This is a genomic window from Pseudomonas sp. 8(2025), from assembly GCF_052665325.1.
In genome coordinates this window covers 115,344-169,732 of sequence record NZ_JBQOIE010000011.1, presented here as the reverse complement: position 1 = coordinate 169,732, position 54,389 = coordinate 115,344, and the positions used below count along the sequence as shown (strand labels likewise).

The 54,389-nt window shown below is 60.9% G+C and carries 58 protein-coding genes and 1 pseudogene (2 of these 59 cut by a window edge); 22 read left to right on the top strand and 37 right to left on the bottom strand.

Features of this window, described 5'->3' with window-relative positions; genetic code table 11:
• Positions 1–66: pseudogene (locus ACUXVH_RS21265) on the bottom strand (DEAD/DEAH box helicase); it reaches 1,642 nt to the left of the window's first position.
• Between the two features lie 386 nt (positions 67–452).
• On the opposite strand from ACUXVH_RS21265, the gene ACUXVH_RS21260 reads away from it, so the two are divergent.
• On the top strand, positions 453–1,244 hold the full coding sequence (locus tag ACUXVH_RS21260) for a crotonase/enoyl-CoA hydratase family protein (protein ID WP_445495822.1): 792 nt from the start codon (positions 453–455) through the stop codon (positions 1,242–1,244).
• A 49-nt stretch (positions 1,245–1,293) separates the two neighbouring features.
• Here ACUXVH_RS21260 and ACUXVH_RS21255 read toward each other — a convergent pair whose 3' ends face one another.
• A complete protein-coding gene (locus tag ACUXVH_RS21255; protein WP_011062527.1) occupies positions 1,294–2,049 on the bottom strand; it encodes a spermidine synthase in 756 nt (251 codons plus the stop codon).
• Positions 2,050–2,211: 162 nt separating this feature from the next.
• On the opposite strand from ACUXVH_RS21255, the gene ACUXVH_RS21250 reads away from it, so the two are divergent.
• Positions 2,212–3,558 carry a class II 3-deoxy-7-phosphoheptulonate synthase gene (locus ACUXVH_RS21250; RefSeq protein WP_011062528.1) on the top strand — a complete coding sequence of 449 codons (1,347 nt, stop codon included), beginning with the start codon at positions 2,212–2,214 and terminating at the stop codon, positions 3,556–3,558.
• Between the two features lie 67 nt (positions 3,559–3,625).
• Here the strand turns inward: ACUXVH_RS21250 and ACUXVH_RS21245 are convergent, their stop codons facing one another.
• The 5 genes from ACUXVH_RS21245 to ACUXVH_RS21225 form a co-directional block, all read right to left on the bottom strand.
• Complete coding sequence (locus ACUXVH_RS21245; RefSeq protein WP_015636534.1) at positions 3,626–4,840, bottom strand: winged helix-turn-helix domain-containing protein; 1,215 nt, start codon at positions 4,838–4,840, stop codon at positions 3,626–3,628.
• A 64-nt stretch (positions 4,841–4,904) separates the two neighbouring features.
• A complete protein-coding gene (locus ACUXVH_RS21240; RefSeq protein ID WP_015636535.1) occupies positions 4,905–5,126 on the bottom strand; it encodes a DUF1127 domain-containing protein in 222 nt (73 codons plus the stop codon).
• Positions 5,127–5,256: 130 nt separating this feature from the next.
• The gene (locus ACUXVH_RS21235; protein WP_019092874.1) at positions 5,257–6,159 is read right to left on the bottom strand and encodes a hypothetical protein; all 903 of its coding nucleotides are present in this window, start codon (positions 6,157–6,159) and stop codon (positions 5,257–5,259) included.
• Positions 6,156–7,613 (bottom strand): hypothetical protein, encoded by a 1,458-nt coding sequence (locus tag ACUXVH_RS21230; protein WP_170866321.1) that lies wholly within the window; start codon positions 7,611–7,613, stop codon positions 6,156–6,158. The genes ACUXVH_RS21235 and ACUXVH_RS21230 overlap by 4 nt, the downstream gene beginning before the upstream one ends.
• 447 nt (positions 7,614–8,060) lie before the next feature.
• Positions 8,061–8,228 (bottom strand): hypothetical protein, encoded by a 168-nt coding sequence (locus tag ACUXVH_RS21225; RefSeq protein ID WP_015636538.1) that lies wholly within the window; start codon positions 8,226–8,228, stop codon positions 8,061–8,063.
• 415 nt (positions 8,229–8,643) lie between these two features.
• On the opposite strand from ACUXVH_RS21225, the gene ACUXVH_RS21220 reads away from it, so the two are divergent.
• Positions 8,644–9,213 (top strand): peroxiredoxin, encoded by a 570-nt coding sequence (locus ACUXVH_RS21220; RefSeq protein ID WP_011062532.1) that lies wholly within the window; start codon positions 8,644–8,646, stop codon positions 9,211–9,213.
• 72 nt (positions 9,214–9,285) lie between these two features.
• Positions 9,286–10,140: a LysR substrate-binding domain-containing protein gene (locus ACUXVH_RS21215; RefSeq protein WP_065365477.1), complete on the top strand. Its 855-nt coding sequence runs from the start codon at positions 9,286–9,288 to the stop codon at positions 10,138–10,140.
• Here the strand turns inward: ACUXVH_RS21215 and ACUXVH_RS21210 are convergent.
• On the bottom strand, positions 10,130–10,879 hold the full coding sequence (locus ACUXVH_RS21210) for a sulfite exporter TauE/SafE family protein (RefSeq protein ID WP_011062534.1): 750 nt from the start codon (positions 10,877–10,879) through the stop codon (positions 10,130–10,132). The two genes, ACUXVH_RS21215 and ACUXVH_RS21210, sit on opposite strands and share 11 nt — an antisense overlap.
• A 105-nt stretch (positions 10,880–10,984) precedes the next feature.
• Here ACUXVH_RS21210 and ACUXVH_RS21205 point away from each other — a divergent pair, with 105 nt between their 5' ends.
• From ACUXVH_RS21205 to ACUXVH_RS21195, 3 genes are all read left to right on the top strand, one after another.
• Positions 10,985–11,935, top strand: a complete 951-nt coding sequence (locus ACUXVH_RS21205) for a LysR family transcriptional regulator (RefSeq protein WP_011062535.1) — start codon at positions 10,985–10,987, stop codon at positions 11,933–11,935.
• 76 nt (positions 11,936–12,011) lie between these two features.
• Positions 12,012–12,473 carry a MarR family winged helix-turn-helix transcriptional regulator gene (locus tag ACUXVH_RS21200; protein WP_011062536.1) on the top strand — a complete coding sequence of 154 codons (462 nt, stop codon included), beginning with the start codon at positions 12,012–12,014 and terminating at the stop codon, positions 12,471–12,473.
• 218 nt (positions 12,474–12,691) lie between these two features.
• On the top strand, positions 12,692–13,111 hold the full coding sequence (locus tag ACUXVH_RS21195) for an organic hydroperoxide resistance protein (RefSeq protein ID WP_065365476.1): 420 nt from the start codon (positions 12,692–12,694) through the stop codon (positions 13,109–13,111).
• Positions 13,112–13,182: 71 nt separating this feature from the next.
• Here ACUXVH_RS21195 and ACUXVH_RS21190 read toward each other — a convergent pair whose 3' ends face one another.
• The gene (locus tag ACUXVH_RS21190; RefSeq protein ID WP_007931398.1) at positions 13,183–13,755 is read right to left on the bottom strand and encodes an elongation factor P; all 573 of its coding nucleotides are present in this window, start codon (positions 13,753–13,755) and stop codon (positions 13,183–13,185) included.
• 48 nt (positions 13,756–13,803) lie between these two features.
• Positions 13,804–14,937, bottom strand: a complete 1,134-nt coding sequence (gene earP, locus ACUXVH_RS21185; RefSeq protein WP_011062538.1) for an elongation factor P maturation arginine rhamnosyltransferase EarP — start codon at positions 14,935–14,937, stop codon at positions 13,804–13,806.
• 123 nt (positions 14,938–15,060) lie between these two features.
• Here earP and ACUXVH_RS21180 point away from each other — a divergent pair, with 123 nt between their 5' ends.
• Positions 15,061–15,459, top strand: a complete 399-nt coding sequence (locus ACUXVH_RS21180) for a hypothetical protein (protein WP_011062539.1) — start codon at positions 15,061–15,063, stop codon at positions 15,457–15,459.
• 2 nt (positions 15,460–15,461) lie between these two features.
• Positions 15,462–15,944, top strand: a complete 483-nt coding sequence (locus ACUXVH_RS21175) for a GreA/GreB family elongation factor (RefSeq protein ID WP_065365475.1) — start codon at positions 15,462–15,464, stop codon at positions 15,942–15,944.
• 12 nt (positions 15,945–15,956) lie between these two features.
• On the opposite strand, the gene cysB is transcribed toward ACUXVH_RS21175, so the two are convergent.
• From cysB to ACUXVH_RS21150, 5 genes are all read right to left on the bottom strand, one after another.
• Positions 15,957–16,931 (bottom strand): HTH-type transcriptional regulator CysB, encoded by a 975-nt coding sequence (cysB, locus tag ACUXVH_RS21170; RefSeq protein WP_011062541.1) that lies wholly within the window; start codon positions 16,929–16,931, stop codon positions 15,957–15,959.
• A gap of 111 nt (positions 16,932–17,042) precedes the next feature.
• Positions 17,043–17,543 (bottom strand): universal stress protein, encoded by a 501-nt coding sequence (locus ACUXVH_RS21165; RefSeq protein WP_011062542.1) that lies wholly within the window; start codon positions 17,541–17,543, stop codon positions 17,043–17,045.
• A 95-nt stretch (positions 17,544–17,638) separates the two neighbouring features.
• Positions 17,639–18,544: a 5'-nucleotidase gene (locus ACUXVH_RS21160; RefSeq protein ID WP_065365474.1), complete on the bottom strand. Its 906-nt coding sequence runs from the start codon at positions 18,542–18,544 to the stop codon at positions 17,639–17,641.
• A gap of 31 nt (positions 18,545–18,575) precedes the next feature.
• Positions 18,576–19,532, bottom strand: a complete 957-nt coding sequence (locus ACUXVH_RS21155; protein WP_065365473.1) for a putative 2-dehydropantoate 2-reductase — start codon at positions 19,530–19,532, stop codon at positions 18,576–18,578.
• Positions 19,532–19,918, bottom strand: a complete 387-nt coding sequence (locus ACUXVH_RS21150) for a thioredoxin family protein (RefSeq protein WP_011062545.1) — start codon at positions 19,916–19,918, stop codon at positions 19,532–19,534. Before ACUXVH_RS21150 ends, ACUXVH_RS21155 begins: the two co-directional genes overlap by 1 nt.
• Here ACUXVH_RS21150 and ACUXVH_RS21145 point away from each other — a divergent pair.
• Together ACUXVH_RS21145 and ACUXVH_RS21140 are read left to right on the top strand one after the other, a co-directional pair.
• A complete protein-coding gene (locus tag ACUXVH_RS21145) occupies positions 19,917–20,351 on the top strand; it encodes a PilZ domain-containing protein (RefSeq protein WP_011062546.1) in 435 nt (144 codons plus the stop codon). The two genes, ACUXVH_RS21150 and ACUXVH_RS21145, sit on opposite strands and share 2 nt — an antisense overlap.
• Positions 20,352–20,491: 140 nt before the next feature.
• Positions 20,492–21,568, top strand: a complete 1,077-nt coding sequence (locus ACUXVH_RS21140) for a 3-deoxy-7-phosphoheptulonate synthase (RefSeq protein WP_011062547.1) — start codon at positions 20,492–20,494, stop codon at positions 21,566–21,568.
• A 60-nt stretch (positions 21,569–21,628) separates the two neighbouring features.
• On the opposite strand, the gene ACUXVH_RS21135 is transcribed toward ACUXVH_RS21140, so the two are convergent.
• Positions 21,629–21,910, bottom strand: coding sequence for a GNAT family N-acetyltransferase (locus ACUXVH_RS21135; RefSeq protein ID WP_011062548.1), 282 nt, complete (start codon positions 21,908–21,910; stop codon positions 21,629–21,631).
• Positions 21,911–22,551: 641 nt separating this feature from the next.
• Here ACUXVH_RS21135 and oprI point away from each other — a divergent pair.
• Positions 22,552–22,803: an outer membrane lipoprotei OprI gene (gene oprI, locus ACUXVH_RS21130; protein WP_003448337.1), complete on the top strand. Its 252-nt coding sequence runs from the start codon at positions 22,552–22,554 to the stop codon at positions 22,801–22,803.
• Between the two features lie 126 nt (positions 22,804–22,929).
• On the opposite strand, the gene ACUXVH_RS21125 is transcribed toward oprI, so the two are convergent.
• From ACUXVH_RS21125 to ACUXVH_RS21115, 3 genes are all read right to left on the bottom strand, one after another.
• Positions 22,930–23,904 carry a L,D-transpeptidase family protein gene (locus ACUXVH_RS21125; protein ID WP_015636545.1) on the bottom strand — a complete coding sequence of 325 codons (975 nt, stop codon included), beginning with the start codon at positions 23,902–23,904 and terminating at the stop codon, positions 22,930–22,932.
• Positions 23,905–24,038: 134 nt separating this feature from the next.
• Positions 24,039–24,332 carry a hypothetical protein gene (locus ACUXVH_RS21120; protein WP_007931378.1) on the bottom strand — a complete coding sequence of 98 codons (294 nt, stop codon included), beginning with the start codon at positions 24,330–24,332 and terminating at the stop codon, positions 24,039–24,041.
• A gap of 56 nt (positions 24,333–24,388) precedes the next feature.
• Complete coding sequence (locus tag ACUXVH_RS21115; RefSeq protein ID WP_065365472.1) at positions 24,389–24,994, bottom strand: arylesterase; 606 nt, start codon at positions 24,992–24,994, stop codon at positions 24,389–24,391.
• Between the two features lie 10 nt (positions 24,995–25,004).
• Between ACUXVH_RS21115 and ACUXVH_RS21110 the strand changes: the two genes are divergently transcribed.
• Positions 25,005–25,688, top strand: coding sequence for an ABC transporter ATP-binding protein (locus tag ACUXVH_RS21110; protein ID WP_011062551.1), 684 nt, complete (start codon positions 25,005–25,007; stop codon positions 25,686–25,688).
• On the top strand, positions 25,688–28,192 hold the full coding sequence (locus ACUXVH_RS21105; RefSeq protein ID WP_065365471.1) for an ABC transporter permease: 2,505 nt from the start codon (positions 25,688–25,690) through the stop codon (positions 28,190–28,192). Before ACUXVH_RS21110 ends, ACUXVH_RS21105 begins: the two co-directional genes overlap by 1 nt.
• Positions 28,193–28,225: 33 nt before the next feature.
• Here the strand turns inward: ACUXVH_RS21105 and greB are convergent, their stop codons facing one another.
• Positions 28,226–28,699, bottom strand: coding sequence for a transcription elongation factor GreB (gene greB / locus ACUXVH_RS21100; RefSeq protein WP_065365470.1), 474 nt, complete (start codon positions 28,697–28,699; stop codon positions 28,226–28,228).
• A 292-nt stretch (positions 28,700–28,991) separates the two neighbouring features.
• Between greB and ACUXVH_RS21095 the strand changes: the two genes are divergently transcribed.
• Complete coding sequence (locus ACUXVH_RS21095) at positions 28,992–29,621, top strand: response regulator transcription factor (protein WP_011062554.1); 630 nt, start codon at positions 28,992–28,994, stop codon at positions 29,619–29,621.
• Positions 29,622–29,752: 131 nt separating this feature from the next.
• Here ACUXVH_RS21095 and ACUXVH_RS21090 read toward each other — a convergent pair whose 3' ends face one another.
• From ACUXVH_RS21090 to ACUXVH_RS21080, 3 genes are all read right to left on the bottom strand, one after another.
• Entirely contained in the window at positions 29,753–30,073 is a 321-nt protein-coding gene (locus tag ACUXVH_RS21090) for a hypothetical protein (RefSeq protein ID WP_011062555.1), read from the bottom strand.
• Positions 30,074–30,358: 285 nt separating this feature from the next.
• Positions 30,359–30,793, bottom strand: a complete 435-nt coding sequence (locus ACUXVH_RS21085) for a DoxX family protein (RefSeq protein WP_011062556.1) — start codon at positions 30,791–30,793, stop codon at positions 30,359–30,361.
• 103 nt (positions 30,794–30,896) lie between these two features.
• Positions 30,897–32,318, bottom strand: a complete 1,422-nt coding sequence (locus ACUXVH_RS21080; protein ID WP_011062557.1) for an MltF family protein — start codon at positions 32,316–32,318, stop codon at positions 30,897–30,899.
• Positions 32,319–32,553: 235 nt separating this feature from the next.
• On the opposite strand from ACUXVH_RS21080, the gene ACUXVH_RS21075 reads away from it, so the two are divergent.
• From ACUXVH_RS21075 to ACUXVH_RS21065, 3 genes are all read left to right on the top strand, one after another.
• Complete coding sequence (locus ACUXVH_RS21075) at positions 32,554–33,360, top strand: TatD family hydrolase (protein WP_065365469.1); 807 nt, start codon at positions 32,554–32,556, stop codon at positions 33,358–33,360.
• Between the two features lie 85 nt (positions 33,361–33,445).
• Positions 33,446–34,927, top strand: coding sequence for a methyl-accepting chemotaxis protein (locus tag ACUXVH_RS21070; RefSeq protein ID WP_065365468.1), 1,482 nt, complete (start codon positions 33,446–33,448; stop codon positions 34,925–34,927).
• Between the two features lie 119 nt (positions 34,928–35,046).
• Positions 35,047–35,409 carry a terminase gene (locus ACUXVH_RS21065; protein WP_026019949.1) on the top strand — a complete coding sequence of 121 codons (363 nt, stop codon included), beginning with the start codon at positions 35,047–35,049 and terminating at the stop codon, positions 35,407–35,409.
• A gap of 4 nt (positions 35,410–35,413) precedes the next feature.
• Here the strand turns inward: ACUXVH_RS21065 and ACUXVH_RS21060 are convergent, their stop codons facing one another.
• The 3 genes from ACUXVH_RS21060 to ACUXVH_RS21050 form a co-directional block, all read right to left on the bottom strand.
• Positions 35,414–36,211, bottom strand: a complete 798-nt coding sequence (locus tag ACUXVH_RS21060) for an acyl-CoA thioesterase (RefSeq protein ID WP_011062561.1) — start codon at positions 36,209–36,211, stop codon at positions 35,414–35,416.
• Positions 36,212–36,320: 109 nt separating this feature from the next.
• Positions 36,321–37,088: a CHAD domain-containing protein gene (locus ACUXVH_RS21055; protein ID WP_065365467.1), complete on the bottom strand. Its 768-nt coding sequence runs from the start codon at positions 37,086–37,088 to the stop codon at positions 36,321–36,323.
• A gap of 143 nt (positions 37,089–37,231) precedes the next feature.
• Entirely contained in the window at positions 37,232–37,510 is a 279-nt protein-coding gene (locus ACUXVH_RS21050) for a hypothetical protein (RefSeq protein ID WP_011062563.1), read from the bottom strand.
• A gap of 219 nt (positions 37,511–37,729) precedes the next feature.
• Here ACUXVH_RS21050 and ACUXVH_RS21045 point away from each other — a divergent pair, with 219 nt between their 5' ends.
• Positions 37,730–38,764 carry a patatin-like phospholipase family protein gene (locus ACUXVH_RS21045; protein WP_011062564.1) on the top strand — a complete coding sequence of 345 codons (1,035 nt, stop codon included), beginning with the start codon at positions 37,730–37,732 and terminating at the stop codon, positions 38,762–38,764.
• Positions 38,765–38,779: 15 nt separating this feature from the next.
• On the opposite strand, the gene ACUXVH_RS21040 is transcribed toward ACUXVH_RS21045, so the two are convergent.
• The 6 genes from ACUXVH_RS21040 to kdpF all read right to left on the bottom strand — a co-directional run bounded on the left by ACUXVH_RS21040 (position 38,780) and on the right by kdpF (position 46,823).
• Entirely contained in the window at positions 38,780–39,475 is a 696-nt protein-coding gene (locus tag ACUXVH_RS21040; protein ID WP_011062565.1) for a response regulator, read from the bottom strand.
• Between the two features lie 101 nt (positions 39,476–39,576).
• Positions 39,577–42,228, bottom strand: coding sequence for a sensor histidine kinase (locus tag ACUXVH_RS21035; RefSeq protein WP_065365466.1), 2,652 nt, complete (start codon positions 42,226–42,228; stop codon positions 39,577–39,579).
• A gap of 123 nt (positions 42,229–42,351) precedes the next feature.
• On the bottom strand, positions 42,352–42,897 hold the full coding sequence (gene kdpC / locus ACUXVH_RS21030; RefSeq protein WP_065365465.1) for a potassium-transporting ATPase subunit KdpC: 546 nt from the start codon (positions 42,895–42,897) through the stop codon (positions 42,352–42,354).
• Between the two features lie 35 nt (positions 42,898–42,932).
• A complete protein-coding gene (kdpB, locus tag ACUXVH_RS21025; RefSeq protein WP_065365464.1) occupies positions 42,933–45,017 on the bottom strand; it encodes a potassium-transporting ATPase subunit KdpB in 2,085 nt (694 codons plus the stop codon).
• 10 nt (positions 45,018–45,027) lie between these two features.
• Positions 45,028–46,722 carry a potassium-transporting ATPase subunit KdpA gene (kdpA, locus tag ACUXVH_RS21020; RefSeq protein WP_065365463.1) on the bottom strand — a complete coding sequence of 565 codons (1,695 nt, stop codon included), beginning with the start codon at positions 46,720–46,722 and terminating at the stop codon, positions 45,028–45,030.
• Positions 46,723–46,733: 11 nt separating this feature from the next.
• Complete coding sequence (gene kdpF, locus ACUXVH_RS21015) at positions 46,734–46,823, bottom strand: K(+)-transporting ATPase subunit F (protein WP_019092894.1); 90 nt, start codon at positions 46,821–46,823, stop codon at positions 46,734–46,736.
• A gap of 342 nt (positions 46,824–47,165) precedes the next feature.
• Here kdpF and eat point away from each other — a divergent pair, with 342 nt between their 5' ends.
• Both eat and ACUXVH_RS21005 read left to right on the top strand, forming a co-directional pair.
• Complete coding sequence (gene eat / locus ACUXVH_RS21010; protein WP_011062570.1) at positions 47,166–48,530, top strand: ethanolamine permease; 1,365 nt, start codon at positions 47,166–47,168, stop codon at positions 48,528–48,530.
• 132 nt (positions 48,531–48,662) lie between these two features.
• On the top strand, positions 48,663–48,830 hold the full coding sequence (locus ACUXVH_RS21005) for a DUF2897 family protein (protein ID WP_011062571.1): 168 nt from the start codon (positions 48,663–48,665) through the stop codon (positions 48,828–48,830).
• Positions 48,831–48,874: 44 nt separating this feature from the next.
• On the opposite strand, the gene ACUXVH_RS21000 is transcribed toward ACUXVH_RS21005, so the two are convergent.
• Entirely contained in the window at positions 48,875–49,726 is an 852-nt protein-coding gene (locus ACUXVH_RS21000) for an urea carboxylase-associated family protein (RefSeq protein WP_011062572.1), read from the bottom strand.
• A 15-nt stretch (positions 49,727–49,741) separates the two neighbouring features.
• A complete protein-coding gene (locus ACUXVH_RS20995) occupies positions 49,742–50,395 on the bottom strand; it encodes a GntR family transcriptional regulator (protein ID WP_015636560.1) in 654 nt (217 codons plus the stop codon).
• A 190-nt stretch (positions 50,396–50,585) separates the two neighbouring features.
• Here ACUXVH_RS20995 and ACUXVH_RS20990 point away from each other — a divergent pair, with 190 nt between their 5' ends.
• Positions 50,586–51,146, top strand: a complete 561-nt coding sequence (locus ACUXVH_RS20990; RefSeq protein ID WP_065365462.1) for a TetR/AcrR family transcriptional regulator — start codon at positions 50,586–50,588, stop codon at positions 51,144–51,146.
• A 25-nt stretch (positions 51,147–51,171) separates the two neighbouring features.
• Here the strand turns inward: ACUXVH_RS20990 and ACUXVH_RS20985 are convergent, their stop codons facing one another.
• The 3 genes from ACUXVH_RS20985 to ACUXVH_RS20975 all read right to left on the bottom strand — a co-directional run.
• A complete protein-coding gene (locus ACUXVH_RS20985; RefSeq protein WP_019092896.1) occupies positions 51,172–51,966 on the bottom strand; it encodes an SDR family NAD(P)-dependent oxidoreductase in 795 nt (264 codons plus the stop codon).
• 202 nt (positions 51,967–52,168) lie between these two features.
• Positions 52,169–52,498, bottom strand: coding sequence for a ComEA family DNA-binding protein (locus ACUXVH_RS20980; protein ID WP_065365461.1), 330 nt, complete (start codon positions 52,496–52,498; stop codon positions 52,169–52,171).
• Between the two features lie 110 nt (positions 52,499–52,608).
• Positions 52,609–54,389: the 3' portion of a polysaccharide biosynthesis protein gene (locus tag ACUXVH_RS20975; RefSeq protein WP_065365460.1), read on the bottom strand. 208 nt of this gene lie beyond the right edge of the window; only the last 1,781 of its 1,989 coding nucleotides appear in the window; the start codon falls outside the window, past its right edge; its stop codon occupies positions 52,609–52,611.

The following is a 54,389-nucleotide window of genomic DNA, read 5'->3' as shown; positions in this document are numbered from 1 at the left end:
AGAGCGGCGAAGCCGCCGATTTCCTGGGTCATGGGTCTGCCTCTAAGTGCATCCGCAAAGACCCATGCTCCAAAGCTGCGCATGCCGTGTAAGACTCAAGAGTCACCCTGGCAGCTTTGTCGGCGGGGATTTGCGAAAACGATTGGATGAATGGATCGTCAAGGATAGTCCGCGCAGCGGACAAGCAGCCGAAGCTGACTTCGGGGAATTGCATTACCTAAACGTGGCCCGGCTAAAGGCCGGCGCGCACTATACCGGAATTACTCAAAAAAGGGAGTTTTTTTTATCGGAAAAATCCGCTGAACACCCGATTGTCATGGGCTTTGCGCAGACTTCGGCGGCGCGCTATTTTGCTCAGGCCCGGCGCTGTTGGTCATCGCGCTTAAACGGTTCACCTTTGTGCACGAAACCGCCCGCGCCAACCTCCCCTCTTTCTTCCCAGGACAGCGCTCATGAATCAGCCCAGTGCCAGCCGTGTCAGCCATGAACTACGTGGTCACCTGTTCCTTATCGGCCTGGACCGGGTGGCCAAGCGCAATGCCTTCGACCTCGAGCTGCTCAACCAGTTGAGCCTGGCCTACGGCGAGTTCGAAGCCAGCAGCGAGGCGCGAGTGGCGGTGGTGTTCGGCCACGGCGAGCACTTCACCGCAGGCCTGGACCTGGCCAATGTCGGCGCCGCCCTGGCCCAGGGCTGGCAAGCACCAGCCGGTGGCTGCGACCCCTGGGGCGTGTTCAGCGGCCCACGGGTGAACAAGCCGGTGATCGTCGCCGTACAAGGCTACTGCCTGACCATCGGCATCGAGCTGATGCTGGCCTCCGACATCAATCTCTGCGCCAGCAATACCCGCTTCGCGCAAATGGAGGTGCAACGCGGAATCTTCCCTTTCGGCGGCGCGACCCTGCGCCTGCATCAACTGGCCGGCTGGGGCAATGCCATGCGCTGGTTGCTGACCGGGGACGAATTCGATGCTCATGAAGCCCTGCGCCTGGGCCTGGTGCAGGAGGTCATGGCCAGCGAAGACCTGCTGCCCCGGGCCATTGAACTGGCCGAACGGATTGCCCGCCAGGCACCGCTGGGGGTGCAGGCGACCCTGATGTCGGCACGCCAGGCCAGGCTCGAAGGGGAAACGGCGGCCGCCCAGGGGCTGGCGCCGCTGGTGCACAAACTGATGAACAGTGAGGACGCCAAAGAGGGCGTGCGGGCGATGATCGAAAAACGGCCCGGGGTGTTCAAGGGCTGCTGAACAGGGGCCGGCAGATCGGCTTCGCCGGCCAGCCGGCGCCAGCAAGGGCTTATGTGGCCGGGCGGATCGCCTTGATCAAGGGTTGCAGGGAGTAGCCCAAGCGTGGGGCCAGGGCTTGGGCCCGGGCATTCAGGCCTGGCAGGTCCAGCTCCTGGTCGAGGTCGGACGGCACGATCAGAATCACGTTGCCCTCCTTCACCGGCAACTCCCAGTAATGGCGGTGATAGAGCCCGCGCAACAGGGCGGCGCCCAAGGGCTTGCCATCATCGGTGGCCCACTGGTTGATCACCAGCCAGCCGCCGGGGTTGAGGCGCTTCTGGCAGTTCTCCAGAAACCCCCAGGCCAGATGCCCGACGCCGGGGCCGACGTCGGTGTACAGGTCGACGAAGATCAGGTCGGCGGATTCAGCACTGTCCAGCAGCTCCAGGGCATCGCCGACTCTTATATATAGACGCGGATCGTCGTCCAGCCCCAGGTACTCGATAGCCAGGCGCGGCACGTCCGGTCGCAGTTCGATGGCTTCCACATCTTCCAGGGGCAGGAACTTCAGGCAGGCCTGGGTCAGGGTGCCGGCGCCCAGCCCGAGAAACAACGCGCTCTCCGGCGCCTCATGGCACAGGGCACCGATCAGCATGGCCCGGGTGTAGTCGTACTCCAGCCAACTGGGGTCCGCCGTGAACACACAGCTTTGCTCGATGGCATCGCCAAATTCGAGAAAACGATAGTCCGCCACTTCCAGGACCCGGATCATGCCGAATTCGTCATGCACTTCGGCGAGCAGGCGCTCGACGCGCTCCTCAGTCATTTCATCTCCTAGCCGCGCGGGCACAGAACCTTGCCGGCGCGATAAACCAACCGCTCGGCAGCGAGCGGGAAAGGCGCGATTGTCGGCCAAGCGAGAGGAGCAGGTCACGCACTAATTTGCTGCTAACATGCCCCTCCCACCGTTAAAGCACTCGAGTCCGCGATGAGCCAACCCTGGAGCCCCGACAGCTGGCGCGCCCTGCCGATCCAGCAACAACCCCACTACCCCGATGCCGCGCACCTGCTGCAGGTCGAGCAAAGCCTGGCCAGTTATCCACCGCTGGTGTTTGCCGGTGAAGCCCGGGAGTTGCGTCGCCAGTTTGCCGAAGTCACCCAGGGCCGGGCATTCCTGTTGCAGGGTGGCGATTGTGCCGAGAGCTTCGCCGAATTCTCCGCGGCGAAGATTCGCGACACCTTCAAGGTGCTGCTGCAGATGGCCATCGTCATGACCTTTGCCGCCGGCTGCCCGGTGGTCAAGGTCGGGCGCATGGCCGGCCAGTTCGCCAAGCCGCGCTCGGCCAACGACGAAACCATCAATGGCGTGACCTTGCCGGCCTACCGGGGCGACATCGTCAACGGCATCGGTTTCGATGAAAAAAGCCGGGTGCCGGACCCCGACCGCCTGCTGCAGTCCTACCACCAGGCCACCGCCACCCTCAACCTGCTGCGAGCCTTCGCCCAGGGCGGTTTCGCCGACCTGCACCAGGTGCACAAGTGGAACCTGGATTTCATCGCCAACTCGGCCCTGGCCGAGAAGTACAGCCAACTGGCAGACCGCATCGACGAAACCCTGGCCTTCATGCGTGCCTGCGGCCTGGACAGCGCGCCGCAACTGCGCGAAACCAGCTTCTTCACCGCCCACGAAGCGTTGCTGCTCAACTATGAAGAAGCCTTCGTGCGCCGCGACAGCCTGACCAACGACTACTACGACTGCTCGGCGCACATGCTGTGGATCGGCGATCGCACCCGGCAACTGGACGGCGCCCACGTGGAGTTCCTGCGCGGGGTGAACAACCCGATCGGGGTCAAGGTCGGCCCGAGCATGAACACCGACGAACTGATCCGCCTGATCGATATCCTCAACCCGGAAAACGATCCCGGCCGCCTCAACCTGATCGTGCGCATGGGCGCCAACAAGGTCGGCGATCACCTGCCACAGCTGATTCGCGCGGTGGAAAGCGAAGGCAAGCAGGTGCTGTGGAGCTCGGACCCGATGCACGGCAACACCATCAAGGCCAGCAGCGGCTACAAGACCCGGGATTTCGCGCAGATCCTCACCGAGGTCAAGCAGTTCTTCCAGGTCCACCAGGCCGAAGGCAGCTATGCCGGTGGCATCCATATCGAGATGACCGGGCAGAACGTCACCGAATGCATCGGCGGTGCCCGGCCGATTACCGAGGATGGTTTGTCGGACCGTTACCACACCCATTGCGACCCGCGGATGAATGCCGACCAGTCTCTGGAACTGGCCTTCCTGATTGCCGAGACCTTGAAGCAGGTCAAGCGCTAAGAGCGCTTTCGCCGGCTAGCCCGCTCCTGCAAGGGCTGTGTAGGAGCGGGCTGGCCCGCGAAGCTCTTCACCCCAGCACCTCACGCAGGCGTCGCGCGCCATCACGCTGGCAATTGAGCTGAATCTGTTCCAACCCCAGCCAGTCGGCCATCTTTCGCAATTGCAGGGCCAATGCCCGGACACCCTCGTCGTCCAGACCGAATGGCTCCTCATGCACCGCGTGCACCGCCAGACGCCCCTGGGCCCGCTCCGCCCGCAGGTCGACCCGGGCGGCAATCCGCTCGTTGTGCAGGAACGGCAGCACGTAATAGCCATAGACCCGCTTGTGCTCAGGCGTGTAGATCTCCAGGCGGTAGCGGAAATCGAACAGCCGCTCGGTACGGCTACGCTCCCAGATCAGGGAATCGAAAGGTGACAACAGCGCGCTGGCTTCGACCTTGCGCGGCACCCGCGCCTCGGGCAGGCAATAGGCACTTTGCTTCCAGCCCTGGACCTCACAGCCCAGCAGTTCGCCGGACTCGCACAACTCGGCAAGCCGCGCGCGACTATCGCCGGGATCGAGGCGAAAGTAGTCCCGCAGGTCCTTTTCCGTGGCTACCCCCAGTGCCCCGGCCGCCTGCAGCAGCAACCGGCGCTGGGCCTGGGCTTCCTCCAACGGCATCTGCTGGAGGATCGCCGCCGGGATCACTCGTTCCGGCAAGTCATACAGACGCTCGAAACCGCGGCGGCCGGACACTGTCACCTCACCGGCAGCGAACAGCCATTCCAGGGCATGCTTTTCTTCGCTCCAGTCCCACCAGGGGCCGGCCCGCTCTTCGCGGGTGGAGAGGCTGCCGGCCCCCAGCGCGCCCTGCTGCTCCACGGCCGCCAGCACCCGGCGCAGAGTGGCCTGGCGTTCCTGGCCGAAACGCGCCAGTTGCGAGTAGATACCCTGCCCCTGGCGTGCGCGCTGCATGCGCCAGCGCATCAAGGGGTACATGGACATCGGCAGCAGCGAGGCCTCATGCCCCCAGTACTCGAACAAGGTGCGCTGGCGCCCCTGGCTCCAGGCGGCCTGATCGAGCAGCTGCTGTGGATAACTGCCAAGACGGGAAAACAGCGGCAAGTAATGGGCGCGCACCAGGGCGTTGACCGAATCGATCTGCAACAGGCCCAGGCGCTCGATCTGCTGATTGAGTCGGGAGGCCTTGATCGATGCCGGCGGCTGGCGCCCGCCGAAGCCTTGGGCAGCCAGCGCCAGCCGGCGGGCCTGCTTGAGCGAGAAAGAAGGTAGTGCGGGCATGAGCGTCTCCTGGTCTGCCCGCACGCTAGCGCACCCTGGACCGGCTTGTGTAGTGGCCACCGGGTTATTTGTGCATCGGGTCGTCCCAGAACGGGCGGACCGCTTCATGCTCCACATCCGCCCGGCTCAGCCCCAGGTCATGCAGGGCCGAATCGCTCAGGCCGGCAAGCATCCGGCGCTCCTGCGCCAACTCGTGCCAGCGGACCACCTGGTGCCATAGTGCACGTAACGACAACGCCTGAATTGGCAGTTTGTGAACCAGCAGATAACCCTTTTGCGCTTTCATGATCCTGTCCTCCAGTGGGGATGAGCACAGTCTCTTCCCCGAACAAGGATCAATCCAACGAATGTTTCTTATGCAATACATCTCAGGGTTTGATGCTTTGATTCCCCGCCGGTGTTTCCAGGGACCGCTTTCAGATCCGGTAATCCCCCGGCCAGCCGCCCAGTGGGTCGCGACCGAAACCATCGAGGCTGGCCGCCGCCGACTCTTCACAGGCCAGCAGGCTGTAGCCGCCAAGATCATCGGGCAACGGCAGAGCCGAAGGGGGAGTCAGGACAATGGACGGGTGCAGTTGCCCGAGCAACTCTTGCACCGTGCTGCTGACCGCGGGCCGGGCGCCGTTGATGGCCAGCACCGCCGCCTGCGGGGTCAGGGCTTCGGCAAGGACGGTGTAGCCATGGTTGCTGCAACTGACCGGCAACCGGTGTTCCTGGCGCTGTTCCTCGATGACGCGGGCCGGCTGCTCCTCCACCGACAGGACCACCCCGCAACAGCCGGTTGCAGCAATGATCCACGCGTCCGGGTAGCGGCTTCGCAGGCTGGTGTAGGTGGACTGCTTGCCGGTGAGCACGATCAGGCCATCGCGCCCATGAAACTGCCGCACCAGCTCTGCCGAGGATTCCTCACTGACCCGCAGCCAATCCTTTACGCCAAGCACGACCGCCAACTCGCCAATCACTGCACTGGCCTCCTGATAACGGTCGTGACGCACCGACACCGTGGTGGGTATGCCCATCAAGGCAAAGGGCGCGGCGCGGCGGATTGCATGCAGACAAAAGCCGTAATAGGGCAGCAGGCACAGGACTTCCTGGCCATAGCCCTGGCCCGCCCCCTGATCATCCAGGCTCTCCCTGGCGCGAATCAGCCCCCAGCGAAACAGCGACAGGAGCTCGCCATGCAACACATCGCGCCACTTTTCCAGAGCCATCCTGGGTTCCGGCAAACGCCTGGCCAGGGCCTCGAAGTCATCACGCTCGAACAACAGTTCCTGCAACTGCGCCAGGGGCTCCAGGTTCTGGAAATAGGGCTGGTTCATGTTGCGCTCCAGGCCTGGCGCTGCAGCACCGCGTCCTTGCCGGTGCAATAGTGCTGGCGGATGCCATCCAGAAAGCTCCAGGCCAGTGACGGCAGCATGGCCGCACGCGCCACCGAGTCACGGCCCACGTCGCCCCGCGCCAGCAGGTACTCGATGTTGAGCGACGGCCGCTGATCGTGGCCCAGCTCGTCATCCAGTTCGTCATGGGCTGCCATGGCCCCCAGCAACGCTGCACAGCGCGGGTTGTTGGCGGACACCTGCGAGTAGAAACGCAGGTGACGATCATCGCCACGGCATTCGCTCAGGCTTTTTTGCAGATAGGTCGAACCGATCAGGTAGCCCTTCCAGTCATGCCGTGCCAGGTCGCTGAGATAACCGACAAAGGCAGTGGTGGTCGGCAAGGGTCGCATCGCTTCCGGGCGCCGGACTCCCAGTTCGCGCAGCCTGGGCTTGAGGATGTCGCAGTGGGTCAGCTCATCCTGCAGGTGCTGCAACAGGTTTTCGCGGATCCGCGCATCCGCACAGGCGGCAATGGCCGGGCTGACATGTCGGGTCGCCGAGGCCAGGTAATGATAGTTCTCCAGCATGTAGCCGATGATCAGCTCATCCGCGCAGCCCCCGGTCATCTGTTGCCACAGGCCGTGGCCGTCCACCGATACCAGCCAGTCGGTGGTCATCTGTTCGATGGCCGCCACACTCTCGGCGCTGGAGCTCTGCCCATTGAGCAACTGCTCATGCACCTGGGTGATCAGTGCGCCAAAAGGCGCCGGGCTCATGACCAGTTGCGTCATTCGCGGCCCCAGGGCATAGCAGGATGCAACGACGGTATCGGCAGGGTTGTCATCGCCGGAACGCTCACCGTTGACCAGGCTCATCACACTGGACGGCCAGACCGGCAGGCCCTGGAAAATTTCCACGTCCAGGGGCGAATCAGCGGCGTGCAACAGTTGGTCCAGCCCCTCCTCCGCCACCAGTTGGGCCGCGGTGACAATGGAGCTGGCACATCCCTGCTCCAGCGCAGTCAGCCAGCGGTAGATCATTTCGCTGAGGCTGCAGACTGCATTGAGCACCGTGGCCACCACCGGCGCGGGATAGCAGTCCTGGGTGCGCACGGCCTTCTTCCAGTTATCCGAATGCCCATACTGGATGTCGGTGGAAAAATGCCCCAGCACCTTGTCTGTCGCCTTGCGGCTCAACAGGTTGTGGCCCACCAGCAACTCATGCCAACCCAGCACCGCCTCCTGCTCCACCGAGGAGTGCTCCATGAAACCGGAGCAGGCCGCCGACACCAGCTCGCCCATGGCCGCGATCTGCCGGGACAGGTGAATCCACTCCAGGGTTGCGGGCAAAGGCCGGGCCAGCCTGACCATGTCACCGGAACAGCCGATCAGCTCCAGGGCCTCATTGAAGAACTGCGCATGATCCCACTCCTCCAGCGCATGCCTGGACAGCATCAGGGAGATCGGCGACAACCCTATGCCCGGGCTGACCGAGGGGCACATCCTCGAGGCCGCGGCAGCCAGGTAGTGCCGGGTTTCCAGGATATAAGCGTAGAGCGCAGCTTGATCACCCTCTCTTATCTTTCGCCAGATGGGGTGACCATAAACAAACTCTTCTGCAGCGGTATATTGCTCGTTCAGCAGAAAAATAACTTCTTCCGCATTGAACTGGGCGCCCAGCGCCGACAAGTTGAGACTCTGGGCAATGCGTTCGACAATAAAAGCATTATCACTAAGTGTAGAGATAGGCGCTTCCAGACTTCCCAGCAGCAGTACCGAGTGACTGCCGATAGTGCTGCGCGCTAAAAATGGAGGGCTACGCAACGGTTCAGATATATCGATATGAGTAGTTCGAGTAGTGAGGTCCATTTCTGATCCTGCCCTCCAAAGCGTTAGCGTCATTTACTCGACGATGGCTGCCCTAAGTTGCTTCGCCGCCTTCTCCGTACGTTCCACCAGGCCCACCAGCGCCTTGAGGTCTTCCGGCGCCAGCTTGCCGGCTTTGAGCTTGGTCTTGAGCTGTGTCAGCTCGGCAGTGGTTGGCTCAGTGTGTTCCGCTTTCACGTTCATGAAAGGACCCTCCAAAGTTGGTCGCAATCCCAGTACAGACCATCTGTACATGGCAAGCGCAACACTAGTAGCGGATGTTTCTTTAGGCAAACCCAAACAACGACAAAGTTGACCATTAATCGGCCCAGGGCATATTCATTGATTTTTATCGCGCAGCGAAATTAGCAAACAACAACTTATAGCCAACACTCCAGACCTTTTTTGAAAACTTATAGCCAGCACCGATAAGGCTTATCGCCAATAACACAGCACAACTAAAGCCAAAGACAAAACCAATAAAAGCCACGAGCATTAATTGCTGGATCGAACATCATTTATCCGCAGTACTACTTGAACTTAAGGAGCACTATCGACACTCTGTTATCCAGCTATCCCTATTGCGATTGCCCAGCACTACTGATCAGGAGGAAGCGTCATGAGAGACATGCTGAGCGTGGACTGGTCGCGTATCCCGCCCCCCCAGGACGATGGCGCAGCCCGTCACTTGCAAGGCCTGCACTTGCCCGGGCTACGACTGCCCTCCACCTCGGGCGAAGGGGTCGACCTATCGACGTTGCCCGGCATAACGGTGCTCTATGTCTACCCGCGCATGGGACGACCGGATTTGCCGCTGCTGGAGGGCTGGGACATGACCCCCGGCGCCCGCGGCTGTACCCCGCAGTCCTGCGGCTTTCGCGACCTGGCCGAAGAACTCGCGGCGGCCGGGGCGGCGAACCTGTTCGGCCTCTCGAGCCAGGACAGCGACTATCAACGTGAAGCCGTCGAGCGGCTGCACCTGCCCTTTGCCCTGCTCTCCGATGCACAGGGGCAATTGACCGAAGCCCTGGGGCTGCCGATGTTCGAATTGAACGCCACCCGCTTCCTGAAACGCCTGACTCTGATTCTCAAGGCCGGGCAGATCGAAAAGGTGTTCTACCCGGTGTTTCCACCGGACCAGAACGCCCGGCAGGTGCTGGCCTGGCTGCAAGCGCAACGCCAGGGATGACGCCATGGCCTTTCGAGGAATAAGATCAGGCCCAGGAATGCTTCCTGCCCTATGCATCTCAGGATTTGATCAATGTCCCAGTTCCCCAGCATCGACACCGAAGTGCTGCGCACCTTCGTCGCCATCGCCGATGAAGGCGGTTTTACCCGGGCTGGAGAACGGGTCAACCGCACCCAATCGGCGGTGAGCATGCAGATGAAGCGCCTGGAAGAGGACGTGCTGCAACGCCAGCTGTTCCAGCGCGACGGACGCCAGGTCAAGCTGACCGCCGAGGGCCAGGTACTGCTGGGCTATGCCCGGCGCATCCTGAAACTGCATAGCGAAGTGTTCAATACCCTGCGCGAACCGCACATGGTGGGGCTGGTGCGCATCGGCACGCCGGATGACTATGTGATGCGTTTTCTACCGGGGATTCTGTCGCGCTTCGCCCAGAGCTACCCGCTGATCCAGATCGAAGTGCATTGCGAATCGTCCAAGCAACTGCTGCAACGCCAGGACCTGGACCTGACCATCGTCACCCGAGAGCCGGGCAACGAGATCGGCCAACTCTTGCGCAAGGAGCGCTTCGTCTGGGCCGTGGCCCAGTGCTTCACGCCCCATGAACAGACGCCACTGCCGCTGGCGATGTTCAACAGCGACTGCTTTTGCCGGCTGTGGGCCTGCAACGCCCTGGATGCCATCGGCCTCGACTATCGCATTGCCTACAACAGCTCCAGCCTGTCGGCAATCATGGCGGTGGTCAGCGCCGGGCTGGCGATCACCGCTCAGCTGGAAAGCCTGATCACGCCGGACCTGCGCATCCTCGGCGAGAACGAAGGGCTGCCGGAGCTGCCCGAGGCCAGCATCATGCTACTGCGCAACCTCAGCCAGCCCTCGCCCATCACCGAATGCCTGGCCGAACACATCGTCGAAGGCTTCAAACTTTAAACGCCAGCATCACCGCACACACCACCAGGAAGCCGCAGAACAGGCCGCGCAACAGCCGCTCGGGCAAGGCGTGGGCGACCTTCACCCCCCAACTGATGCTCAGCAAGCCACCGGCTGCCAGCGGCAGACCGATCGCCCAGTCCACCTGATGGTGAAAGCCATAGGTCACCAGGGTGACCCCGGTGCTGGGTAGCGCCAGCGCCAGGGACAAACCCTGTGCTACCACCTGGGTGGTGCCGAAGACACTGGTCAGTACCGGCGTGGCAACCACTGCGCCCCCCACCCCGAACAGCCCGCCCATGGCCCCGGAAGCGGCGCCCAATACCCCGAGCCAAGGCCAGGGGTAACGCATCTCGCTGCTGGCCGGGGCACTGGCCATGAACATGCGCAGCAGGTTGTAGGCCGACAGCACCAGAAGAAAGGCGACAAAGCCGATGCGCATCTTCTGTGCATCGATGCCCACCGCCCAGATCGAGCCCAGCCAGGCGAAACTGAACCCCATCAGGGCCAGGGGCAAGGCGTGGCGCGCCTCTATGCGGTTGCGCTGGTGATAGCGCCACAGCGCGAGTAGCACATTGGGTACAACCATGACCAGCGCCGTGCCCTGGGCAATCTGCTGGTCCAGGCCAAACAGCACGCCGAGCACCGGAATCGCGATCAAGCCACCGCCAATACCGAACAGCCCGCCCACCGTACCCAACGCCGCGCCCAACAACAGATACATCATCAACTCGATCACAACCGCTCTCCTCACCTGAGAGCTGCATGCTACGCAGTCGGCCCTGGCACGGAAACGCATAGCAACGCACAATGGCTTTGCCGTTTTCGCATAAGCGAGCTGATCATGAATCCCAATACACTGACCGAACAACTGGGGCTGTTTCTTGATGTGCTGGAGGCGGGCAGCTTTTCCGCAGCGGCACGCCGCCATCCGCTGACGCCCTCCGCCGTGGCCCGGCGCATCGACAGCCTGGAAAACGCCGTGGGCACCACTCTGTTCATGCGTACCACCCACGCCGTGGTCGCCACCGCCGCCGGCCAGGCCTTTGCCGAACGGGCCCGGCGTATCGTTGCCGAGCTGCAACTGGCTCGGGCCGAGGCAGTTTCCCTGAGCCATGCCCCGGAGGGCCTGATCCGCATCGACGCCCCTGCTGCCTTCGGGCGCCGCCACTTGGCGCCGGCCATTGCCGATTTCCTGGTGCTCTACCCCGGGCTGGATGTGCAGTTGCACCTGATCGACAGCTTTGTCGACATGCAGGGCTCCCACCTGGGCAAGGTCGACCTGGTGCTGCGCGCCGGCCAGCGCGTGGACACGCGGATGGTCGCCACCTCCCTGGCCAGCATCGTGCGTATCGCCTGTGCCAGCCCCTCCTACCTGAAAAGCCGCGGCACCCCCAGCCACCCCGCCGAACTCAGCCAGCACGACGGCCTCGACTGGGATGGCCTGGCGCCGCTGTTCGCCTGGCGCTTCGAGCTTGACGGCCAGGTGCAGAGCCATCGTCCGCAGCGTATACGCCTTGGTGCCAACAACGCTGAAGCCCTGCTTTCCGGGGCCTTGGCCGGGCTGGGCATTGCCCACCTGCCCACCTGGCTGGTGAGTGAATACCTGCTGCGCGGCGAACTGGTGCCGCTGTTCTGCGAAGGCGGCCTGCCCAAGCCGGAAACCGCCGGCATCTACGCCTTGCGCATGGAACAGCACCCCAATGCCCGTAGCCGCCTGCTGCTGGAGTACCTGAAAAGCCGCTTCAGCCCGGTTCCGCCCTGGGACCTGGCATTGCAAAGCGCGATGGGCTGAGACCTGAGGAAAATTATCTGGCGCATTAAAGACTCGCCCGCTAGATTCATGACCATCAATGATCAAGGCCGCCAACATGACCACCGAACGCTCCCCCCTGGACTCCTGCGATCAACTGCTGCTGGACAACCAGGTGTGCTTTGCCCTGCACTCCACCTCGCTGATGCTGACCAAGGTCTACAAGCCTCTGCTGCAGAAGCTGGGGCTGACCTACCCGCAGTACCTGGCGATGCTGGTGCTCTGGGAACGGGACGGGCTGACGGTCGGCGAGATCAGCCAGCGCCTGCTGACCGACCCCGGCTCCCTGACCCCGCTGCTCAAGCGCCTGGAGGCCGAAGGTCTGCTCAGCCGCACCCGCAGTCGGGAAGATGAACGGGTGGTGATTGTCCAACTGACGGAACAGGGCCGGGTGCTGCGCGAGCAAGCCCGGGACATTCCCCAGTGCATCCTCGGGGCCAGCGGCCGGAGCGTGGAGCAATTGCGTCAGTTGCAGGAAGATTTGCAGGTGTTGCGCGGGCATCTGCAGGACAGTCTTTGACGCTTTGCTGGCAAGCCAGCCCCCTATGGCTGAGGCTAGCTTCTCAACCGAAAAAATATTTTTTTCAGAATCAATGAGTTGCCCATGACTCAAGGCTAATGGAGGGGTTTTCAGCAAAATTTATCTTGCGCACTAAATATTAGCGAGATACATTTATTTCGCACTTACTTAGCGCGCAAATAATTAGCGCGAAAATCACCTACCACGAGGCTTCCACCATGCAAACTCTCTACACCGCCGTTGCAACCGCCACCGGTGGCCGTGATGGCCGCGCTGTTTCCAATGACCAGATCCTCGACGTCAAACTGGCCACCCCCAAGGAACTCGGTGGTGCCGGTGGCCAGGCGACCAACCCTGAACAGCTGTTCGCAGCCGGTTACTCGGCCTGCTTTATCGGTGCCCTGAAGTTCGTCGCCAGCCAGAGCAAGCGCAAGATCCCGGACGACGCTTCGATCACCGCCCATGTCGGCATCGGCCAGATCCCCGGCGGCTTCGGCCTGGATATCGACCTGCATGTGAGCCTGCCCGGCCTGGCCGAGGACGAAGCGCAAAGCCTGGTGGATGCCGCGCATCAGGTCTGCCCCTACTCCAATGCCACCCGTGGCAATGTGGATGTGCGCCTGCACGTTACGGTCTGAAACGGCAAATTCCAGGCATAAAAAAGCCCGACTCAAGGTCGGGCTTTTTCGTCTACAGGGGCGAGCCAGGTTTAAACCTTGGCGCGGCCTTTGTAGGAACCGCCTTCGCGGGTATCGATCTCGATCATGTCGCCGATTTCGATGAAGTCCGCAACGCTCAGCTCGGTACCGTTTTTCAGCTTGGCAGGCTTCATCACCTTGCCCGAAGTGTCGCCGCGCGCGGAACCTTCGGTGTAGTCAACCTGGCGCACGATGGTGGTCGGCAGGTCAACGGAAACCAGACGGTCTTCGAAGAACACAGCTTCGCAAACGTCGGTCATGCCTTCTTCGATGAACGGCAGAACCGCTTCGATGTCTTCGGCGTTCAGCTCGTACATGGTGTAGTCAGTGGTGTCCATGAACGTGTAGGTGTCGCCGCTGATGAACGACAGGGTCGCTTCTTTGCGATCCAGGATCACGTCGTCCAGTTTGTCGTCCGCACCGTAAACGGTTTCGGTCTTGTAACCGGTCAGCAGGTTCTTCAGCTTGGTCTTCATGATCGCGCTGTTACGACCGGACTTGGTGAATTCAGCTTTCTGAACCAGCCAAGGATCGTTGTCGATACGGATCACGGTACCGGGTTTGAGTTCTTTACCAGTTTTCATTGCGAATATCCGAATTTGGATGGGATTTACAAAAATCTAGGCCGCGTATCATATCCAATTTAGGTAAAACTGCACCAGCGCCGCAGCAAGATCGGGCTGGGAGCCTTGTTCCAGACACCATTGCTCGGCGTGCGCGGCGACTTCCGGCCAGTATTGCAGCAGGTTTTTCCAGGGTTCAGCCATCGATGCTTCGCTGTTCCAGGCCTGCCACAGGGCCAGTACTGCAGCCTTGGCCCCCGGGGATAGTGTGCGGGTATAGAGGCCGAGAAAAGCTTCGAGCTTGTCCAGGTGGATGTCTTCATCCTGGCGATAGATGTGCCAGAGCATCGGACGCCCGGCCCATTGCGCCCGAACGAAGGAGTCCTCCCCGCGCACCGCGTTGAAGTCGCAGCACCAGAGCAGCCGGTCGTAATCCTCCTGGCGCACGAAGGGCAGCACCTGAACGGTCAGCGACTGGCGTACCTGTGGACAGCCCGGCGCCAGCGGTTCCTCTCCCAGCCAGCGCTGCACATCGGCCAGCACGCGGCCTTCGGGCACCAGCAGATGAGTCGGCTGCCCGTCGTCGGCCAGGGCCTGCAACCAACTGGCAACCCCGGCATTTTCGTAGGCGAACAGCGAGATCAAGCGACTGCCGGCAACAGGCGATACGCCCAGGGATTTCAGGAAATCCAGCCGGGCCTGGGGCCTGCCCTGGAAATCCCGGCGCTGCTCGAGCAGCCCGGCCTCGCGCAGCAAGCCGCCGGTATCGGCCTGGAATCCGGGAAAGAAGAAGTACTTCTGCACCCCGCGAAACTTCACGGAAGGCAGGCCATGGCACCCGCCGACCCAGTCCTCGGCGCTCAGGTAGTCCAGGTTCAGCCACAGTGGCGCACGCGCACGGTCGGCCATGGCGTCCATGTAGGCGTGGGGCAACTGGCAGGCGAAAGCCGCGATCACCACATCGGCCGCCGCCTCGTCCGGCCACTGGGCCGGCCAGTGCCGCACCTGGACGCCATCCTGAATCTGGCTGGCCTTTTGGCTATCGATCTGCGGGCAGATCTTTTCGAAAGCGCGCAAATCATCGACCCACAGGCGCACCACACATTGATGCTCGGCCACCAGTTGCCGGGCCAGGCGCCAGGTCACGCCGATGTCGCCGTAGTTGTCGACCACGCTGCAGAAAATATCCCAGGAGGCTTTCATTCCACTCCCCGATTGGCAAAGGCACCGATTGTCCGCATAAATGCTCCTGCGCAGAAGAGCCAACCGCGATTATCTTCGTGCGACAATCGGCCCTTGCCCAACACCGCCCGCCAGGAGGCAGCCATGTCCCATCGTCCCACCGCACGTCGCTCCTTGCGCATCAGTTTCAACTTCCTGGCGCTCACCGCCAGCATTGCCCTGGGCCTGTGGCTGGGTTTCCTGGCGATCGCCCTGACCTGCTGGCTGGCCTCGCACTACCTTTTCAGCCAGCAATTGGCTCCGGTCGCTCAAGCGGTGCAGCAGTTGGCAAAACCACCGGTGGCCGCGCCACCCGAGCCACAAAACCGAATGTTCGAGCAGTACCAGGAAAACCTGCGCAAGAACGAGGAACTGCAATCCCTGGACAACGCCCGCAGCAACCTGCGCAACCTGTCCAACCCTAAATGCCAGTTCTGGTTGCAGCAGGACCAGACCGCGCCGAGCGAAAAAAGCCGGGCCAACGTCCTGCAATTCTGTAATTGACCATGAATAAACAGTCCGTCTGCCAACTGATTCTGCAACAGCTCCGGGACGACCAGGAGGTCGCGGTGCGGGCGGCACAAACCGCTTACGAAACCGCCACCCACGAAGAAAATATCGCCGAGAACAAGTACGACACCCTGGGGCTGGAAGCTTCCTACCTGGCCGCCGGCCAGGCTCGACGGGTCGAGGAAATCCGCCAGGCCCTGGGCCTCTGGCAGAACCTGAGCCTGCGCCCTCATGACCCGCAGAAGGGGATTCAGATCGGTGCGCTGTTGGGGCTGGAAGATGAGAACGGCCACGAACAGTGGCTGTTTCTCGGCCCGGATGGCGCGGGCCTGAAGGTCTACGTAGTGGGGCAACTGGTGACCGTCATCACCCCCCGCTCGCCCCTGGGCAACAGCCTGCTGGGCAAGTTCGAGGACGATGAGGTGGAGATCGTGGTGGCGGGCGCCCGGCAACAGTTCACTGTCACCGAGGTCCGCTAGGCAGGCTGGGGATCAGTGGACCGGCAATTCGACGCCGTCGAACAGCTCTTCCAGTTCCTGCTTGTTATGGCAGGCAATGGCCTTGGCCATGACTTCGCGGGTCAGGTGCGGGGCGAACTTCTCGATGAAATCGCACATGAAGCCACGCAGGAAAGTGCCGCGACGGAAACCGATCTTGGTGATGCTCGATTCGAACAGTTCACTGGCATCCAGCACCACCAGGTCGCTGTCGAGCTTGGTGTCGACCGCCATCTTGGCCACGATGCCCACGCCCAGGCCCAGGCGCACATAGGTCTTGATCACGTCGGCGTCGGCAGCGGTGAATACCACCTTGGGCGTCAGGCCGCGATGGCTGAAGGCCTCGTCCAACTTGGAACGACCGGTAAAACCGAACACGTAAGTGACGATCGGGTACTCGGCCAGGGTTTCCAAGGTCAACTTCGGCAGCTTGGTCAGTGGGTGGCCCTGAGGCACTACCACGCAGCGGTTCCAGCGATAGCACGGCATCATCACCAGGTCACCGAACAACTCCAGGGCCTCGGTAGCGATGGCGAAATCCACGGTGCCGTCAGCGGCCATTTCGGCAATCTGCATCGGCGAACCCTGATGCATGTGCAAGGCCACATCCGGGTACTGCTTGATAAAGCTGCTGATCACCGGTGGCAAGGCGTAGCGCGCCTGGGTGTGAGTAGTGGCGATGGACAGGGTGCCCTTCTTCTCGTTGGAGAACTCCTGGGCGATCTGCTTGATGCTTTCGACCTTGCGCAGGATCTCGCCAGCGGTGGTGATGATGCGCTCGCCGGCCGGGGTCACGCGGGTCAGATGCTTGCCACTGCGGGCAAAGACCTCGACCCCGAGTTCGTCCTCGAGCAGACGGATCTGCTTGCTGATACCCGGTTGCGATGTGTAAAGGCTTTGCGCGGTAGCGGAGACGTTGAGGTCGTGGTGCGCCACTTCCCAGATGTAGCGCAATTGTTGAAGCTTCATATCAATCCCTCAAAGCAGGTAGACGCCACGGGTATCAGCGACGGTATATAACTATATTAATGGTCAGGAGAATAAATCTAGAACTTTTATTCAGAATTTTCCATTCCATCCTCAGGTATCGCCCTGACGTCGACGCTGCACCAGAGGCACCAGGTAAACCGGGACTTTGGCCAGTTGCAGAACTCGCGTTGCGGTACGCCCCAAAGGCGTTTGCGCCCCCACCCCATGGCTGTGACTTCCTACGATCAGCAAATCCACAGAGAGTTTCCCCGCCTGCTCCAGAATCACCTGGGACGGGTCCCCCTGAAGCACCCGCACCGACTGGATCAAGGTCAGGTCCTGCATCCCCTCCCCCAGCTCCTCGCGAAAACTGTCCAGCACCCGTTGCTCTATATTGGCCATCACTGTATTCAGGCCCTGGCGGTGAAACTCATTCAACGACTGCTCATCCAGGTAGCTCTGCAACACTGATTCGGCGAACAGGCCCATGGGCTCCACGGCGTGCACTACATGTAAGTCGGCATTGAACGTTCGAGCCAGCTCCAGGGCATGTTGCATCACAAAGGGCGCATACAGACCGAGGTCAGTGGCATACAGCATCGAACGAATCATATGACCTCCTCAACTGCCAAGATGGCGGAGATTGATTCAGCTTAGCAGTGCCTGGAACTGTGGGAGGTCCGAGGAAAAACCACGGATTTTAGGATTCAAGCCTTGGTTTCGTTGCTTATGCCGTGCGGCACGTGACCGGTGGCGACCACTTCGCGAGCCAGCTCGCAGTGACCGGCCTGGTCGTCGAAGAACACGTCGGCTGCAAAGGCTTCGAGGAAGGCGGCTTTTTCCAGCCCGCCAAGGAACAGCGATTCGTCCAGGCGGATGTTCCACTCGCGCAAGGTGCGGATTACCCGCTCATGGGCCGGCGCGGAACGGGCTGTCACCAAGGCGGTACGGATCGGACTGGCCTCATCGGAAAACTCTCCCTGCAGTAGGTTGAGTGCCGCCAGGAATCCCTTGAACGGCCCGCCCGGCAACGGCTCTCGTGCCGACTGCCGTTCACTGGCCTGGAATGCCTCCAGGCCGCCGGACTGGTAGATACGCTCCGAGTCATCGGAAAACAGCACCGCATCACCGTCGAACGCGATGCGCAGTTCGCCATTTTCAGCGCGCCGGGTGCCGCCGGACAGAATGGTTGCCGCAGCAAAGCCGGCCTCTAGTGCACTGCGCACATCATCGGCATGGGTGGAGAGAAACAGGTCGCTGCCAAAGGCCGCCAGATAGGGATAAGGGCTGCGCCCGCCGACGAAGGCTGCTCGGGAAATGCCCAGGCCGTAGTGCTCGATCGAGTTGAACACACGCAACCCGGTGTCGGCACTGTTGCGCGAGACCAGCACCACCTCGACCCGGGCTCGGCCCAGGCTGGCATTCAGGCTGAGGAGTTTCTTGACCAGAGGGAAGGCATCACCGGGCTCGAGGACTTCCTCTTCATGTTCGATCTGGTATTGCCGATAGGCCTCGACCCCCTGGGCCAGATAGACCTTGTGGCTGTCGCCCAGGTCGAACAGCGCCCGCGACGAGATCGCCACCACCAGCTTGCCATCCAGGCCCTTTGCCATATTTCATCCCCTTAAAGGTAATAAGCCCAACTCAGGCGTGGTGCCGGTCGATGAAACTCAAGGCCTGGTACAACGCCTGGATCTTCGGCAGCTCACAACCTGCGGCCCGCGCTGCCGCCAAGGGTGCAGCATAGATAGCTGCCAGTTCCAGAGGACGCTGGTGCAGGAAGTCATGGTACATGCTGGGCCAGTAATCCGGCATGTGCTCGGTGGACTTGAACAGTTGCTGCGCATAGGCCGCGGGGATGGCATGCCCGCAAGCCGCCGCCCCCTGCAGCACTTCCTGCATCAGGTCCTGGATCAGCTCGCGGCTGGCGGGGTCGGCCATCAGTGGCGTGGTACTGGCTCGGAGCAGAACCGACAGACCGTTATACGGGACATTCCACACCAGCTTCTGCCAGCGCGCCTGCTGCAGGTTGCCCATGGCCTGGGAATCGAGCCCCGCCTCGCGAAACAGCGCGGCGCCCTCCTCGACAATCGCCTGGCTCAGGGTCGCATCGGCACTGGCCGGGCCACTGTGGTAACCAAGGTTTACCGCGCCAAGCGCCTGGTGCTCGATCTGCCCGGGCCCGGCGCGGTGCACACAAATAAAGCACAAGCCGCCCAGAAGATGCAGCGAATCGGGAAGCACCGCGCGCAGGTCGTCTTCGACATCCAGCCCATTCTGCAGTACCAGAACCTTGGCATCGGTGGCCGCGGCCTGAATGATCGCCGGCGCCAGATCAAGGTTGCTGGTGGTCTTGGCGCCCACCAGCAGCCAGTCGCAAGGCGGCATCTGTTCGGCATTGGCGTAGGCCTGCGCCGGCTTCAACGTCAGCTTGCCGTGCTGGCTGCTGTTGACTTGCAGCCCATGCTCGAGCACTGCCGGATATTCGCTGCGCAATAAAAAGTGCACGTCGAAACCGGCACGTGCCAGCATCACCCCGTAAAAACCTCCGATCGCTCCGGTCCCGATAATGCCTACACGCGGTTTACGGCCTGCACCCATCAAGGCAACTCCTCTGGTATTCGATTAAGCGCCTGACGCAGGCTCTCGCTGAGATCCTGCTGCGTCAGGCGCGACTGTAGCGCTCCATGAAACTCACCGTCGCGGACCACGAACAAAGCCGGCAAGTGGAACACCTGATAGCGCTGAACCGCACCGCCATTATCGCCCGCATCGACCCAGCAAAGACGGTCGATGGGTAGCTCCAACTCCGGCAGCCGCGCCCGGGCCCAACGGCAACTGGAACAGCCGACACTGGTGAAAACAACCAGGGAAACGCCGCCCAGGCCCAGTAATTGCTGGTCGATATCGAAATCGGTCAGTTCCAATTCGAGCACTATACTGGGGGAAACAATGTCAAATGGACGACACTCGGAGTCTGCGGTCATGGGACGTTTTCTGCCTCATCCTGATGATGTTCCGGTTGAACTGACCTTGCGCAAGCACGCCTGTATTTCACGCCAGCGGTTGCACACTATCAGCCTCGGTGGCATGGCGTGCAATTACCACCGTGCCTGGCGCCGCGGTACCGCGCTGGAGGTGTACATGCCAACGTTGGGGGATAACGCCCGTTACAACGGCTATGTCGCCTGGTGCCTGAAACGCAAGCGTGGCTACCTGGTGGGCATCGCTTTCGTCGACGAACAAACGCTGTTCGGCGCGCGCATGGGTGAGCAGGTGTGCCAGATCGCCCGCTACTGTCGCCTGCATGAACCTCAGAGCGAACAGCAATGCATTGAGGCGCTGGCGCTGGATTGGGTCGAGCAGCACGCAGAAGACTATTCCGAAGACCGTGTGCACCAGGCTTTTGTGCAGCCATAGCCCAATAAAACCGCCACCTGCCCATTGTAGAGTCACCGGCTAACGCGCTAAGGTTCCGCTCCCCGACGCGCTCAAATCCGCTGTGCTCCGCCGCGCGGGGATCGCTGGCGGCCGGCACCCGTGACCTGACGAGTAACACGATGGCTGATTTACCGATCAACGACCTTAACGTCGCCTCCAACGAGACCCTGATCACCCCTGATCAACTCAAACGAGACATCCCGCTGAGCGACACCGCCTTGCGCACCGTGACCAAGGGTCGCGAAGTGATCCGCAATATCCTCGACGGCACTGATCACCGCCTGTTCATCGTCATTGGGCCCTGCTCGATCCACGACATCAAGGCAGCCCACGAATACGCCGAGCGGCTCAAGGCACTGGCGGCTGAAGTCTCCGACACCCTGTACCTGGTGATGCGCGTTTATTTCGAGAAACCGCGGACCACCGTCGGCTGGAAAGGCCTGATCAACGACCCTTACCTGGACGACTCGTTCAAGATCCAGGACGGCCTGCACATTGGTCGCCAGTTGCTGCTGGACCTGGCTGAAATGGGCCTGCCTACTGCCACTGAAGCCCTGGACCCGATCTCCCCGCAATACTTGCAGGACCTGATCAGCTGGTCGGCCATTGGTGCACGTACCACCGAATCCCAGACTCACCGCGAAATGGCTTCGGGCCTGTCCTCGGCCGTGGGCTTCAAGAACGGCACCGACGGTGGCCTGACTGTGGCAATCAACGCCTTGCAGTCGGTTTCCAGCCCTCACCGTTTCCTGGGGATCAACCCCCAGGGCGGCGTGTCGATCGTCACCACCAAAGGCAACGCCTACGGCCACGTGGTACTGCGCGGCGGCAACGGCAAGCCCAACTATGACTCGGTCAGCGTCGCCGTCTGCGAGCAGGCCCTGAGCAAGGCCAAGATCAAGCCGAACATCATGATCGACTGCAGCCACGCCAACTCCAACAAGGACCCGGCACTGCAGCCGCTGGTCATGGAAAACGTGGCTAACCAGATCCTCGAGGGCAACCAGTCGATCATCGGCCTGATGGTGGAAAGTCACTTGAACTGGGGTTGCCAGGCGATTCCGAAGAACCTGTCGGAACTTCAGTACGGCGTATCGATCACCGATGCCTGCATCGACTGGGAAAGTACCGAGAAGACCCTGCGCGGCATGCACGCCAAGCTCAAGGACGTCTTGCCGAAACGCGATCGCAGCTGATCCTTTCCTGCAGACACAAAAACGCCGGGCCAAGCCCGGCGTTTTTCATGGTCGCCCCGGTCAGAGCTTTGCTGCGTGACGCTGATGACGCTCCATATAGCGCTCTACGTACGAGCAGGACGGAATCACTGTGTAGCCCATGCGTTCGGCGTACTCCAGCGCCTGCTCGGTCAACGCCGCGGCGATACCGCGCCCACGCAGTGCGTTGGGCACGAAAGTGCGATAGATATCCAGGGTCTGCTTACCCAGGTCCATATAGGTCAGGTAGGCACGATGACCGTCCACATTGGTCTCGAACTGATGACCAGCCTGGTCATGGTGGATGGACAACGCCTCGCTCATCACTACTCCTTGCGGGTCTGGAATGCTGACCCCTACCTTACCGATGTTTTTCCGGCGAAGGAACAACTTACGCCACCTCGTGCCTGTCGGCCGCCCGTAGAAGCTCTCGCTCTTGCGCCATCAGCACGTTACAAAATATAGGCGCCATTGGCACAAATGCTCAAGCCACACTCGTCACAGATCGGCGCAAAACCTTGTTGAGGCTGAGTACGAGCCTTAGTCGGGATCGATACCTAAACGTCTTGAGACGGTACATCGCCGGATGCTGAAACATAAGACGAGCGACGCCTCTTAAAGTCACCCACAAGATGCTTAAACATAGGTTCAGGGCTGAACAAATTCTGAAGAAAAGTGCAGTCGACACAATATAGACCGACTTTAGCCTAGGCTCTGAAACAGCGCCCGGAAACTCCGATAACGATGCTGGCAAACAAGCAGCATTCGGCCCCGGAGCTTCGCCGCTGAATATTTTTTATACAACCCGCTAAAAAGTTGCTCGAAAAAGAAACAGCGCCTAGAATTTTTTTTGCTTCTTGCGCTACGTCAGTTTACTTACTACAAGTAATGGGTAGTATGTACGCCGGCTATTTCCTCACTCTGAGGTGATAGCTACTAATAGAAAGTCCTTGAAGGGGAACACGATGAACAACGTTCTGAAATTCTCTGCTCTGGCTCTGGCCGCAGTTCTGGCTACCGGTTGCAGCAGCGTATCCAAAGAAACCGAAGCTCGTCTGACTGCTACTGAAGACGCAGCAGCTCGTGCTCAGGCTCGTGCAGACGAAGCCTATCGTAAAGCTGATGAAGCTCTGGCTGCTGCTCAAAAAGCACAACAGACTGCTGACGAAGCTAACGAGCGCGCTCTGCGTATGCTGGAAAAAGCTAGCCGCAAGTAATAGTCCCTCGGGATTGTTATCGAGCCGATCCATTTTTTGGATCGGCTTTTTTATTGCCCGGAGTTCTTCACCGGCAATAAAAAACCCGCCGCTACCAGCAGGTATCGGCGGGTTGCACTTAAGCGCTTACTGCTGCAAATCGTAGGTCGCGTTGGACATTGTTGTCACAGGCGCTGTCGTCGGCACGGCGATCTCCACCGGCAAGCCATCTTCGGCTGCCACTACATCACGCACCACATCCCAGTTCATGCGCAGGTTGTTAGCCAGGTCCTCACGCTTGAGCAAGGCATTGATCACTGCGGTGTGCTTGTCGACCACCGAAGGATTGCCTTTGTCATCCAACGGCGTATGAGCTTCCAGGTAGACTTTCCCGCCGCTGATACCGAACTTGTACGGATCGTTGATGATGCGCACCGAAGTTCCCACCGGCACCATGCCGGCCATTTCCAGCACGTTGTTGTTGAGCATGCGGAAACAACCGTGGCTGGTGCGCATGCCGATACCGAACTTCTTGTTCGAACCGTGAATCAGGTAACCCGGCGTGCCAAGTGTGAACTTGAATGGCCCCAAGGGGTTGTCCGGCCCGGCCGGTACCACGTTCGGCAAGGGGTCACCGTCGGCGGCATGCTCGGCCTTGATCGACGCCGGGGGCGTCCAGGTCGGATTCGGGGTTTTCGCGGTAATGCTGGTGTGCGCGATCGGTGACCCCCAGCCTTCACGACCAATACCCAGCGGGAAGGTGTAGACCACGTTCCGACCCTTGGGGTAGTAGTACAGTCGATACTCGGCCAGGTTGATCACGATGCCTTCGCGCGGCCCGGGCGGCAGAATGAAACGCGTAGGCAGGATCACCTCGGTGCCCGCCCCCGGCAGCCAGGGATCGACCCCCGGGTTGGCCGCGACCATTTCCAGGTAACCCAGGTCGTAGGTCGTGCCCAGGTCGGCGAAGGTATCCTCGTACTTGGCCTTGATCACCTGTACCTGGCCGACGATGTCTTCACCCGGCGGCGGTAGAGGCAATTCCAATGCGGCAACAGGACCGGCCACACACAAGGCGGCGAGTGTCAGGCAGCGGGTGACGACAGGGAGGCGGGGCAACATCCGGATAATCCTTCGCATGAACAACGAATGAAAGAAACACGATTGTACACCCCGCCCTCCGGCTACGGCAGCCAGGCCGGGGAGACAAGCGCAGACACATGAATTCCCTGTCGAAACGGCCTGCTGGCGACCGCCTACAACTCGAAACGCAGCTCAGGCCAGATTGGCGGAGTGCCACGTTTTTGCGACTCCAGAATCGCCCGGCACAACGGGCAGAGTCGCTGGTCCTGGAAAATCGTCCGATCCACGCTCGACCAGCGCGGTTGCGCGGGCAACAAAGTGCCGCACAAGGTGCGGTCGGCAGAGCCGCCCAACTCCAGTTGACGCGTCACCAGATGCACCCGAACTTCCTGGCAGGCGAACAGGTCAAGCTGCTCATCAGGCTCGATCAGTTGATAGGCAAACAGGGACCAGGCGGGACGCGGCATCGGGGGCTCCAAATCGGGGGCGCCACATTAGCCGAAACACTGTCACTAGAAAAGCGTCAAAGCAGCGGTTTTAGCGTCGGCCAGACATTTTCCAGCAACTTGCCCTGGGCCGCTACCGCAGGGTGCAGACCGTCTGCCTGCATCAGTTCGGGATGCCCCCCGACCCCGTCAAGAAAAAACGGCACCAAGGCTACCTTTTTCTCGCTGGCCAACTGGCTGTAGACCTGGGAAAAGGCCTGGGTATAGCGCACGCCATAGTTGGGCGGCAATTGCATGCCTAAAAGCAGCACCTTGGCACCCTGGGCCTGGGAGCTGTCGATCATCGAAGCAAGATTTTGTTGCAATTGCCGGGGCGGCTGGCCGCGCAAGCCATCGTTACCCCCCAACTCGAGAATCACCACTTCAGGCTTATGCTCTGCAAGCAGCGCCGGCAGCCGCGCCTGGCCCCCGGCACTGGTGTCACCACTGACCGAGGCATTGACTACCCTGTCGTTAAAACCCTGGTCCTTGAGCCTCTTTTCCAGCAGGGCTACCCAGCCCTGACGGGTATCCAGGCCGAAAGCCGCACTGATACTATCGCCAACGATCAGGACCGTACCCGCCGCTGCGTTCTGGGCCATGCACATCAAGGCCAGGCCGGCACTCAAAAACCATACACGCATCGGATTCTCCATGGGCGCAAGCATTCTCACTGCGCGGAACCTTAGCAAAGTGGTTCCCAGCGCGGAAGGTGAACTGACCATCCTGCATGAACTCAGCCTCGAGCTGAACCAGGGCGACAGCCTGGCCATCGTCGGCGCCTCCGGCTCCGGCAAATCGACCCTGCTTGGCTTGCTGGCGGGGCTCGACCTGCCCAGCAGCGGCGAAGTCACCCTCGCCGGCCAGGCTCTGAGCCAGCTGGACGAGGATCAGCGGGCCCGTATCCGGGCCGAGCATGTAGGGTTTGTCTTTCAGTCCTTCCAATTGCTCGACAGCCTCAATGCCCTGGAAAACGTCATGCTGCCCCTGGAGCTCGACGGCCGTCGCGATGCCCGCGAGCGGGCCACCGAACTGCTGCAGCGGGTTGGCCTTGGCCAGCGCCTTAGCCACTCGCCACGCCAGCTTTCCGGTGGTGAACAACAGCGGGTTGCCATTGCCCGGGCCTTCGCTGCCGAACCCGATGTGCTGTTTGCCGATGAACCCACCGGCAACCTCGACAGCCATACCGGTGAACGCATCAGTGACCTGCTGTTCGAACTCAACAAGGAAAGCGGCACCACCCTGGTGCTGGTGACCCATGATGAACGCCTGGCCCATCGTTGCCGGCGCCTGATCCGTCTTGAAGCGGGCCTGCTGGTCGCCCCTCTGGAGCCCTGATGGCACGTCTGCCGCTGCCGCGCCTGTTCAGCCTCGCTGTCCGCCAACTATTGCGCGATGCCCGTGCCGGAGAGTTGCGGGTACTGTTCTTCGCCTTGCTGGTAGCGGTTGCGGCCAGCACGGCCATCGGCTACTTCGGTGCACGCTTGAACGGCGCCATGCTGTTACGCGCCACCGAGTTCCTCGGCGCCGATCTGCTGCTGGAAGGCAGCTCCCCAGCACGCCCGGAACAGCTCGACAGCGGCCTGAAACTGGGGCTGGATCATGCGCGGATAGTCGAGTTCTCCAGCGTCATTGCCACCGACAATGCGATCCAGCTCTCCAGCATCAAGGCCGTCGACGAAGCCTACCCCCTGAGGGGGCAGCTCAAGAGTGCCGCAGCCCCCTATGGGGTCGAGGAGCCCGGGGGCGGTCCCGCGCCCGGAGACGCCTGGGTCGAACCGCGCTTGCTGACTGCGCTGGACCTCAAGATCGGCGACAGCATCGACGTCGGCATGAAAACCTTGCGCCTGGCCAGGGTACTGACCTACGAGCCTGACCGGGCCGGCAACTTCTACAGCCTGACGCCCCGGGTCCTGATCAACCTGCAAGATCTGCAAGCCACCGGCGTGGTCCAGCCTGGCAGCCGGGTCAGCTTCAAGGAACTGTGGCGCGGACCGGCTCCGGCGCTTGAGGCCTATCGTCAACAGATCAAGCCGGCGCTGGCCGCCAACCAGCGGCTGCAGGATGCTCGCGATGGCAACCAGCAGATCGGTGGAGCCCTGGGCAAGGCCGAACGTTATCTGAACATGGCCAGCCTGGTAGCGGTGCTGCTGTCAGGGGTTGCAGTAGCCTTGTCGGCCAATCGCTTCGCCGCGCGACGCTTTGATGCCAGTGCCCTGCTTCGCTGCCTGGGCCTCTCACGCCGGGAAACCATGCTGCTGTTCAGCGTACAGCTGGGCGTTCTGGGTCTGCTGGCCAGCCTCAGTGGGGCGTTGCTGGGATGGCTGGCCCAGCTCGGCCTGTTTTACCTGCTACATGACCTGCTGCCCAACGACGTACCACCCGGGGGATTGCTACCCGCCATCGCCGGCATCGGTACCGGGCTGGTGGCCCTGGCCGGATTCGCCTTGCCGCCCCTGGCTGCGCTGGGACGGGTGCCGCCTTTGCGCGTACTGCGGCGCGACCTGCTGCCAATCCCCTCCAGCACCTGGATGATCTACGGCGCCGCTCTGTTGGCCCTGGGCCTGATCATGTGGCGCTTGAGCCTGGACCTGGTGCTGACCTTCGCCCTGCTGGGCGGTGGCCTGCTGGCGGCACTGGTATTGGGTGGCTTGTTGTTGTTGCTGTTGCAAAGCCTGCGGCGCCTGCTGGCCCGCGCCGCCCTGCCCTGGCGCCTGGGCCTGGGCCAGTTGCTGCGTCACCCTCTGGCTGCGGCCGGGCAATCCCTGGCTTTCGGCCTGATTCTGTTGTCCATGGCGCTGATTGCCCTGCTGCGGGGCGAACTGCTGGACACCTGGCAAAACCAATTGCCGAAAAATGCCCCCAACTACTTCGCACTGAACATTCTGCCGGCGGAAAAACAGGCCTTCAGCGAGCGCCTGGTGCAGCTCTCCGCCCCTTCGGCGCCCTTGTACCCCGTGGTTCCGGGGCGCCTGGTGAGCATCAATGGCGAGCCGGTAAGGGAGATCGTCAGCAAGGATTCCAGCGGTGATCGGGCCATACAACGCGATCTGAGCCTGACCTGGGCCGCCGATCTGCCCAGCGGCAACAGCATTACCGAGGGCAGTTGGTGGTCAGCCCAGCCGGATGACGGGTTGCCCGGCGTCTCGGTCGAGGCCAAGGTGGCGCAGAGCCTGAAGCTTAAGCTGGGTGATCACCTGACCTTCACGGTCGCCGGCGCCAACCGGGAGGCCCGGGTCACCAGCCTGCGCAGCATCAACTGGGACAACTTCCAGCCGAACTTCTTCATGATCTTCCAACCGGGCACCTTGAAGGATCTGCCCGCCACCTACTTGACCAGCTTCTACCTGAGCCCTGGGCACGATCAGCAGATTGTCGAGCTGTCCCGTGCCTTCCCGGCAGTGACCATCCTTCAGGTCGAAGCCCTGCTGGAACAACTGCGCAGCATCCTGGCCCAGGTCACCCTGGCGGTGGAGTATGTGTTGCTGTTTGTCCTGGCGGCAGGAATGGCAGTGCTGTTTTCCGGGCTCCAGGCCACCCTGGACGAACGCATTCGCCAGGGGGCACTGCTGCGTGCCCTCGGGGCCGAGCGGCAACTGCTGGTGAAAGCCAGGCGGATCGAGTTCGGCCTGCTGGGCGCAGTCAGCGGCCTGCTGGCGACACTGGGGTGCGAACTGGTCAGCCTGGTGCTCTACCGGTTCGCTTTCGATCTGCCCTGGCACCCGCATCCATGGCTGTTACTGTTGCCTCTGGTGGGGGCGCTGCTGATAGGCGGGGCGGGAGTTTTCGGTACCCGTCGAGCATTGAACGCCAGCCCGCTGAATGTATTGCGCGAAGGTTGAAAGCCCAAGGCTCGCCTGCCCAGGTCGGCGAGCCTACTTCACATAATCGATCTGGTTGATCCACCAGCAGGTTTCACCTGCCGGGGTGTGGACAACGGCCTCGTCACCCACTTCCTTCTTCAGTAACGCCCTGGCCATGGGCGAATCGATGGAGATGTAGTCCTTGCGCAGGTAGATCTCGTCGTAACCGACGATACGAAAGCGCTTGATCTCGGCCACCTCGTTTTCGACTTCGACCCAAGCACCAAAGAACACCCGTCCCTCCTGTTCCGGCGCGTAGGAAACCACCTTCATGTCTTCCAGGCGCTTGCGTATGTAGCGCACCCGACGATCGATTTCCCGCAGAAGCTTCTTGTTGTACTGATAGTCCGCATTCTCGCTGCGATCGCCCAGCGAGGCCGCCCAGGTGACCTTCTGCGTGATATCCGGGCGCTTCTCCCGCCATAAATAGTCCAGCTCTTGTTTCAGAGCGTCGTAACCATCCTGTGTGATGAGCTTGGTACTCAATTGGCTAATCAGCCTCCAGCCTTATGCATGCTGCGCATTAGTTGTATGAGCCGACAAAGCCGGCACGTCATGAGCGGCATCTGCCACCGATCTATGGACATCACTATCAGATTTGTCCGATTTAGATTTCAGAGAGGTCAGCCAATCATAGGGCCAAACAGCCGAGCCGTACGGCCCAGGGCATAGGTTCGACAAGAGCGTCGGCAATCGGCACGCCACACTGCTTGATACCCATTCCCCACAGAGCTAGCCAATAACTACCAACACCTCAAAAACAAAGGGAAAGTACCACATGGGCAACATCATTATCGTCGATGACCATCCACTGATCAGACTGGCCATCAGGTCGGTACTGGATCCTCATCATCACAATATCGTCGCCGAAGCCGACAACGGTGCCGATGCCGTGCAACTGGTGCGCAAACACCTGCCGGACCTGCTGATCCTCGACCTGGGCATCCCCAACCTGGATGGTTTCTCGGTCATCGCGCACATCAAGTCCGCCGGGCTGCACGTCAAGACCCTGGTGCTGACCTCAAGTGATTCGAAAAACTTCGCCCTGCGCTGCCTGCAAGCCGGAGCCGCAGGCTTTCTGTGCAAGACCGAGAACCTTCACGAATTGGCCAATGCGGTAAAGGCCATCCTTTCCGGGTACAGCTACTTTCCGGAAGACACCATTAATATCCTGCAGCAGAACACCAACGCCGCCAACCAGGAGAGTGTGTTGATTTCCCGCCTGACCGACCGCGAAATAACAGTGCTGAAACTGCTGGCTACCGGTCTGAACAACCAGCAGATTGCCGATGCGCTGTTGATCAGTCACAAGACCGTCAGCACCTACAAAGTGCGGTTACTCAAGCGTTTCAATGTTTCCAACCTGGTGGCCTTGGCCGAATTGGCCAAACGCAATGCCGTTGTTTGATCATCAAGCCATTAATCGCCACCAAATGACGGACAACCGCCACGACTGAAGACGTTCCAGTCGGTTTCTGTTCAATGGAATTCCGATCTGTACAAGGCGCAGTTCAGCAGCCGTGATGCACTACCGGCGGGTCAACTGCTGAACTGGCGGCGGATGATCAACCCCTGGCGAGCGACGCGGGTCAGTTGCTTGATGACTTCAGCAGCATCCGCAGCACTGGGTGCCGGAATGACCGCCAGATCGAAGCTGTCGCTGGCAAAGCGTGCCAGGGACTCACCTTCTTCGACAAATTGAATCAGAAACGCCGCTGGGCCCGGGGAACGTCGTGGCCAACCGTCGAGATAACGCAATAGTGTGGGCTGGTGCTTGCCACCCAGGAGGATTTTCGGATTGCGCTGGGAAAGACTCGCCGTGATCGGCGCAAGACGTACAAGGGGGCGTGGTGCATTCATCGTATTGTGTCTCTGCCTCAGATTTCTGCCGGGCAGGTGAGAGGCAACACCGAACCAGCGCTTTAGCGGTATTTCGAAGCCTGACTATAGCTTCTATCAGTGATCTTTCGACTCACCTGGCGCCCCGCAAGTAGCTGTTTAAATCGGCGCATGAGCAGCATCCTAGAGAAGCCGACAGGTCAGTGTCAAGATTTGTCAGCAACGAAAAAGGCCTGCATTCGCAGGCCTGGGATAACTTTGCCGACGGCTGATCCAGAGCCTCTGGAACACCGCCCGCGCATCGACTTACTTGGCGATTGCCGCATCCAGAGACAGCTTGCCGGCCCCCTCAATCAGAACTGCGACAGTGCCGCCAAGCAGTGCAAGAGCGAACTCATAACCGTTGTTGGCCATGAACAGGCCATGGCTGATATGCACCGAGAAAATCGCCACCAGCAAGGTAAACGACAGGCCCAATGCAGCGGGACGCGCCAGCAGGCCAATGATCAATGCCAGACCGGCAAAGAATTCGGTGCCCCCCGATAACAACGCCATCAAATAGCCGGGAGCCAGGCCGATACTCTCCATCCACTGCGCCGTTCCCGCCAGACCGCCACCACCAAACCAGCCAAAGAGTTTCTGCGAGCCGTGAGCCACGAAGATGATGCCGACGAAGATCCGCAGTACGGTCAAGCCGTAGCCCGCGCGAGTGCCCAGTAGCTTGTTGGTCAGTGTGCTCATGCTGTGTAGTCCTGTGTGAAGGTAGGAAAGTTGGTCGCCATACTAATCAGTTTTAATCATGTTAAAAGCGGAAATTACCCAAGCTAATAATCGATTTTTTAGATTATTTACGTGACGCAACTTTTCGCTCCGGAGGCTCCAGGGAGTCTCGTTCACGATCAAAGGCCAGATAGTATTTGTTGACGCTATTAACATAGCTGACGGCCCCCATGCCCACTTGCTCCATGGCGATGCGCTCCACCTGGAAGAACCACTGGTTGGGGTTGAGCCCCCGCCGCCGGGCTTCACTGCGCATACCCTGCACCCGCTCCGGCCCCATGTTGTAGGCCGCCAGCACAAATGCCATGCGCTCGCGCTCATTGAGTTTGGGGCTGGCAAAAAATTTACGGCGAATCATCGCCAGGTACTTGGCGCCTGCCTGCACGTTGCTATCTACGGACTGAATATTGTTGACCCCGACCCGCTGCGCTGCCGAAGGCGTGATCTGCATCAGCCCGGTAGGGCCGCTGCCGCTTCTGGAAGGGGGTTGCAACGCTGACTCCTTGAACGCCAGCGCCGCCAGGTTCAGCCAGTCCATGCCCTGCTCGCCGGCATGCTTCTGCAAAACCGGACGCAGTTTTTCCAGACGCTGACGGTCGGCCCGCGCCAGGGGATAGTGCACCTGATACTGGCGTCGGTAGATACGCAGGAACGCCACATCCTGATCCGCCGGCGCCTTATAGGTCTTGAGGAAGCGGTCGATACTCGCCCGCAGCATCGACGCATCGCGCCGGACAAACCAGTGTTCTTCACCCGGCTCACTGATCTTCAACTGCCTGTCCAAACGCAATTTGGGCAGGATCTTGCTCCAGCGTTCGGCAATCGGCTGCTCGACAACCGTCAGGTGGAAAATGCCGCCCTGGACCATTTCCAGCACATCCTCCACCGCCAGGCTGGGGTCGACCCACTCCACCTTGATCGGCGCCAGCTTGTGCAGGGCCAGCTTCTGATTGATCTGGCTGACCGCGTCCCCCGCCGCACTACCGGTAGTCAGGGTCAGGGTCTTGCCGGACAGCTGTTCGATCCGTGTATAACGGCGCTCACCCTTGATCCCGACCAGCAGCAGGGGAACATTACTGACGATCGGGTCGCTGGAGCTGACCGCATTTCCGGGCTGGGCTTCCAGCAGCTCACCAGGCGCCACCAGGTCGCCCTCGCCCCGCTGCAATGCACCCAGCAATTGATCCTTGGCTTTGGGAATGATCTTCAGGCTGATTTCCTGGCCGTCGCGAGCATGGCCATTGAGGTACTGCTCGAACGAGCGCAGGCGGTGGTACTCGACACCTATGGCCTGGCCTTGGACTTCTCCGGAGCTATTGCGGCTCTGATTGACCAGCACCCGGAGTACCCGGCTGCTGCGGATTTCCGCCAGGTCGCGCACTTTTCCCGTGGCGTGTGCTTCCAGTGGCCCGGGCAAGCGCGCCAGCGCCGGCAAGGGCAGCAGCAATGACAGGCACAGCGCGAGCAATATCGAGGATCGGGTCATCCGTTCTCCGCAAAGAATACTGTTCAACCCTTCGTCGCTTTTTGAAGAATTGATTGCCAGAAACAGAGCGCCTTGAGCGCTGGCAAGCTGCGAAAGACCCGTGCAATGGCGCTGAAGAACGTGGCCGTTGCTCTGGTCCGGCAGCAAAAGACAGCTATAACTCGTTGTAGTTCTTGGTTTTTCTTATAAATCTACAGCTCTGATATGCTTTCCGGCCGCAGGCGGAGATAGCACCATGCAACTCATCGATATCGGCGTCAACCTGACCAATCCCAGTTTTGCCGAAAAACACCAAGCCGTTCTCAATCGTGCTTATGAGGCTGGGGTGTGCCAGTTGGTCCTCACCGGAACCAGCGTCGAAGGCAGTGAACAGGCCCTGGAGTTGTGCCAGAAACTGGACGCCGACGGGCAGAGACTGTTTGCCACCGCCGGGCTGCATCCCCACAGCGCCAGCAACTGGAATGCCGACAGCCCGCGACGCTTGCGCGCTCTACTTGGAGAGCCACGGGTACGCGCCGTGGGCGAATGCGGCCTGGACTTCAACCGGGACTTCTCTCCCCGCCCGCAACAGGAAAAAGTCCTGGAAGAACACCTGGCCCTGGCTGTCGAGTTGCAGTTGCCAGTGTTTCTCCACGAACGTGACGCCAACCAGCGCTTGCTGGACATCCTGCGGGATTTCCGTGATCGCTTGCCGGCTGCTGTAGTCCACTGCTTTACCGGTGAACAAAAGGCCCTGTTCAGCTACCTCGATTTGGACCTGCACATCGGCATCACAGGCTGGATCTGCGACGAACGCCGCGGCACCCACCTGCACCCGCTGGTACGCGACATCCCCCGCGGGCGCCTGATGCTGGAAAGCGATGCCCCCTACCTGCTACCCCGCAGCTTGCGGCCAAAGCCGAAAAATGGTCGTAACGAACCAGCCTATCTGACCGAGGTTTTACGAGAAGTTGCGTTGCACCGCGGTGAAACCCTGGAAGAGCTTGCAAGCCACAGTACCGCCTGCTCTCGGGCGTTTTTTCGCTTGCCAGAGATTGCTTGACCCACATCAAGATTTTTCCGAGATCATGGCGGCACAATAATGGCACCTTGCCAATACTGTTTCGCTCAATCAGAGAAGACCTTCCATGGGTGCCTGGCTTAGCAATATCTCGCTGAAGTACAAATTCTGGGCGGTCAATGCAGTCGCCTTCGTCACCACCTTGTTATTGGTGCTGTACGCCGTGCAACTCGAGCAACAGGCTCGCAGCCAGACTGCCCAGGCTGCCGCCCAGGCCGAGGCGAAGCTGCTCGGCGCCTGGCCCGTCGGACAGGCGCTGCCCAGCGCCGAACACCTGCTGTATTTCTCCCGGGGGCAGACACCCAGCCTCAACGAGCAGACTCTCAGCGAACTCAACGGCGCCAACGGCTGGGTCGAGCTCAACCCGATGCCGCTGTTCGGTGAAAACCCGCTACTGGGCGCTGACGTGATCCAGCGTGCCGACGGCCAGCAGGTCGCCGTACTGGCCTACGCCCCGAGCCTGGCCCAGGTCTTCAGCGATCGTTTCACCAATTACGCCGTCGCAGTGTTCATCCTGATGTTCGCCATGCTCTGCGCCTCGCAGTTGCTGATCCGTTTTCTCCTCAGCCAACTCAACACCCTCAAGGACGTCATGCTGCACGTGGAGAAGACCGGCGACCTGTCTGCTCGCGTGCCGCTGTCCTGCAAGGACGAGGTGGGTCAGATGGCCAGCGCGTTCAATGCCATGCAGGCCGGATACCAGCGGGTAGTCAATACCGTGGCCAATACCGCCCGACAGCTGGACCAGGGCGCCGCACGCCTGGCCTCGAGCATGAACGATGTACGCCACGGCATGCTCGGCCAGCAGAGCGAAACCGATCAGGCCGCCACGGCCATCAACGAGATGTCCGCTACCGTCTATCACATCGCCCAGCATGCCGGTGCCACCCGGGACCTGTCGCAGACCGCCGACACCCTGGCCGGTACCGGCCATGAAGTGGTGGGCCGGGTGCAGAAATCCATCGCCGGGCTTTCCAATGGCGTGCAGCAGACCGCCGAGATGATTCAGAAGCTCGCCGAGGACAGCCAGAAGATCAATGGCGTGGTCAACGTTATCCACAGCATCGCCGAGCAGACCAACCTGCTGGCACTCAATGCCGCCATCGAAGCCGCTCGAGCAGGGGAAATGGGCCGCGGTTTTGCCGTGGTAGCAGATGAAGTGCGCAACCTGGCCAAGCGTGTACAGACCTCCACCGACGAGATCACCAGCATGGTCTCGGCCCTGCAGGCCGGCACCCGGGATGCCGTGGATTTCATGCAGGAAAGCTCGTTCAAGGCCGATGACTGCGTGCAACAGGCCCAGGAAGCCGGCGCGGCACTGGCGGAAATCACCGGCGCCGTAGCCCAGATGCGCGAAAGCAACACGCAGATCGCTGTTGCAGCGGAACAGCAGAGCCAGGTAGCGGAAGAAATGAACCGGGCGGTGGTGAGCATTCGCGATGTCACCGAGAACACCGTGCAACAGACCGTTGCCTCGGCCACCACCAGCAGTGAACTGGCGACCCTGGCCGGTGAGTTGAGCAAAGCCATAGGCCAGCTGAAACTCTGATCCGAGTGCCTCTACCCCCCTCTACTGGCTATCGGACCGATAGCCAGCCTTGATTCGCCGCCATCCCAACTGGCCCCTATCCTTGGTTCATGAGTCTTCAAGAACTAAGGATGATCATCATGGGCAAACGTCACCCAAACCTTCCCGCCTGGCAATGGCGCGTCTACCCGCAGAATCACCAGCACCCTGCCAATCTGGTATTGCACCTGATTGCCGTACCGCTGTTCATCATCGGTTTTCTGCTGATTGTTTCAGGCGTGTTTTCCTTGAGCTTCCTGAGCCTGGCCATCGGTGTGGTCGGCATCCTCGCAGCCCTGGGCCTGCAGCGCCACGGACACAGCCTGGAGGCCCAGGCCGCCGAGCCCTTCAGTGACCGCAAGGATGCCGTGCAACGGCTGCTGGTGGAACAGTTCGTGACCTTTCCGCGCTTTGTCCTGAGCGGTGCCTGGTGGCGTGCCTGGTTGCAGCGCCACCGGCACTGATGGCTCAGGCGAAGATGGTCACCGTCTGGCGGCTCAGGGCGATCAACTGGCCCTCAGCATTCCACAAGGCCGCTGCCGCATGCCCGTAGCCGTCACGCGCGTGTTCGATTTCCACCCGGTACTTGCACCAGTCCAGAGTGCTCAGTTCCAGCAACGGCTGGACGAACTCGATGGTCCAGGTCAGGGTGCTGCCCGCAGCGGGCTTGGTCAGGTGCGGCAACAGCGCCGGCGGCCAGGCATCCACCAGCGCCAGGATATGCGCCTCGGTGACAGGCTCTTCCTTCACATCCCCACGCAAACGCACCCAACCGCCCATATCGCGGGAGCGATTGCCAGTGAATGGCAGGCCACCGATGCTCCAGCGCATTGCCAGATGACGCATGAACTCCGGCGTCACGCCCTGGATATAAGGCAGCTCCTGGCAGTCATCCCAGTGTTTCATTTCGGGCGCTGGTTCGGCGGCCACACTGACGGACGATTCACGGGAAGCGCCAAAACTGCCCTGCACCAGAGTCACCACCTGCCCCTCCTGCATGACCCGCCCCAGTACCTGGCTGACGGCCTTGCCTTCGCGCAGCACATCCACCTCGAAACTGACCGGCACATCTGGCGCCACCGGGCCGACAAAGGTGACCGCCAGCGACCGCACAGGGCGGTCCGCCGCAACCTTGGCCCGCATCGCTTCATACTGCAGAGCAACCACCAGGCCACCGAAACTGGCGCGCCCCTGGGCCCATTCCGCCGGAATGGTCAGCGCCTGGGGCTGGCCGCGAACGGCTTCGAGCAAATCGTAGAAACGCATGAAAACCTCGGGGGACAAAAAATAGACTGAGGGATCTTAACCAGCGTCGCAGAGCCACACAGCCATTATTCCGGCCAAAGCAGCGGACAGATAAGCCGCCCTTTGGCCCTCACCGCTTGAAGCAATCGCGATGCAGTTGCTCCAACACCTGATCGGAGCGGGCCTCGGCCTTGAGCATGGTTCTGCGCCAGACCGCCACACAGGGCAGCAAATCCAGTTGCTGCTCGGCCTGGGCCAGCCATTGCCAGCAATCATGCCAATCGCCCAGGGCGCTCTGAGCCGCCTTGAGGCGCTTCATCGCCTGGGAGGGCAAGCGATCCAACTCGGGATAGGCATCGGCGGCGTAACGCACCCGCTTGATCAGCAGACGCAGGCGATGACGGTCGTGGGCAGGGTCCAGCAGCGCCTGGCCCAAGGCTTTCCACTGTTTGGCCAGGCGTTTTTCGATACTGCCGCGCAGGCCCCGCAGCAAACCTTGGCGCTCAGAGGCCCGGAGGAACCTGGGGAAGGCATCCAGCACCAGAAACAACTGCGCCAATTCCGCCCCCGTGGCCACTGCCGAGTACTCATGCAACAGTTGTGAGGTACGACGGTCGGCAGCAGCATGCTGGCCATGCTGATGCAGATAGGCCGCCAATACTTCACGATCACGAATCGGCGTGGTCACCCGCCCCACTTCGCTGGCCGCGGCTTCCAGTTGCTCCACTCCGGGCAGGCCACGCAACGGGCGCAACAGGCTGCGCAAGCGTCGCACGCTGATGCGCAGATCATGCAAGGCCTCGGCATCCGTGGCGGCCGACAAGCGGGCCTGACAAGCCAGCAAACTCACTTCCAGGCCCAGAACCTGAGCCACCAAACGATCAACCAAGGCAGACATCAAGGCTTCCCCAACACGAGTCAAAAGCCTGACTTCGGCTTATCCAGTTCCAAGAATGGCACCGCGAACCGGCGACAGGCATTGCGCCAGATCATTCAGGTTCGCGGTGATGATTGTCGGACCAGCTTAGCGGTTGTCGCGGCTCAGCGCCCGGCCCGGGATTCACGAATGTAGAAACGCGCCTTCTCGGCCTTGTTGGTGCAGCCTTCGAAGGCTTCGAACTGCTGCTGGGTCTTGGCGCCGGTCAGCAGCGACAACGCCTTGGAGTAGCTCACGGTGCCAGCGAAACCTTCGGCCTTGGCCAGGTCCAGCTCGTGCCAGGCAGCGTCCAACTGCGTGCCGCAACTGTCACGGTAGGCAGTCTTGCCTGCACAACCGGTCAATACCAACGCAATCAGGGGCAGGCAGATCCAGGCTTTCATCGATGACACCTCAAGATAGGGAAAACAGTCGTACAGGTTAAGACGATGGCCGCAGGAAAAAGTGCCAGTCCCACCCCTTGGAAAATATAGCTGCAGGAGCATAGCCTCGCGGCCCCGGCGGCCCTAGAAAAAAACTCACAGGCCCCGCAGCGCATCAGCAATTGAACCACGAGGCGCTATGGGTGCATTGTTGCAGCCTGTTTGTCGAAGGGACGAATCATGAGCAAACGTGTCGCATTGGTCCTTGGGTCGGGGGGCGCTCGCGGTTACGCCCATATCGGCGTCATCGAGGAAATCGAAAAACGCGGTTATGACATCGCCTGCATTGCCGGCTGCTCGATGGGCGCGGTGGTCGGCGGCATCTACGCCGCAGGTAAGCTCGCCGAGTACCGGGAATGGATCGAAAGCCTGGACTACCTCGACGTGCTGCGCCTGGTGGACGTGAGCTTTCGGCTGGGGGCGATTCGCGGCGAGAAAGTCTTCGGCCAGATCCGCAAGATCGTCGGCGAAGTGAACATCGAAGACCTGCGCATCCCCTATACCGCCGTCGCCACCGACCTGACCAACCAGCAGGAAATCTGGTTCCAGGAAGGCTGCCTGCATCAGGCCATGCGTGCTTCCGCCGCGATCCCCAGCCTGTTCACCCCGGTCATGCAGGGCAACCGCATGCTGGTGGACGGCGGCCTGCTCAACCCGCTGCCCATCGTTCCGGTGGTTTCCAGCCACTGCGACCTGATCATTGCGGTGAACCTCAACTCCACCAACCAGCGCCACTACCAGTTACCGGTGATCCAGCGCCCACCCGCGTTCAAGAGCCGCTTTGACAGCCTGATCAACTCCTTGGGCTCACACCTGCCGTTTCGCCGCAAGCAGGCCGAACAACTGCTACTGCTCGAGCAGGAAGCCTTCAAGAGCGAAGCCGCGGAGATCAATCCATGGGTCGAGGGCGCCGAACCGGAAGCCCAGCAACCGGCCGCCGCGCCGCAAACCGACGGCGCGCCGAAATCCGCCAGCGGCTCCTTCATCATCGACAACGTCGGCCCGGCGTCATTGCTGGACCTGGTCAACCAGAGCTTCGAGGTCATGCAGACCTCCCTGGCGCAGTACAAGATCGCCGGTTACCCGCCGGATATCCTGATCAACGTGCCCAAGCGCGTCTGCCGCTTCTTCGAGTTCTACAAGGCGCCGGAGCTGATCGCCCTGGGCCGTGAGATTGCCAGCGATACCCTGGACCGCTACGAGCAGGACCAGTAGCGAAAGGCCGCAAACTCAGGAATCGGCGCCCAGCAGGCGGTAGCCGACCCCCGCCTCGGTGACGATGAAGCGTGGCCGGGTCGGATCGTCCGCCAGCTTCTGGCGCAAGTGCCCGACCACGATCCGCAGGTAATGACTGTCCTCGGTGTGGGTCGGGCCCCAGATGTCCTTGAGCAGTTGCTGCTGGGTAATCACCCGCCCCGGGTGCCGCGCCAGCTGGGCCAGCACCGCATACTCCTTGCGGGTCAGGGCCACTTCGACACCGTCCAGCAGCACCCGCCGATAAGCCAGGTCGACCGTCAGCGGCCCCACTTGCAACGCCGCCTCCTGCACTTCCCCGCTCGGCGCCTGGCGCAACAGGGCGCGAATCCGCGCCAGGAACTCCTGGATACCGAAAGGCTTGGTCACATAGTCGTTGGCACCACCATCCAGCGCCTCGACCTTCTGCAGCTCGCTGGCACGCACCGAAAGCACCAGCACCGGCACCGCCGACCACTCGCGAAACTCGCGCAGCACCTGCTGCCCATCCATGTCCGGCAGCCCCAAATCAAGTACCAGCAGGTCCGGCTTGTTCAAGGCGGCCTGGGCCAGGCCTTCGGTGCCGGTCCCGGCTTCAATCACTTTGTATCCCTGGGACGCCAGGCTGATGCGCAGGAACTTGCGAATCTGCGGCTCGTCGTCGATGACCAGGATGGTCGCGGTCTGGCTCATGGTTTCAGTTCAAGACAAATTAAGAGGCAAAAGCGTAGCGCAAGGCATGCCGCATCCGTGTGGCGCTGACGCGGCAAGGCCGCAGCGCGTTCTACAGGTATTCACAGGTCGGACTCAAGCTCCGGCTGGGTCTGCAACGGCAGGTGCAAGGTGATGCATGTCCCCTTGCCGCCAATGCCCTCGGCGACACTGATATGCCCGCCATGGGCGCCGACCATGCCCTGGCAGATCGCCAGGCCCAGGCCGGTGCCTTGCCCGCCGCGGTCGCCACGGGCAGCGGTGTAGAACATGTCGAAGATCTTTGCCCGCTCATCCTCGGGAATCCCCGGGCCCTCATCACTGACGGCGAAGCTCAATTCCTGCTCGCTGGCACCGACTTTCAACTGCAGATGGCCATGGGGCGGCGAGAAGCGGGCAGCATTCTCCAGCACATTGACCAGCGCCTGCTCGATCAGCGCCGCATGAACGTAAAGCAAGGGCAAGTCCGCTGGCAGTTCGGTGGCCACCTGCAACGGCGCCAGCACCGCCCGCAGGCGGTTCAGGGCACTGCCGACGATATCCCCCGGCGCGACCCAGTCCCGGGCCAGCTTCAGGGCCCCATGGCCGAGCCGGGTCATGTCCAGCAGGTTCTGTATATAGCGGTCCAGGCGCTCGGCCTCATCCCGCGTGCCCTCCAGCAGCTCTCGCCGATCTTCCAGGGGGATCGCTTCCCCCAGGGCCAGCAGGCTGTCGATACTGCCGCGCATTGAGGTCAGCGGTGTGCGCAGGTCATGGGATACCGAAGCCAGCAAGGCGCTGCGCAGCTGTTCGGTCTCCCCGTGCAGCCTCGCCGCTTCCAGGTCCTCGGCCAGCCGCGCCCGTGCCAGGGCCTGGGCCAGTGGCTGGCTGAGCGCAGTGAGCAGGCGTCGGCGCTGGCCGCTGAACTCCTCGCCCTCACGGGGGCAGACACCGAGCAACCCCAGGGGCCCGTCATCCACCGACAGCGGCCACCACCACCATCGACCAAAGGGTAAGGTCCCGGTGCCCAGCCCCGCCGGCTGGTCATGCTGCCAGGCCCAGTCGGCCGCCGCGCGCTCGGCCTCGGAGAACTGCGGCGAACCACCGGTCTCGACTTTCCATCCACCCTGCCCGTCGCGGTTGATCAGGCAGACACGCAACTCGTCGCGACCATTCAAATGCTGGGCCGCGGCGCTGATCACCGCTTGCCGGTCAGTGGCGGCAGTCAACTTGCGCGACAGGTCCAGGAGCTCGCCGGTTTCCTCCTGGGTATCGCGCAACGCCTGCAACTGCCGGCGCTGGCGGGCCGCCAGATTGCCGGTCAGCGCGGCCATGAGCAGAAAGAACAGCAGGGTCAGTACATCTTCTTCCCGCTGGATGGCCAGGGAGAAGTTCGGCGGAATGAACAGGAAGTCATAACTGAGAAAGGATAGCGCCGCGCAAGCCAGGGCCGGCCCCAGGCTGCTGCGCACTGCCACCAGCAGCACCGCGGCGAGGAACACCAGGGAGATGTTCGGCAACGGCAGGACACTGGCCACCCCCCAGGCCAGGGCGCTGGCCAGGAGGGTGGCCAGGACTGCCAGGACGTAGTCGAACCAGATCAGCGAATGCTTGACCCGCAGGCCCGGCTGATGGGGCTGGGGCTCGCTGTCCAGGACATTGATCTCCAGGCCATCGGCATTGCGCAGCAAGCGCGCCGCCAAGCCGCCACCGAACCAGCGCCGGCGCCAGCGGCGCCTGGACTGCCCCACCAGCAGCAGGCTGGCGCGACGCTCCGCGGCGTGCTGGATCAAGGTCTTGGCCACCTCGCCGGCGCGCAACAAGACCACTTCCCCGCCCAGGCGCTCGGCCAGTTGTTGAGCAGCCTGCAAGCGCAAGCGTGCCTGCTCGTCGCGCAACCGGCCGTTATCCACATGCACCAGGCTCCAGGGCAGGTGGCGACGCTGAGCCACACGGCTGGCGTGACGTACCAGCCGCTCGGCCTGGGCATCGCCGTCGATACCCACCAGCAACCGCCCGCGCACCGCCGGTGCCGCCTGCCCCAACTGGCGATAGCCCTGGGCCAGGTCGTTGTCCACCTGGGCGGCGGCGGTCTGCATCGCCAGTTCGCGCAGGGCGGTGAGGTTGGTCTGGGTGAAAAATGCATCGATGGCCGCCCGCGCCTGCTCCGGCACGTAGACCTTGCCGTCCCGCAGACGCTCCAGCAGCTCTCGGGGCGGCAAGTCCACCAGCAGCAACTCATAGGCCTCTTGCAACACCCAGTCAGGCAGGGTTTCGCGGACCTGGACCCCGGTAATGCCGCGCACCTGGTCATTGAGGCTTTCCAGGTGCTGGACATTGACCGTGGTGAAGACGTCGATCCCGGCCGCCAGCAACTCCTGAATGTCCTGCCAGCGCTTGGCGTGCCGGCTGCCCGGGGCATTGCTGTGGGCCAGTTCGTCCACCAGTACCAGCTTGGGCTTGGCCTTGAGCAGGCCGTCGAGGTCCATTTCCTCCAGCAATACGCCACGGTATTCCGAACGCACCAAGGGCTGCTGGGGCAGCCCGCTCAACAAGGCTTCGGTCTCGGCGCGGCCGTGGGTCTCCACCACCCCGGCAAGCACCTTGACCCCTTGGCGCAGTTGGCTATGGGCCGCCTGGAGCATGGCGTAGGTCTTGCCAACCCCGGGGGCGGCGCCCAGGAACACCTTGAGCCGGCCGCGGCCGTCCCGTGGCAGCTCGGCTAGCAGCGCGTCGGCGCGACCGGAATCACTCATGGGTTATCTCTCTGCGACAAGACATTCGGTTCAATCTGCGCTCACTTCAGTTGCGTTTGCCAGCGCTCCCTGGGGCTGGAAGCCCCCGCGGGGCATTTTGCAGCCTCGCAGGTTCGGCAGCGGCTACAGCTGTTCCAGGGCCAGGTTCAGGGCCAGTACATTGACCACCGGCGGCCCCACCAGCGGCTGCTCCATATGGGCGTCCACCAGGGCCTGCAACTTGGCTGGCGACAGGTTGCGCGCCGCCGCGACCCGCGCCAGTTGATAGTCAATTGCCTGCGGTGGCAAGTGTGGATCGAGGCCGCTGCCCGAAGTGGTCAGCAATGCCAGGGGCACCGGCCCCTGCCCCGGTACCAGGAGCTTGCCGGCATCCTCGATCACCCTCGTGGCCAGGGCCGGGTTGCTCGGCGCCAGGTTGCTGGCAGAGCTGGATACCGTGGCAAAGGCCCCCGCCGAAGGGCGCGGATGGAACCAGGCATCACCGACGAAATCCTGGGCGATCAGGGCCGAACCCCGCACCCTGCCGTCGGCATCGCGCACCAGGCTGCCATTGGCCTGTTCCGGGAAGGCCAACTGGGCCACGCCGGTCACCACCAGGGGATAGGCCACACCGGTGATCAGGGTCATCAACACAATCAGGCTCAAGGCCGGACGCACTACGCTAGTCATTTCTCACTCCTCGATTCGTTCAGATCTGCAGGCCGTTACACCAGGTGCAGCGCGGTCAACAGCATGTCGATCAGCTTGATCCCGACAAAGGGCACGACAATGCCACCCACGCCGTAGATCAACAGGTTGCGCCGCAGCAGGTGCGCGGCACTGGCCGCCTGTACCCGCACCCCACGCAATGCCAGGGGGATCAGCACCACGATGATCAGGGCGTTGAACACGATGGCCGAAAGGATTGCGCTCTGCGGGCTGGCCAGCCCCATGATGTTGAGCACCCCCAGCTGTGGATAAATCGCCGCGAACAGCGCCGGCAGGATGGCGAAGTACTTGGCCACGTCGTTGGCGATGGAGAAGGTGGTCAGGGCACCCCGGGTCACCAGCAGCTCCTTGCCGATCTGCACCACATCCAGCAGCTTGGTCGGGTCGCTGTCCAGGTCGACCATGTTGGCCGCCTCGCGCGCCGCCTGGGTGCCGTCGTTCATGGCCATGCCGACATCGGCCTGGGCCAATGCTGGTGCGTCGTTGGCACCGTCACCGCACATGGCCACCAGACGCCCGTCGTTTTGCTCGTGGCGAATGCGCGCCAGCTTCTTCTCCGGCGTGGCCTCGGCCAGCACATCGTCGACTCCGGCTTCGGCGGCAATGGCCGCGGCGGTCAGCGGGTTGTCGCCGGTCACCATCACGGTACGGATACCCAGCTTGCGCAACTCGGCGAAACGCTCGCGAATGCCGGGCTTGACCACGTCCTTGAGGTGAATGGCGCCGAGCATCCGGCCCTCGGCACAGACCAGCAGCGGGGTGCCGCCGCTCTGGGCGATCTTGTCGATCTCCCGGGACAGGGCCGGTGCCAGCTCGCTGCGTTTGAGGCCGACGAAACTCAACACCGAATCCACTGCACCCTTGCGATAGACCCGGCCCTGGTAATCGACCCCGGACAGTCGGGTTTCAGCGCTGAAAGGCACTGCCGTCAGCAGATCGCTGCCCGGCTCGGGCTGTGGATAAAGCTCCCGCAGGTACTCGACGATGGACTTGCCTTCAGCGGTGTCGTCCGCCAGGGAGGCCATCAAGGCCGCTTCGGCCAGTACCTGGGCACTGACGCCCGGCGCCGGGTAGATGGCGCTGCAACGGCGGTTACCGAAAGTGATGGTGCCGGTCTTGTCGAGCAGCAACACGTGCACGTCACCCGCCGCCTCCACCGCACGCCCGGACTTGGCGATCACGTTCAAGCGCACCAGGCGGTCCATCCCGGCAATCCCGATGGCCGAGAGCAGGCCGCCGATGGTGGTGGGGATCAGGGTCACCAGCAGCGCCACCAGGAACACCAGCGGCAGGCTGCCATTGGCAAAGTGAGCGAAGGGCTGCAGGGTCACCACCACCAGCAGGAAGATCAGGGTCAGGCCGATCAGCAGGATATCCAGGGCCACTTCGTTCGGTGTCTTCTGCCGCTTGGCACCTTCCACCAGAGCGATCATGCGGTCCAGGGTCGACTCGCCAGGGTTGCTGGTAATGCGCACCAGCAGCCAGTCGGAGACCAGCCGGGTGTTGCCGGTCACCGCGGAACGGTCACCGCCGGATTCCCGGATCACCGGAGCCGATTCACCGGTGATTGCCGCTTCGTTGACCGCGGCGATACCTTCGATCACCTCGCCATCGCCGGGAATCATTTCGCCGGCTTCGACCCGCACCACGTCGCCTTTGCGCAGATTGACCGCCGGCACCAGCTGATAGCTGCCGTCGCTGGCCCGGCGGCGGGCGCTCAAGCCCTCACTGCCGGCCTTGAGGCTGTCGGCGCGAGCCTTGCCGCGGCCTTCCGCCAGGGCCTCGGCGAAGTTGGCAAAGAGCACCGTGAACCACAGCCAGAGAGCAATCTGGGCGGCGACGAAGGTCGGCACTGCGGTGTCCGGAATGAAACACAGCACGGTGGTCAGGATCGCTGTCAGTTCCACCACCAGCATCACTGGCGAGCGCTGCAACTGGCGCGGGTCAAGCTTGACGAAAGCCTGGATCAGCGCCGGGCGCCACAGGGCAGAGATTGCGGTACTCGCCACTTCGGCCTTGGCCGGCTGGCTCTTGGCGAGCGCATCGGCGGCTTTGTTCGAGGCAGGAACATGCATATTCATCATCAGGTCCTCAGAAGCCCATGCTCAGATGTTCGGCGATTGGGCCCAGCGCCAGGGTCGGCAGGAAGGTCAGGCCGCCCACCAGCAAGATGGTCACGGTCAGCAAGGCCACGAACAGCGGGCCATGGGTGGGAAAGCTGTTCTGGCCGATGGGTGCGGTCTTCTTCATCGCCAGGCTGCCGGCCAGGGCCAGTACCGGCAGGATGTAGCCGAAGCGCCCGATCAGCATGCCCAGGCCCAGCATCAGGTTGTGGAACGGGGTATTGGCGCTGAAACCGCCAAATGCCGAACCGTTGTTGGCGCTGGCCGAGGTGTAGGCGTACAGCAGTTGACTGAAACCATGGGGCCCCGGGTTGCTGATGGCTGCTGCCGGCCCTGGCAAGCTGGCGGCCAGGGCGCCCAGGACCAGGACGCCGATGGGCATCACCATCAGGGTCACTACCAGCAACTGCACCTCCTTGGCCTGTAGCTTCTTGCCCAGGTATTCCGGGGTGCGACCGATCATCAGCCCGGCCAGGAACACTGCGATCAACACGTTCAGCAACATGCCGTAGAGGCCCGCACCGACGCCGCCGAAGATCACTTCGCCGACCATCATGTTGATCAGCGCCACCATGCCGCTCAGCGGGTTGAGGCTGTCGTGCATGCCATTCACCGAACCGTTGGAGGCCGCAGTGGTGGTCACCGACCAGAGCACCGTGGCAGTGGTGCCGAAGCGGACCTCCTTGCCTTCCAGGGGCGCAGCCTGCTCTACCGCTGCGTTCTGCAACGCCGGGTTGGGTTGATACTCCGCCCACAGCGAGGTAGCACCGCCGATCAGGAACAAGGCGAACATGCAGGCGATGATCGCCCGGCTCTGACGCAGGTCCTTGACGTAATGGCCGAAGGTGAACACCAGGGCCACCGGAATCAGGATGATCGATACCAGTTCGAACAGATTGCTCCAGGCCGTGGGGTTCTCGAACGGGTGCGCCGAGTTGACGCCGAAGAAACCGCCACCGTTGGTGCCCAACTGTTTGATGGCAATCTGACTGGCGGCCGGGCCCAGCGGAATGACCTGGTCATTGCCCTGCAGGGTCAGGGCATCCACGTAATGGGCAAAGGTCTGGGGTACGCCCTGCCAGACCAGGAACAGCGCCAGCAGCAGGCACAGCGGCAGCAGGCCGTAGAGGGTGGCGCGGGTCATATCGACCCAGAAGTTGCCCAGGGTGCGCACCGAACGCCGGCCAATGCCGCGGCACAAGGCAACCAGCACCGCCAGCCCGGTGGCAGCGCTGACGAAGTTCTGCACGGTAAGGCCGACCATCTGGCTGAGGTAGCTCAGGGAGGCTTCGCCGCTGTAGGACTGCCAGTTGGTATTGGTCATGAAACTGACTGCGGTGTTGAACGCCAGCGTCCATTCCTGCCCCGGAAGATGCTGCGGATTGAGCGGCAGGTGATCCTGAAACAGCAAGATGGCAAACAGCAGGACAAACCCGGCCAGGTTGAAGGCCAGCAGAGCCAGGGTGTATTTCTGCCAGCTCTGCTCAACCTGTGGATCGACCCCGGAGATTCGATAGCAGACACGCTCCACCGGGCCCAGGACCGGGGTCAGCCAGGTGCGCTGGCCCTCCATCACCCGGTAGGAGAAGCGCCCCAGCCAAGGTGCGGGCAACAGCACCAGAGCGAAGAAGGCGAGGATCAGCCAATAGTCATAACTGTGCATAACCGCAGCTCCTAGTTCCGATCCGCGCGCAGCAGCGCAACCAATAGATAAATGAACAGGCCCACTGCCAGCAGCAGCGACACCGCGTCCAGAATGTTCATGGAATGTCTCCGTGGTACGGCGATTGCCGCGAATGCAGACATTGTCCGCAGGGTGCCTGTAAAGGAACGAGATCGACGGGGCGGGCAGCGCATAAAGAAAGCGTAAAGACTGGCGTCATCCAGCCTTTACGAGGGGCGATGAAGCGCATCGCTCGCCTCTGGAGCGCGGCTGCCCCGATGCGAGGCATCACGCCCCCCTGCACTGAAGGTCATTAGTGCTAAAAATCGGCGAAACATCCTCGATACGACAGCTTTTCGTGCTTTACGACGGTGTTCCAGGAACTGGCATGGGCACTGCACAGAACAGCCGCGAGCACGTCCTAATCGTTCAGGGAGCAACCGATGAACACACAACTCAAGCCCACCTTGGGCACGCTGCATTTATGGGGCATCGCAGTCGGACTGGTGATTTCCGGGGAGTACTTCGGCTGGAGCTATGGCTGGGGCGTGGCAGGAACCCTGGGGTTTCTCGTGACCTCGCTGATGGTGGCGACCATGTATACCTGCTTTATATTCAGTTTCACCGAGCTGACCACGGCGATTCCCCACGCCGGCGGCCCGTTTGCCTACAGCCGTCGCGCCTTTGGTGAAAAAGGCGGCTTGATCGCGGGGCTGGCCACCCTGATCGAATTCGTCTTCGCCCCTCCCGCCATCGCCCTGGCCATCGGCGCTTACCTGAACGTGCAATTCCCGGCCCTGGATCCGAAACATGCCGCGGTTGGCGCCTACATCGTATTCATGGGCCTGAACATTCTCGGGGTGAAACTGGCAGCCACCTTTGAACTGGTGGTCTGCGTGCTGGCGGTGGCCGAACTCCTGGTGTTCATGGGCGTGGTGGCCCCGGCCTTCAGCTTCAGCAACTTCGCCCTCAACGGCTGGGCAGGCGCGGACGCCTTCGGCGCCCCGGCAATTGCCGGGATGTTCGCCGCCATTCCCTTTGCCATCTGGTTCTTCCTGGCCATCGAAGGCGCGGCCATGGCTGCCGAAGAAGCCAAGGACCCCAAGCGCACCATTCCCAAAGCCTATATCAGCGGCATCCTGACCCTGGTGCTGCTGGCCATGGGGGTGATGTTCTTCGCCGGCGGCGTGGGGGACTGGCGCAGCTTGTCGAACATCAACGACCCGCTGCCCCAGGCGATGAAGACCGTTGTGGGTGACAGTTCCGGCTGGCTGCACATGCTGGTATGGATCGGCCTGTTCGGCCTGGTGGCAAGTTTCCACGGGATCATTCTCGGCTACTCGCGCCAGTTCTTCGCCCTGGCCCGGGCCGGTTACCTGCCTGCCTCCCTGGCCAGGCTGTCGCGCTTTCAGACGCCACATCGGGCGATCATCGCCGGCGGCCTGATCGGCATCGCCGCCATCTACAGCGATGGCCTGATCAACCTTGGCGGCATGACCCTCACTGCCGCCATGATCACCATGGCGGTGTTCGGTGCCATCGTGATGTACATCATGAGCATGCTCAGCCTGTTCAAACTTCGCAGGGCGGAACCGAATCTGCCACGCAGCTTCCGCGCCCCGGGCTACCCGCTGGTGCCGGCCATCGCCCTGGCACTCGCCGCGGTCTGCCTGGTGGCCATGGCCTGGTTCAATGCCCTGATCGGCCTGATATTTCTGGTGTTCATGGCCCTGGGCTTCATCTACTTCCTGCTGACCGGGCAACTGCGGGCCGACGCACCGGTGGACGCCATGCTCACCGGCCGTTGAACCGCGCTCTGCTCGCACCAGGCGGATCAGGCATACAATGGAACCACTGCGAAGCGCTTTAACTCAAAGCGTTATAGGCAGGCCCGAAGGCGAACCTTCGCCTGCGGGCTACTGCCCATTAAGGAGAGCCCTATGCCCTGGTATGCCTGGTTGATTCTGGTGGTTGCTATCGGTTCTATCGTTGGCGGCTTGATGATGCTGCGCGACACCGCCAACAAGGTCGAGCTGACCGATGAGCAACGCAAGCGCGTGGCCGAGCGCAACGCACAAATGGATGCCAAGGAAGCGCAGGATCGTTAAGCCTAGAGCCCCTTCACCCTAACGTGCAGGGGCTGCCTGGAGGCTCAGCGCTCCCATTCGGCCTTGGCAATGTGCAACCCGTGCTGGCCCTTATAGGCTGCACGTTGCGGCTGGCTCCAGCCTTCGAGCAGCGACTCGTCCAGACGATAGATTTCCACTCCCAGTGGACGGCACACGCTTAACGGGTCCTGGGCTTCAGGCCCCCACATCGGCAAGGACAGATCTCCGCCCGGACAGGTCGACAATGCACAGAGCAGGTCGATTTCGGCGAAGAACTCCAGATAATCCCCCTTCTGCGCCGGGCAGGCCTTCATGAAGTACATGTCGTCATGGTTCAGGCCCGTGCACTGGAAGATGTTCAACACATCATGCACATCGAACTCGGTCAGGCCATGAGGCAGCACTGCCCGCGTCAGGTTGGAATGGCAGTGATGGTGAAAGTCCTCGCCGGTAAGCATGCGATTCACATAGGGGTCGCAACGGGTACCCAGTAGATCGTGCAGGCGGCCACCATGCTCGTCGATGCCGTAATGGGCCAGGCTGTCATCGGTGATGGTCACCAGCGGCCGCAGAAAAGGCAGGTTCGACCAGAGCCGGTCGTGGGTACTGACATGCGCCCCCTGCAACTGCCGGGTGCGCGCAGCCCAGAGGCGCTCACGCGGATCGTTGGCATTCCATACGTTGAAGTCGCCCACCTGCGGCCCTACCGGGGTGGTCACCCGAAATACGTGCCCGGCGGGCACCTTCCAGGCGCGTCCGGTACGGATCGGAACCTCGAACTGCTCGATCAGATGGCGTTGGCCCTGATTGTGCCGAATGCGTTCGTAAAACGCCTTGTCCACCTGTAGCGCCGAACCTTTGCTGACCTGATAAGCCGCTGGATAGTCTTTGTACATGGGTATCGCCCTCATTCAGTGACACAGGGATTGGTCGAGCATGTCCAACAGCAGGCGCTCCGAGTCGTCCAGGTACAACTCCATGGCCTCGATGGCGGCCGCCTTGTCACCCTCCAGAAGCCATTCATGGATCTGTCGGTCGCGGACCAGCCAGGGCGCCTGAAACCGCGCCTCATCCGGCGCCGTACAAAACACCAGGCGCAACTGCGCCACCACGTTAGTGAAGAACTCATCGAATAGTGGCGAGCCCAGCAACCCCACCACATGCTGGTGAAAACGCAGGCCATGGGTTCCCACGGCGCGCCAGTCCTCGCGCTCCCGGGCAAGCTCCGCCGCTTCCATGGCATCGAGCATGCGATCGGACTGGTACTCGCGTAGCGGGCGAGCATTGGCGATGGCCTGCAACTCCAGGGTACGGCGCACTCGGAACAGATCCCGCACGTCATCAGCACCAAGGCGACGGACCACCACGCCTTTGTGCCGCACGTACCAGGTCAGCCCTTCCTGCCCCAGGCGGTGCAGGGCTTCACGGATGGTATTGCGTGAGGCGCTATAGGCACTGACCAGCTCGCTTTCCACCAGCGCCATTCCGGGCAATAAACGACCACCGATGATGTCAGCCCGCAGTTCCACAGTAATGTGATCCGCCAGGGATAGTCCGTCGCTCATGGGCACCTCACGATTGTTCAACAATTCATGAACAGCAGGTAATCACTTATCGTGCCAACTTCAATCACCCCTTATGCCCTCACGAAAAGCTGTCGGGAAGCTGTCAACGCTGACAATCCCTGCCTAGAAGTAGGGGCATGATCTGAGAATCCTTGGTTAAAATGGTCTTCTAGTTGCGGAGGTTTCTCAAATGCGTTACTCGCCAGACCATAAAGCCCAGACTCATCAACGCATTATCAAGGAAGCTTCAGAACGTTTTCGGCGTGACGGGATAGGTGCAACAGGTCTACAGCCCCTGATGAAAGCCCTGGGGTTGACCCATGGCGGCTTCTATTCCCACTTCAAGTCCAAGGATGAACTGGTAGAAGAAGCCCTACGCGCCGCCGCCCAAGAGCTGGACGCCCATTGCGCTGCACTGTTCGCACAAGAGCATCCACTGCCAGCCTTTATCGATAACTACCTCTGCGAGTGGCACCAGAAGTCCCCTCATCAAGGCTGCCCGCTACCGACCATGAGCTCGGAACTCGGCCAGCGCGGGCAACCCAGTGTGACTACAGATGAGGTGCTCAACACCAGGCTCGAACAACTAGAATCGGTGCTGGAAGGCGAACAGAAAGCCGAGCGAAGCCTGATGCTCATGTCCACCTTGGTCGGTGCACTCATGCTTTCTCGCAGCGTGGAAAACCCGGAGTTGGGAACTCGGATACTGGAGGTGGTTCGCGAGGGCCTGAAGCAACAGGAGCGGCGCTGAAGCGATCCGCTCCAACCTACTCTCCTTATTTATAGCGAGCGGCCGCACTGCTTCTGGACAGATTGGGGCCAAGAGCCAAGCGCGCCGCCACCAAAGCCTGCCAATCCGCAGGATCGGGTAGCGAAGGCAATGTAATCAACTCGCCCTGATCCAAGCCGCTCAACGCCGCATCGACCATCTCCTGTACCTCCATCACCATTTCCGCCGGAATGGCCTTGGCATCAAGCCCTGAACGCTCCCAGATCTCGGTACGAGTGACACCCGGCAACACAGCCTGTACACGAACCCCGCTGCCCTTCAACTCAGCCTGCAGCGACTGAGTCAAACTGAGTACATATGCCTTGGTTGCACTATAAGTCGCGTTGAAACGCTCAGGAATCAAGGCCACCACCGAGGCAATATTGATAATCGCCCCACGCCCAGTCGCAGAGAAACTCGTTGCAGCCACCCCGGCCAGCCGGGTCAGTGCCACTACATTGAGCTGAATCATGTGCTCCATCTGATCCAGGTCGGCGCCAGCCAAAGCCCCGTTGGCAGCTACTCCCGCATTGTTCAGCAGCAAGCTGATACGGGAGTCGTCGCGCAAACGTTGCTCGACATTCAGTAAGTCCTTCTTGAGCGTCAAATCCGCCTTCAACACCTCCACTTGCACGTTATATTTATCGCTCAACGCATTGGCTGCCACCTTCAAACGTCCCTCATCTCGAGCAACCAGCAACAAATCAAAACCTCGCTCTGCCAGTCGCTCGGCATAAACCGCTCCAATACCGGATGAGGCCCCAGTGACCAATGCTGTACCTTGGGATTGAATCGAACTCATAGCTGGACTCCTGACAATGCATAAAAGTAATGAGCGCCTTCGGCCAGAAGCATTTGGCGCCCGAAAAATATTATTACCATAATATTTTCGAGTCATCATGAAAATGATCAATCCAGGCAATAGAGATTCACTGTCAGCTACCCCACCCATGAAATGCAAAAGGCCGGTCAGAGACCGGCCTTCAAACGTTATGCGGAAGAACTCAATTGACTTCGAGCTTATCCAGATTTCGTTCCAGAATTGCCCTGCCAATCCCCTTGACCTCCAGCAACTCGTCCACCGAAGCAAAGGGTCCATTTTCTTCCCGATAAGCGACAATCGCCTTGGCCTTGGCAGCCCCCACCCCAAAAAGCTCGCGTTGCAGCACAGCCTCATCCGCCGTATTGAGGTTGACCTTGCTCGCTTGAATCGGCGCCTGCTCCGCCACTTGCGCAGAACCGGGCTGGGTCTGGGGACCCGGCGCTGCTTGAGTGACAAGTGCAAAGCTGGCGAGAAAAGCAAAGATCAATGAGGTGAAAAAAGAGTTACGCATAGTGACGCTCCATGACATCGAGTAAGGAAAGCAGCTTTCCAAAGCTGCCTTCCAAACCTAGGTGATGCAGGGGACAAGTCAAAATGTAGATGGTTACTGTTTATGTAAACTTATGGTTGTAAACGGCGTTGTTGATAAATCCAATCGACAATTTCACCGTCTGGCGTATAGCCACTCACTGTTTCACGCAACAATTGGCGGAATGTGACGTAATCATCTTGATGAACAGACTCGAGCATCTTAGCTAGGTTAGTTTTCAACACACCCCAAGGCAAATAATCTTCATTAGCTGTCATAATCATCGGGTGTGGAGTGATAGAAACGTTATCACCTATTAATAGCTCCTCGTAAAGTTTCTCACCGGGCCTCAACCCGGTAAATTCGATAGCAATATCACCATGAGGCATTTTTTCCGAGCGAACACTCAGACCTGAGAGATGAATCATTTTCTCAGCCAGTTCTACAATTTTTACCGGTTCACCCATATCCAATACAAATACATCCCCGCCCAAGCCCATCGACCCCGCTTGAATAACTAGCTGTGCAGCTTCAGGAATGGTCATGAAATATCGAGTAATTTTAGGGTGAGTAACAGTCAAGGGGCCACCAGACTGTATTTGTTTATGAAACAATGGAATTACAGAACCTGAAGAGCCCAGAACATTACCGAAACGAACCATTGTAAATCGAGTGTTATTTCTTATCTGTTCACAACCAGCCACATCAAATAAAACGGGATCTTTTTCGCGACTAAGTGCTTGTAACGTCAGCTCAGCCAAGCGTTTAGTACTTCCCATTATATTGGTGGGACGAACTGCCTTATCTGTAGATATCAAGACAAAATCTGTAACACCAGACATCAATGCTGCCTGGGCTGTATTAAGCGTGCCGATTACATTATTAAAAAAGCCTTCGGAAATATTGTGTTCTACCATTGGGACATGCTTATAAGCCGCAGCATGGTAAACTGTATTAACTTTCCAGGTAGTCATTATATCAACGAGCTTTTCATGACTTTTTATAGTGCCAAGAATCGGCAATACCTTTACGGAAAGTGACTCACGAGCAACACGCCCTTCTAACTCGGAAAAAATACTATAGAGATTAAATTCGCTATGCTCGAACAACAACAATACAGTAGGACGAAGAAGCAATATTTGCCGACATAGCTCGGAGCCAATGGATCCTCCGGCGCCAGTTACAAGAACTACCTTCTTCGTCACACAGCGTTCAAGCAAATCCTCTTGAGCCGGAACTGCGTCACGCCCTAATAAATCAGCAATATCAACAGCCTGAATATCATCAACTTTCACTCGGCCACTGGCGAGATCCATAAACCCGGGAACACTTCGAACATGAAGAGGATAGCTTTCAAGAAAGCTCAAGATTTCACGACGACGCCCACGGCTTGAAGAAGGAATGGCCAAAAGCACTTCCTGCGCTCCAGTTGCATCAATCATACGTTGAATATTTTTGGGCTGATAAACATGTAGTCCGGCGATTACCCTGTCTGCAATACTCTTATCATCGTCAATAAAAGCAACAGGACGCATTGCTCGCCCCATCCTCAACGCCGCAACCAGTTGATTACCAGCAGCGCCTGCTCCATAAATAGCAACTTTAGGAAGATTATTATCTGTATTGGAGAAAGGCATGTGTTGCGTTGTAGAAAACCAATCATCAAGGAAGTATTGACGCATTGCTAAGCGCAAGCCTCCAATCATGATGAGACTCAACCACCAGAAATTAAAAACAATAGAACGAGGAACTACAAACTTATGATTACTATAGACATAAACTATAACCCCCATTACCAACGCAGACAACGTCACAGCCTTAGTAATAGCGATGAGTGCATCAGTACCAAAATAACGTAAAACTGCTCGATATA

What these genes read in the sequence shown, in the direction of transcription:
- ACUXVH_RS21260 (WP_445495822.1), top strand. Translation starts at nt 453, where the DNA reads ATGAATCAGCCCAGTGCCAGCCGTGTCAGCCATGAACTACGTGGTCAC.
- ACUXVH_RS21255 (WP_011062527.1), bottom strand. Translation starts at nt 2,049, where the DNA reads ATGACTGAGGAGCGCGTCGAGCGCCTGCTCGCCGAAGTGCATGACGAA.
- ACUXVH_RS21250 (WP_011062528.1), top strand. Translation starts at nt 2,212, where the DNA reads ATGAGCCAACCCTGGAGCCCCGACAGCTGGCGCGCCCTGCCGATCCAG.
- ACUXVH_RS21245 (WP_015636534.1), bottom strand. Translation starts at nt 4,840, where the DNA reads ATGCCCGCACTACCTTCTTTCTCGCTCAAGCAGGCCCGCCGGCTGGCG.
- ACUXVH_RS21240 (WP_015636535.1), bottom strand. Translation starts at nt 5,126, where the DNA reads ATGAAAGCGCAAAAGGGTTATCTGCTGGTTCACAAACTGCCAATTCAG.
- ACUXVH_RS21235 (WP_019092874.1), bottom strand. Translation starts at nt 6,159, where the DNA reads ATGAACCAGCCCTATTTCCAGAACCTGGAGCCCCTGGCGCAGTTGCAG.
- ACUXVH_RS21230 (WP_170866321.1), bottom strand. Translation starts at nt 7,613, where the DNA reads ATGCTGTCCAGGCATGCGCTGGAGGAGTGGGATCATGCGCAGTTCTTC.
- ACUXVH_RS21225 (WP_015636538.1), bottom strand. Translation starts at nt 8,228, where the DNA reads ATGAACGTGAAAGCGGAACACACTGAGCCAACCACTGCCGAGCTGACA.
- ACUXVH_RS21220 (WP_011062532.1), top strand. Translation starts at nt 8,644, where the DNA reads ATGAGAGACATGCTGAGCGTGGACTGGTCGCGTATCCCGCCCCCCCAG.
- ACUXVH_RS21215 (WP_065365477.1), top strand. Translation starts at nt 9,286, where the DNA reads ATGTCCCAGTTCCCCAGCATCGACACCGAAGTGCTGCGCACCTTCGTC.
- ACUXVH_RS21205 (WP_011062535.1), top strand. Translation starts at nt 10,985, where the DNA reads ATGAATCCCAATACACTGACCGAACAACTGGGGCTGTTTCTTGATGTG.
- ACUXVH_RS21200 (WP_011062536.1), top strand. Translation starts at nt 12,012, where the DNA reads ATGACCACCGAACGCTCCCCCCTGGACTCCTGCGATCAACTGCTGCTG.
- ACUXVH_RS21195 (WP_065365476.1), top strand. Translation starts at nt 12,692, where the DNA reads ATGCAAACTCTCTACACCGCCGTTGCAACCGCCACCGGTGGCCGTGAT.
- ACUXVH_RS21190 (WP_007931398.1), bottom strand. Translation starts at nt 13,755, where the DNA reads ATGAAAACTGGTAAAGAACTCAAACCCGGTACCGTGATCCGTATCGAC.
- earP (WP_011062538.1), bottom strand. Translation starts at nt 14,937, where the DNA reads ATGAAAGCCTCCTGGGATATTTTCTGCAGCGTGGTCGACAACTACGGC.
- ACUXVH_RS21180 (WP_011062539.1), top strand. Translation starts at nt 15,061, where the DNA reads ATGTCCCATCGTCCCACCGCACGTCGCTCCTTGCGCATCAGTTTCAAC.
- ACUXVH_RS21175 (WP_065365475.1), top strand. Translation starts at nt 15,462, where the DNA reads ATGAATAAACAGTCCGTCTGCCAACTGATTCTGCAACAGCTCCGGGAC.
- cysB (WP_011062541.1), bottom strand. Translation starts at nt 16,931, where the DNA reads ATGAAGCTTCAACAATTGCGCTACATCTGGGAAGTGGCGCACCACGAC.
- ACUXVH_RS21165 (WP_011062542.1), bottom strand. Translation starts at nt 17,543, where the DNA reads ATGATTCGTTCGATGCTGTATGCCACTGACCTCGGTCTGTATGCGCCC.
- ACUXVH_RS21160 (WP_065365474.1), bottom strand. Translation starts at nt 18,544, where the DNA reads ATGGCAAAGGGCCTGGATGGCAAGCTGGTGGTGGCGATCTCGTCGCGG.
- ACUXVH_RS21155 (WP_065365473.1), bottom strand. Translation starts at nt 19,532, where the DNA reads ATGGGTGCAGGCCGTAAACCGCGTGTAGGCATTATCGGGACCGGAGCG.
- ACUXVH_RS21145 (WP_011062546.1), top strand. Translation starts at nt 19,917, where the DNA reads ATGGGACGTTTTCTGCCTCATCCTGATGATGTTCCGGTTGAACTGACC.
- ACUXVH_RS21150 (WP_011062545.1), bottom strand. Translation starts at nt 19,918, where the DNA reads ATGACCGCAGACTCCGAGTGTCGTCCATTTGACATTGTTTCCCCCAGT.
- ACUXVH_RS21140 (WP_011062547.1), top strand. Translation starts at nt 20,492, where the DNA reads ATGGCTGATTTACCGATCAACGACCTTAACGTCGCCTCCAACGAGACC.
- ACUXVH_RS21135 (WP_011062548.1), bottom strand. Translation starts at nt 21,910, where the DNA reads ATGAGCGAGGCGTTGTCCATCCACCATGACCAGGCTGGTCATCAGTTC.
- oprI (WP_003448337.1), top strand. Translation starts at nt 22,552, where the DNA reads ATGAACAACGTTCTGAAATTCTCTGCTCTGGCTCTGGCCGCAGTTCTG.
- ACUXVH_RS21125 (WP_015636545.1), bottom strand. Translation starts at nt 23,904, where the DNA reads ATGTTGCCCCGCCTCCCTGTCGTCACCCGCTGCCTGACACTCGCCGCC.
- ACUXVH_RS21120 (WP_007931378.1), bottom strand. Translation starts at nt 24,332, where the DNA reads ATGCCGCGTCCCGCCTGGTCCCTGTTTGCCTATCAACTGATCGAGCCT.
- ACUXVH_RS21115 (WP_065365472.1), bottom strand. Translation starts at nt 24,994, where the DNA reads ATGCGTGTATGGTTTTTGAGTGCCGGCCTGGCCTTGATGTGCATGGCC.
- ACUXVH_RS21110 (WP_011062551.1), top strand. Translation starts at nt 25,005, where the DNA reads ATGGGCGCAAGCATTCTCACTGCGCGGAACCTTAGCAAAGTGGTTCCC.
- ACUXVH_RS21105 (WP_065365471.1), top strand. Translation starts at nt 25,688, where the DNA reads ATGGCACGTCTGCCGCTGCCGCGCCTGTTCAGCCTCGCTGTCCGCCAA.
- ACUXVH_RS21095 (WP_011062554.1), top strand. Translation starts at nt 28,992, where the DNA reads ATGGGCAACATCATTATCGTCGATGACCATCCACTGATCAGACTGGCC.
- ACUXVH_RS21090 (WP_011062555.1), bottom strand. Translation starts at nt 30,073, where the DNA reads ATGAATGCACCACGCCCCCTTGTACGTCTTGCGCCGATCACGGCGAGT.
- ACUXVH_RS21085 (WP_011062556.1), bottom strand. Translation starts at nt 30,793, where the DNA reads ATGAGCACACTGACCAACAAGCTACTGGGCACTCGCGCGGGCTACGGC.
- ACUXVH_RS21080 (WP_011062557.1), bottom strand. Translation starts at nt 32,318, where the DNA reads ATGACCCGATCCTCGATATTGCTCGCGCTGTGCCTGTCATTGCTGCTG.
- ACUXVH_RS21075 (WP_065365469.1), top strand. Translation starts at nt 32,554, where the DNA reads ATGCAACTCATCGATATCGGCGTCAACCTGACCAATCCCAGTTTTGCC.
- ACUXVH_RS21070 (WP_065365468.1), top strand. Translation starts at nt 33,446, where the DNA reads ATGGGTGCCTGGCTTAGCAATATCTCGCTGAAGTACAAATTCTGGGCG.
- ACUXVH_RS21065 (WP_026019949.1), top strand. Translation starts at nt 35,047, where the DNA reads ATGGGCAAACGTCACCCAAACCTTCCCGCCTGGCAATGGCGCGTCTAC.
- ACUXVH_RS21060 (WP_011062561.1), bottom strand. Translation starts at nt 36,211, where the DNA reads ATGCGTTTCTACGATTTGCTCGAAGCCGTTCGCGGCCAGCCCCAGGCG.
- ACUXVH_RS21055 (WP_065365467.1), bottom strand. Translation starts at nt 37,088, where the DNA reads ATGTCTGCCTTGGTTGATCGTTTGGTGGCTCAGGTTCTGGGCCTGGAA.
- ACUXVH_RS21050 (WP_011062563.1), bottom strand. Translation starts at nt 37,510, where the DNA reads ATGAAAGCCTGGATCTGCCTGCCCCTGATTGCGTTGGTATTGACCGGT.
- ACUXVH_RS21045 (WP_011062564.1), top strand. Translation starts at nt 37,730, where the DNA reads ATGAGCAAACGTGTCGCATTGGTCCTTGGGTCGGGGGGCGCTCGCGGT.
- ACUXVH_RS21040 (WP_011062565.1), bottom strand. Translation starts at nt 39,475, where the DNA reads ATGAGCCAGACCGCGACCATCCTGGTCATCGACGACGAGCCGCAGATT.
- ACUXVH_RS21035 (WP_065365466.1), bottom strand. Translation starts at nt 42,228, where the DNA reads ATGAGTGATTCCGGTCGCGCCGACGCGCTGCTAGCCGAGCTGCCACGG.
- kdpC (WP_065365465.1), bottom strand. Translation starts at nt 42,897, where the DNA reads ATGACTAGCGTAGTGCGTCCGGCCTTGAGCCTGATTGTGTTGATGACC.
- kdpB (WP_065365464.1), bottom strand. Translation starts at nt 45,017, where the DNA reads ATGAATATGCATGTTCCTGCCTCGAACAAAGCCGCCGATGCGCTCGCC.
- kdpA (WP_065365463.1), bottom strand. Translation starts at nt 46,722, where the DNA reads ATGCACAGTTATGACTATTGGCTGATCCTCGCCTTCTTCGCTCTGGTG.
- kdpF (WP_019092894.1), bottom strand. Translation starts at nt 46,823, where the DNA reads ATGAACATTCTGGACGCGGTGTCGCTGCTGCTGGCAGTGGGCCTGTTC.
- eat (WP_011062570.1), top strand. Translation starts at nt 47,166, where the DNA reads ATGAACACACAACTCAAGCCCACCTTGGGCACGCTGCATTTATGGGGC.
- ACUXVH_RS21005 (WP_011062571.1), top strand. Translation starts at nt 48,663, where the DNA reads ATGCCCTGGTATGCCTGGTTGATTCTGGTGGTTGCTATCGGTTCTATC.
- ACUXVH_RS21000 (WP_011062572.1), bottom strand. Translation starts at nt 49,726, where the DNA reads ATGTACAAAGACTATCCAGCGGCTTATCAGGTCAGCAAAGGTTCGGCG.
- ACUXVH_RS20995 (WP_015636560.1), bottom strand. Translation starts at nt 50,395, where the DNA reads ATGAGCGACGGACTATCCCTGGCGGATCACATTACTGTGGAACTGCGG.
- ACUXVH_RS20990 (WP_065365462.1), top strand. Translation starts at nt 50,586, where the DNA reads ATGCGTTACTCGCCAGACCATAAAGCCCAGACTCATCAACGCATTATC.
- ACUXVH_RS20985 (WP_019092896.1), bottom strand. Translation starts at nt 51,966, where the DNA reads ATGAGTTCGATTCAATCCCAAGGTACAGCATTGGTCACTGGGGCCTCA.
- ACUXVH_RS20980 (WP_065365461.1), bottom strand. Translation starts at nt 52,498, where the DNA reads ATGCGTAACTCTTTTTTCACCTCATTGATCTTTGCTTTTCTCGCCAGC.